The sequence below is a fragment of the Clostridium sp. AF19-22AC genome (assembly GCF_003479085.1).
Lineage (GTDB): Bacteria > Bacillota > Clostridia > Lachnospirales > Lachnospiraceae > Faecalicatena_A > Faecalicatena_A orotica.
Map to the genome: position 1 here is coordinate 404,605 of NZ_QUGN01000001.1, position 57,671 is coordinate 462,275.

The 57,671-nt window shown below is 44.9% G+C and carries 51 protein-coding genes (2 of these 51 only partly in view); 34 read left to right on the forward strand and 17 right to left on the reverse strand.

Going from position 1 to position 57,671, the window contains the following annotated elements; all coding sequences use genetic code 11:
• The 3 genes from DWX43_RS01815 to DWX43_RS01825 all read left to right on the forward strand — a co-directional run.
• On the forward strand, positions 1-1,888 hold the 3' portion of the coding sequence (locus tag DWX43_RS01815; protein ID WP_118618414.1) for an ABC transporter ATP-binding protein/permease. It extends 1,697 nt beyond the left edge of the window; only the last 1,888 of its 3,585 coding nucleotides appear in the window; the start codon falls outside the window, past its left edge; its stop codon occupies positions 1,886-1,888.
• Between the two features lie 74 nt (positions 1,889-1,962).
• Positions 1,963-2,250 (forward strand): metalloregulator ArsR/SmtB family transcription factor, encoded by a 288-nt coding sequence (locus DWX43_RS01820; RefSeq protein WP_118618416.1) that lies wholly within the window; start codon positions 1,963-1,965, stop codon positions 2,248-2,250.
• Positions 2,251-2,549: 299 nt separating this feature from the next.
• Entirely contained in the window at positions 2,550-3,563 is a 1,014-nt protein-coding gene (locus DWX43_RS01825) for a permease (protein WP_118618418.1), read from the forward strand.
• 36 nt (positions 3,564-3,599) lie between these two features.
• Here DWX43_RS01825 and DWX43_RS01830 read toward each other — a convergent pair whose 3' ends face one another.
• From DWX43_RS01830 to DWX43_RS01840, 3 genes are read right to left on the reverse strand one after another with little or no spacing between them, the layout of a single operon-like run.
• Positions 3,600-4,364, reverse strand: a complete 765-nt coding sequence (locus DWX43_RS01830; RefSeq protein ID WP_118618420.1) for an ABC transporter permease — start codon at positions 4,362-4,364, stop codon at positions 3,600-3,602.
• Positions 4,365-4,377: 13 nt separating this feature from the next.
• Positions 4,378-5,103 carry an ABC transporter permease gene (locus DWX43_RS01835; RefSeq protein ID WP_118618422.1) on the reverse strand — a complete coding sequence of 242 codons (726 nt, stop codon included), beginning with the start codon at positions 5,101-5,103 and terminating at the stop codon, positions 4,378-4,380.
• Positions 5,100-5,864, reverse strand: a complete 765-nt coding sequence (locus tag DWX43_RS01840; RefSeq protein ID WP_118618424.1) for an ABC transporter ATP-binding protein — start codon at positions 5,862-5,864, stop codon at positions 5,100-5,102. The genes DWX43_RS01835 and DWX43_RS01840 overlap by 4 nt, the downstream gene beginning before the upstream one ends.
• 162 nt (positions 5,865-6,026) lie before the next feature.
• Here DWX43_RS01840 and DWX43_RS01845 point away from each other — a divergent pair, with 162 nt between their 5' ends.
• Together DWX43_RS01845 and DWX43_RS01850 are read left to right on the forward strand one after the other, a co-directional pair.
• Complete coding sequence (locus DWX43_RS01845) at positions 6,027-6,734, forward strand: response regulator transcription factor (protein WP_118618426.1); 708 nt, start codon at positions 6,027-6,029, stop codon at positions 6,732-6,734.
• Positions 6,735-6,736: 2 nt separating this feature from the next.
• Positions 6,737-8,131 carry a HAMP domain-containing sensor histidine kinase gene (locus DWX43_RS01850; protein WP_118618428.1) on the forward strand — a complete coding sequence of 465 codons (1,395 nt, stop codon included), beginning with the start codon at positions 6,737-6,739 and terminating at the stop codon, positions 8,129-8,131.
• A 110-nt stretch (positions 8,132-8,241) separates the two neighbouring features.
• On the opposite strand, the gene DWX43_RS01855 is transcribed toward DWX43_RS01850, so the two are convergent.
• Both DWX43_RS01855 and DWX43_RS01860 read right to left on the reverse strand, forming a co-directional pair.
• Positions 8,242-9,279 carry a HAMP domain-containing sensor histidine kinase gene (locus tag DWX43_RS01855; protein WP_118618430.1) on the reverse strand — a complete coding sequence of 346 codons (1,038 nt, stop codon included), beginning with the start codon at positions 9,277-9,279 and terminating at the stop codon, positions 8,242-8,244.
• Positions 9,272-9,952 (reverse strand): response regulator transcription factor, encoded by a 681-nt coding sequence (locus DWX43_RS01860; RefSeq protein ID WP_118618432.1) that lies wholly within the window; start codon positions 9,950-9,952, stop codon positions 9,272-9,274. The genes DWX43_RS01855 and DWX43_RS01860 overlap by 8 nt, the downstream gene beginning before the upstream one ends.
• A gap of 293 nt (positions 9,953-10,245) precedes the next feature.
• Between DWX43_RS01860 and DWX43_RS01865 the strand changes: the two genes are divergently transcribed.
• The gene (locus tag DWX43_RS01865) at positions 10,246-10,845 is read left to right on the forward strand and encodes a cytidylate kinase-like family protein (protein ID WP_118618434.1); all 600 of its coding nucleotides are present in this window, start codon (positions 10,246-10,248) and stop codon (positions 10,843-10,845) included.
• Between the two features lie 47 nt (positions 10,846-10,892).
• Here DWX43_RS01865 and DWX43_RS01870 read toward each other — a convergent pair whose 3' ends face one another.
• The 3 genes from DWX43_RS01870 to DWX43_RS01880 all read right to left on the reverse strand — a co-directional run bounded on the left by DWX43_RS01870 (position 10,893) and on the right by DWX43_RS01880 (position 13,741).
• Entirely contained in the window at positions 10,893-11,453 is a 561-nt protein-coding gene (locus tag DWX43_RS01870) for a ferritin family protein (RefSeq protein WP_242996072.1), read from the reverse strand.
• Between the two features lie 90 nt (positions 11,454-11,543).
• Positions 11,544-12,068 carry a hypothetical protein gene (locus tag DWX43_RS01875; protein ID WP_147356283.1) on the reverse strand — a complete coding sequence of 175 codons (525 nt, stop codon included), beginning with the start codon at positions 12,066-12,068 and terminating at the stop codon, positions 11,544-11,546.
• 743 nt (positions 12,069-12,811) lie between these two features.
• Positions 12,812-13,741 carry an alpha/beta fold hydrolase gene (locus DWX43_RS01880; RefSeq protein ID WP_118618438.1) on the reverse strand — a complete coding sequence of 310 codons (930 nt, stop codon included), beginning with the start codon at positions 13,739-13,741 and terminating at the stop codon, positions 12,812-12,814.
• A 159-nt stretch (positions 13,742-13,900) separates the two neighbouring features.
• Here DWX43_RS01880 and DWX43_RS01885 point away from each other — a divergent pair, with 159 nt between their 5' ends.
• The 6 genes from DWX43_RS01885 (at position 13,901) to DWX43_RS01910 (ending at position 20,351) form a co-directional block, all read left to right on the forward strand.
• The gene (locus DWX43_RS01885) at positions 13,901-14,197 is read left to right on the forward strand and encodes a cysteine-rich small domain-containing protein (protein ID WP_109731558.1); all 297 of its coding nucleotides are present in this window, start codon (positions 13,901-13,903) and stop codon (positions 14,195-14,197) included.
• Between the two features lie 93 nt (positions 14,198-14,290).
• Complete coding sequence (locus tag DWX43_RS01890; protein WP_109731559.1) at positions 14,291-14,527, forward strand: hypothetical protein; 237 nt, start codon at positions 14,291-14,293, stop codon at positions 14,525-14,527.
• 380 nt (positions 14,528-14,907) lie between these two features.
• The gene (locus DWX43_RS01895) at positions 14,908-16,218 is read left to right on the forward strand and encodes an extracellular solute-binding protein (protein WP_118618440.1); all 1,311 of its coding nucleotides are present in this window, start codon (positions 14,908-14,910) and stop codon (positions 16,216-16,218) included.
• 28 nt (positions 16,219-16,246) lie between these two features.
• The gene (locus DWX43_RS01900; protein ID WP_118618442.1) at positions 16,247-17,146 is read left to right on the forward strand and encodes a sugar ABC transporter permease; all 900 of its coding nucleotides are present in this window, start codon (positions 16,247-16,249) and stop codon (positions 17,144-17,146) included.
• 16 nt (positions 17,147-17,162) lie between these two features.
• Positions 17,163-18,011, forward strand: coding sequence for a carbohydrate ABC transporter permease (locus DWX43_RS01905; protein ID WP_182440594.1), 849 nt, complete (start codon positions 17,163-17,165; stop codon positions 18,009-18,011).
• A gap of 15 nt (positions 18,012-18,026) precedes the next feature.
• A complete protein-coding gene (locus tag DWX43_RS01910; protein WP_118618446.1) occupies positions 18,027-20,351 on the forward strand; it encodes a glycoside hydrolase family 95 protein in 2,325 nt (774 codons plus the stop codon).
• Positions 20,352-20,427: 76 nt separating this feature from the next.
• On the opposite strand, the gene DWX43_RS01915 is transcribed toward DWX43_RS01910, so the two are convergent.
• Positions 20,428-21,447, reverse strand: a complete 1,020-nt coding sequence (locus tag DWX43_RS01915; protein WP_182440595.1) for a LacI family DNA-binding transcriptional regulator — start codon at positions 21,445-21,447, stop codon at positions 20,428-20,430.
• A gap of 342 nt (positions 21,448-21,789) precedes the next feature.
• Here DWX43_RS01915 and DWX43_RS01920 point away from each other — a divergent pair, with 342 nt between their 5' ends.
• Positions 21,790-29,640, forward strand: a complete 7,851-nt coding sequence (locus DWX43_RS01920) for a glycosyl hydrolase family 98 C-terminal domain-containing protein (RefSeq protein WP_118618450.1) — start codon at positions 21,790-21,792, stop codon at positions 29,638-29,640.
• 108 nt (positions 29,641-29,748) lie between these two features.
• On the opposite strand, the gene DWX43_RS01925 is transcribed toward DWX43_RS01920, so the two are convergent.
• Positions 29,749-30,342, reverse strand: coding sequence for a TlpA disulfide reductase family protein (locus DWX43_RS01925; RefSeq protein WP_118618452.1), 594 nt, complete (start codon positions 30,340-30,342; stop codon positions 29,749-29,751).
• Positions 30,343-30,627: 285 nt separating this feature from the next.
• Between DWX43_RS01925 and DWX43_RS01930 the strand changes: the two genes are divergently transcribed.
• Positions 30,628-31,545, forward strand: coding sequence for a 2-dehydropantoate 2-reductase (locus tag DWX43_RS01930; RefSeq protein WP_118618530.1), 918 nt, complete (start codon positions 30,628-30,630; stop codon positions 31,543-31,545).
• 66 nt (positions 31,546-31,611) lie between these two features.
• Here the strand turns inward: DWX43_RS01930 and DWX43_RS01935 are convergent, their stop codons facing one another.
• A complete protein-coding gene (locus DWX43_RS01935; protein WP_243099230.1) occupies positions 31,612-32,262 on the reverse strand; it encodes a cyclic nucleotide-binding domain-containing protein in 651 nt (216 codons plus the stop codon).
• A gap of 172 nt (positions 32,263-32,434) precedes the next feature.
• On the opposite strand from DWX43_RS01935, the gene DWX43_RS01940 reads away from it, so the two are divergent.
• The 15 genes from DWX43_RS01940 (at position 32,435) to DWX43_RS02010 (ending at position 47,260) form a co-directional block, all read left to right on the forward strand.
• Positions 32,435-33,307, forward strand: coding sequence for a DMT family transporter (locus tag DWX43_RS01940; RefSeq protein WP_109731561.1), 873 nt, complete (start codon positions 32,435-32,437; stop codon positions 33,305-33,307).
• A 361-nt stretch (positions 33,308-33,668) separates the two neighbouring features.
• A complete protein-coding gene (locus DWX43_RS01945) occupies positions 33,669-35,165 on the forward strand; it encodes a YjjI family glycine radical enzyme (RefSeq protein WP_118618454.1) in 1,497 nt (498 codons plus the stop codon).
• Entirely contained in the window at positions 35,162-36,019 is an 858-nt protein-coding gene (locus DWX43_RS01950; RefSeq protein ID WP_118618456.1) for a YjjW family glycine radical enzyme activase, read from the forward strand. The genes DWX43_RS01945 and DWX43_RS01950 overlap by 4 nt, the downstream gene beginning before the upstream one ends.
• Positions 36,020-36,069: 50 nt before the next feature.
• The gene (locus DWX43_RS01955; protein ID WP_109731564.1) at positions 36,070-37,131 is read left to right on the forward strand and encodes a BMP family ABC transporter substrate-binding protein; all 1,062 of its coding nucleotides are present in this window, start codon (positions 36,070-36,072) and stop codon (positions 37,129-37,131) included.
• Between the two features lie 24 nt (positions 37,132-37,155).
• Positions 37,156-38,691, forward strand: coding sequence for an ABC transporter ATP-binding protein (locus DWX43_RS01960; RefSeq protein ID WP_118618458.1), 1,536 nt, complete (start codon positions 37,156-37,158; stop codon positions 38,689-38,691).
• Positions 38,684-39,811, forward strand: a complete 1,128-nt coding sequence (locus DWX43_RS01965) for an ABC transporter permease (protein ID WP_109731566.1) — start codon at positions 38,684-38,686, stop codon at positions 39,809-39,811. The genes DWX43_RS01960 and DWX43_RS01965 overlap by 8 nt, the downstream gene beginning before the upstream one ends.
• Positions 39,801-40,721 (forward strand): ABC transporter permease, encoded by a 921-nt coding sequence (locus tag DWX43_RS01970; RefSeq protein ID WP_109731567.1) that lies wholly within the window; start codon positions 39,801-39,803, stop codon positions 40,719-40,721. The genes DWX43_RS01965 and DWX43_RS01970 overlap by 11 nt, the downstream gene beginning before the upstream one ends.
• 80 nt (positions 40,722-40,801) lie before the next feature.
• On the forward strand, positions 40,802-41,521 hold the full coding sequence (locus tag DWX43_RS01975) for a Crp/Fnr family transcriptional regulator (RefSeq protein ID WP_109731568.1): 720 nt from the start codon (positions 40,802-40,804) through the stop codon (positions 41,519-41,521).
• A 16-nt stretch (positions 41,522-41,537) separates the two neighbouring features.
• Entirely contained in the window at positions 41,538-42,320 is a 783-nt protein-coding gene (gene udp / locus DWX43_RS01980; protein ID WP_109731569.1) for a uridine phosphorylase, read from the forward strand.
• Position 42,321: 1 nt separating this feature from the next.
• Positions 42,322-43,029 carry a purine-nucleoside phosphorylase gene (gene deoD, locus DWX43_RS01985; RefSeq protein WP_118618460.1) on the forward strand — a complete coding sequence of 236 codons (708 nt, stop codon included), beginning with the start codon at positions 42,322-42,324 and terminating at the stop codon, positions 43,027-43,029.
• Between the two features lie 103 nt (positions 43,030-43,132).
• On the forward strand, positions 43,133-43,801 hold the full coding sequence (deoC, locus tag DWX43_RS01990) for a deoxyribose-phosphate aldolase (protein ID WP_182440596.1): 669 nt from the start codon (positions 43,133-43,135) through the stop codon (positions 43,799-43,801).
• Positions 43,788-44,201 (forward strand): cytidine deaminase, encoded by a 414-nt coding sequence (locus DWX43_RS01995; RefSeq protein WP_109731572.1) that lies wholly within the window; start codon positions 43,788-43,790, stop codon positions 44,199-44,201. The genes deoC and DWX43_RS01995 overlap by 14 nt, the downstream gene beginning before the upstream one ends.
• A gap of 33 nt (positions 44,202-44,234) precedes the next feature.
• Positions 44,235-45,428: a phosphopentomutase gene (locus DWX43_RS02000; RefSeq protein WP_118618464.1), complete on the forward strand. Its 1,194-nt coding sequence runs from the start codon at positions 44,235-44,237 to the stop codon at positions 45,426-45,428.
• A 9-nt stretch (positions 45,429-45,437) separates the two neighbouring features.
• Positions 45,438-46,391, forward strand: a complete 954-nt coding sequence (gene add / locus DWX43_RS02005; protein ID WP_118618466.1) for an adenosine deaminase — start codon at positions 45,438-45,440, stop codon at positions 46,389-46,391.
• 68 nt (positions 46,392-46,459) lie between these two features.
• Complete coding sequence (locus DWX43_RS02010; protein WP_118618468.1) at positions 46,460-47,260, forward strand: Cof-type HAD-IIB family hydrolase; 801 nt, start codon at positions 46,460-46,462, stop codon at positions 47,258-47,260.
• 181 nt (positions 47,261-47,441) lie between these two features.
• Here the strand turns inward: DWX43_RS02010 and DWX43_RS02015 are convergent, their stop codons facing one another.
• Together DWX43_RS02015 and DWX43_RS02020 are read right to left on the reverse strand one after the other, a co-directional pair.
• Complete coding sequence (locus tag DWX43_RS02015) at positions 47,442-47,654, reverse strand: cold-shock protein (protein WP_118618470.1); 213 nt, start codon at positions 47,652-47,654, stop codon at positions 47,442-47,444.
• A 201-nt stretch (positions 47,655-47,855) separates the two neighbouring features.
• Positions 47,856-48,341, reverse strand: coding sequence for a CarD family transcriptional regulator (locus DWX43_RS02020; RefSeq protein ID WP_109731577.1), 486 nt, complete (start codon positions 48,339-48,341; stop codon positions 47,856-47,858).
• Positions 48,342-48,606: 265 nt separating this feature from the next.
• Here DWX43_RS02020 and DWX43_RS02025 point away from each other — a divergent pair, with 265 nt between their 5' ends.
• From DWX43_RS02025 to DWX43_RS02040, 4 genes are read left to right on the forward strand one after another with little or no spacing between them, the layout of a single operon-like run.
• Positions 48,607-49,044, forward strand: a complete 438-nt coding sequence (locus tag DWX43_RS02025; RefSeq protein ID WP_118618472.1) for a winged helix DNA-binding protein — start codon at positions 48,607-48,609, stop codon at positions 49,042-49,044.
• Positions 49,037-50,395 carry an MATE family efflux transporter gene (locus tag DWX43_RS02030; RefSeq protein ID WP_118618474.1) on the forward strand — a complete coding sequence of 453 codons (1,359 nt, stop codon included), beginning with the start codon at positions 49,037-49,039 and terminating at the stop codon, positions 50,393-50,395. Before DWX43_RS02025 ends, DWX43_RS02030 begins: the two co-directional genes overlap by 8 nt.
• Before the next feature lie 29 nt (positions 50,396-50,424).
• Positions 50,425-51,090, forward strand: coding sequence for a response regulator transcription factor (locus DWX43_RS02035; protein ID WP_118618476.1), 666 nt, complete (start codon positions 50,425-50,427; stop codon positions 51,088-51,090).
• Entirely contained in the window at positions 51,087-52,268 is a 1,182-nt protein-coding gene (locus tag DWX43_RS02040) for a HAMP domain-containing sensor histidine kinase (RefSeq protein WP_118618478.1), read from the forward strand. The genes DWX43_RS02035 and DWX43_RS02040 overlap by 4 nt, the downstream gene beginning before the upstream one ends.
• A gap of 3 nt (positions 52,269-52,271) precedes the next feature.
• On the opposite strand, the gene DWX43_RS02045 is transcribed toward DWX43_RS02040, so the two are convergent.
• Both DWX43_RS02045 and DWX43_RS02050 read right to left on the reverse strand, forming a co-directional pair.
• A complete protein-coding gene (locus DWX43_RS02045; RefSeq protein ID WP_118618480.1) occupies positions 52,272-54,950 on the reverse strand; it encodes an ABC transporter permease in 2,679 nt (892 codons plus the stop codon).
• Positions 54,950-55,630 (reverse strand): ABC transporter ATP-binding protein, encoded by a 681-nt coding sequence (locus tag DWX43_RS02050; protein WP_109731584.1) that lies wholly within the window; start codon positions 55,628-55,630, stop codon positions 54,950-54,952. Before DWX43_RS02050 ends, DWX43_RS02045 begins: the two co-directional genes overlap by 1 nt.
• Positions 55,631-55,909: 279 nt before the next feature.
• Between DWX43_RS02050 and DWX43_RS02055 the strand changes: the two genes are divergently transcribed.
• Entirely contained in the window at positions 55,910-56,896 is a 987-nt protein-coding gene (locus DWX43_RS02055) for a diaminopimelate dehydrogenase (RefSeq protein WP_118618482.1), read from the forward strand.
• Positions 56,897-56,982: 86 nt separating this feature from the next.
• Here the strand turns inward: DWX43_RS02055 and DWX43_RS26860 are convergent, their stop codons facing one another.
• Entirely contained in the window at positions 56,983-57,135 is a 153-nt protein-coding gene (locus DWX43_RS26860; RefSeq protein ID WP_182440597.1) for a hypothetical protein, read from the reverse strand.
• A 49-nt stretch (positions 57,136-57,184) separates the two neighbouring features.
• Positions 57,185-57,671 carry the 3' portion of a nucleoside phosphorylase gene (locus DWX43_RS02060; RefSeq protein WP_118618484.1) on the reverse strand. It continues 278 nt past the right edge of the window, so only the last 487 of its 765 coding nucleotides appear in the window; its start codon lies off the right edge, out of view — the gene reads right to left on this strand; the stop codon is at positions 57,185-57,187.

Genomic DNA, 57,671 nt, shown 5'->3' on the forward strand with positions numbered 1-57,671 from the left:
GCCGGGGATCGGATACACGGTTTCCCTGACACAGCATACTGCAAAGCAGGCGAAGAACAGCAGGATCGTACAGCAGCAGATGGCAGAAACGGATGTAAATGTGTTTACGAACGAGCCGTTCGGTGATACGGACAGTAACAAGAACTCCCTGAATATGGATTCTCTTTTTTCAATAGATACGAATGCCATACAGAATGCCTTTAAGTTTAATGAAGACGCCCTGTCCGGAGGCTTCTCTGATTCGATGGACCTGTCCGGGGCTTTCCAGATGGATGGAAATTCACTGGATTTGTCCGGAATGATGAATTTTGGGGATATGAAACTGGATCTTCCGGAAATGGAAGGCCTCAGCATGGAAAGTCTGCTGAACGGACTGAATCTGACTGTTTCCAGAGACAATCTGGAACAAATGGTGGGCGGGCTTTTGAAAGGTTACCAGAACTATACTGCAGGGAATCCACAGGCAGACTACACGAAACTGAACGATGCAGTTTATACTTATCTGGTATCCGAGGAAGCGAAGGCGGTCTTAACAGAAAATATAAAAGACATGATACAGGAAAACGGCGGGGGTGTTACCGTTTCTACAGAGCAGCTTCAGGCAATGTTTTCTGAAATCATGGCCGGTTATCAGGCATATGCAGCCGGTCAGGGGTATACGGACCCCGACCTGTTTGATGAGTACCTGATCGAGTATCTGCAGACAGCAGAAGCACAGGAAATCCTTACCCGGTGGGGAAATGAAATTTTCCAGAGCAATATCGATGTGACGGTCACATCTGAACAACTGCAGAAGCTGGCTTTGGAGCTGGCGGCAGGCTATCAGCAGTATGCGGCTGCCAACAGCCTGCCGGACCCGTCCTTAATGGGACAATACTTTATGGAATATCTGAACACAGCAGAGGGCAGACAGCAGCTTTCGGACGGAATATACAGCATGGTTGATATGAACAGTCTGGAGACACAGATATCCACGGTTATTCAGGAATATATGACAAAATCAATGGGAAGCTTTACAGAGGCAATGTCACAGACACTTCAGACGCAGATGACATCCCTGATGGAGCAGATTGTAAACCAGATCAGTGGCAGCATAGAAGGCGCCATGCAGTCAGTCATGGGCCAGATCGGAAGCCAGCTTCAGAGTGCAATGGGCGATGCCATGCAGATTGACGAGGAAGCGTTTGCAAAGGCTTTTCAGATGAATATGGATCAGGATGAAATGTCAGAACTTCTGATGTCCTTCATGACCACGGAAGGAGCCACTTATAAAGGAAATTTGGAAAAACTGGGATACGTGGATTTCGACCAGCCGACCGGGATCAATATCTATCCGCTGGATTTTGCGAGCAAGGAACAAGTAGTCCAGATTCTGGATGATTATAACAGCCGCATGGAGGAAGAAGGAAAAGATGAGCAGGTTATTTCCTACACAGATATAGTAGGGACAATGATGTCTTCTGTAACGAACATTATCGACATCATCAGCTATGTGCTGATCGCCTTTGTAGCGATTTCTCTCGTAGTTTCGTCTATCATGATCGGAGTCATCACATATATCAGTGTATTGGAGCGGAAAAAGGAAATCGGAATCCTGCGTGCGATCGGGGCATCGAAGGGGAATGTATCCCAGATTTTTAATGCGGAAACCTTCATCATCGGTCTCTGTGCGGGAGGGATCGGAATCATTCTGACACTTCTGATCCTGATACCGGGGAATGCACTGATCCACCATCTGGCCGGGAATTCATCCATCAGCGCAGTTCTGCCTGTACAGTATGCAGTCATACTGATCCTGCTCAGCGTGCTGCTGACGATACTGGGAGGCCTGATCCCATCCAGCAAGGCTGCGAAGAATGACCCGGTGACGGCACTTCGGGTTGAGTAATTGAGTATTGACAAGAAGAGGTATGTAGGTTATGATAGTCATATCAAAATAATTTGATGTAAAGGACAGTGGAAATGACAGATTTTTCGAAAGATGCTAAAATTTTTAAAGCACTCTGTGATGAAAAGAGACTGGCTATTTTAGAACATTTAAAAGGCGGGGAAAAGTGTGCGTGTGTCCTAATTGAGTGTATGGACATGGGGCAGTCGGCTTTATCTTATCATATGAAAATACTTTGTGAATCCGGTATTGTAACAGGCAGACAGGAAGGGAAATGGACACACTACAGCCTGAATCAAAAGGGAAGTGAGTACGCTGCAAAGCGCCTTTTAGAATTGACAACGCCTGATATACAGGCATAGTTAGAACATTGTGTATCCTTGGGGTATATAAAAGTCATCGTGCGATGGCTTTTATATATCCTCAATACATCAAAAAAAATTGATGTGTTGATGCCAGGGTCAAAAGGTCATACAATGCATGCTCGCATGCAATTGGATGACTTTGGGACCCGTAAAACATGAGAAAGTAGCCCGATTAGGGCGGATTTCGAATGTTTTTAGGATTTCGGGAGCACGAAGTGCGGAGAAATCCGTAGCATCAGGGGTCAAAATACCTTTTGACCCCAACATTATATGATAAAAAGAATGGAGGGGTTTTTTTGACAATTTTAAGTGATATATGGTTATTTTTTCAGGACCAGATATTAGGTATGAAATGGCTGAACAGTTTAATAGGCGGCCTTCTGTCAGCTTCGGGGCTGGACATCGAAAGCCGCATAGGGGGGAGCATTCAGTTTTTTATTTATGATGTGATTAAGATCACTATTTTGTTATGTCTGTTAATTTTTTTCATCTCGTTTATACAAAGCTATTTCCCGCCTGAAAGAAGTAAGAAAATATTAGGACGGTTTCACGGGACAGGGGCAAATATTATATCGGCTTTACTGGGAACGGTTACTCCTTTTTGTTCATGTTCCTCTATACCTTTATTTATCGGGTTTACAAATGCCGGACTTTCTTTAGGTGTTACCTTTTCATTCCTGATATCTTCCCCTATGGTAGACTTGGGAAGCCTTGTCCTGCTTATGAGTATCTTCGGCGTAAAAGTTGCCTTTGCCTATGTACTGATTGGGTTAGTGATTGCGGTTACCGGTGGGACAATTATTGAGAAAATGCACATGGAAAAGTATGTGGAAGAATTTATAAGGAGCGCAGGCAGTGTGGATATTAATACCCCTGCACTCACAAGAAGGGACAGAATACAGTTTGCGAAAGAACAGGTTACAGAAACATTTAAAAAAGTATTCCCTTATATTTTAGCAGGTGTTGGAATCGGGGCGGTCATTCATAACTGGATACCAGAAAGCTGGGTGGAAACAATCTTAGGAAGTAATAACCCGTTTGGCGTCATATTAGCTGCATTAGTCGGTATCCCGATGTATGCGGACATATTTGGCACCATACCGGTTGCTGAGGCACTGCTTGCGAAGGGCGCGCAGTTAGGCACAATTCTGGCTTTTATGATGGCAGTTACGACTTTAAGCCTGCCGTCTATGATTATGTTAAAGAAAGCAGTAAAGCCTAAGCTGTTAGCATTGTTTATTGCTATCTGCACGGTCGGGATTATCATTGTCGGATATTTGTTTAATATATTTCATGCATATTTGATTTAAAAACCGGGGGTTAAGGAAATGGGATTACTTTAGGTTTTACCTCATTTCTTTTCTCCCAAAATATTTAATAGACACAAATAATGCGAAAACCGATATGATTACAGCACATGGCACAAACGGAAGCAGCGGTAAGGTACTTCCACCTCCTGCAGCTGTTACCGTATGCAATGCGTGTGATACGACATATCCACTGTAACAGTATGGATAAACTAACCGTAAGGGAGTATTTGCGATCAATACACCCGGGATTATTAGTAACAGGTTTAATCCCATAGATAATAGCGATTTTTCAAATAATATTGTAATTGCCCACATACATGAAACGGCAGGAACCATTGTCGAGAATAGTTTTATCGTCCATGTTAACAAATAAAGGATTGGTACGGATTCCCCTACATTCATAACCTGTGTGGTAATAATTCCTGCAATAATAAACGCGCTGAAGAAGATTAACAATTCTATTGTTAAGAAACTTAATAGTACGAAAAACTTTGTCAATGCAAGCTTCCCCCTTTTGACAGGCAATGCAAGCATTTTCATAATACCATTGTTTTTCATTTCTCTGTTTGCAATCATGACACAAACGACAACCATTGAGAATGGAAGTAGATAATATCCGAAAAGCAGCGCACTTTGAATGAACATTGCTGACCATGCGTCTGTATATTCTGGTGACATGTACATGCCGATGCTTGACACACCAGAAATAACAACTAATACAGGTGGTATAAAAAGCAAAGGAAGTATACCTGACCTCTTTACTTTTATAAATTCTATTTTTAACAATTCAATGACTGACATATTGGGTCCCCCTTTATTCATAGTGTTTCGTTTTACTAACATACCAGCCTAATACGAAAAACGTAACTGTTTCAACAAGTCCTACAATTAAAATGCCCATATCAATGTTTGCGGCAGACGATACTGCCGGTTTCACCATCAATACAAACGGATTGACTAAAAAGGCCGTAAAATCGGAAAGTGACATTGCCATGCCGCTAAAAAATCCAGCCACACCAATTCCTAAAGTGAACCAGATGTTTTCACAGCGTGATGATACAAAAAGCATAAATGCCAGTACTGGCAGGGTTGATGCAAAACAATATCCCGCGTATTTTAAAAGTGCCGGCAGTTCAAATGTGCCAGTTGGAAGGAAGATGTCTCCAATCATACATAATGCTCCATTTTGCAGGAAAATACATAATACAAGCAGCGCAAATAGTATATAAAATTTATGTCTGAAGATTGCGGATGGATTGAATGGGAGCATATACATTTTTTTGATTGCATTTCCCTGAAATTCCACATTATATGCTAAAGTTGCTGCAACAATAATTCCAAACATGTTGAGCACCATTATCATTCCATATAACTGTGTTAATAAAACGTCCATTGGTGGAAGCGGCAGGTTGAGTAATACATCTTTACGAATTATGAAATTCGCAAAAGCATAGAATGCTCCCAGTATTCCGGTTATTGGTAAAACTTCCAATATTCCTGTGCGTCTACATTTTTTCAGTTCAATAACTAAGCTGTTCATAACTTCGACCTCTGCTTTCTTATAGTGTTATCTTCGTCAATCATAGATAGGAACATATCTTCTAACTTGTCTGTTTCAAATCCCTCTTCCTTCGCCGTATTTTTCAAATCATCAAGGCTGCCCTCGAAAAGCAGTCTGCCGTGATTTAAGATACCAATATCATCTGCTAACAGTTCAATTTCAGATAGCATATGAGATGAAATTAGAATCGTACAGTTATATTTCTCAGGAAGCGATTTAATTAGATTCCGAATCTCGTGAATGCCTGCCGGATCCAGCCCATTTGTCGGCTCATCTAAAATTAAGACGGGCGGTTCGCCGAGTAAAGCAGAAGCAAGCCCTAATCGCTGTTTCATTCCTAACGAGTATTTTTTCGCCAGACGGTTTCCAAATTCTGATAAACCTACCAACTCCAATGCGCTGCCAACTGTTGAAGCTGGAAGGTTTAAAATTCTGCGAATAATGTCCAAATTTTCTTTGCCTGTCAAATTTGAATAAAAGGAAGGTGACTCGATGAATGAACCAACCTTCTTTAAAATACGCATCCGGTCATTTGGAAATGTCATGTTGTCGATTTTAAAACTGCCCTCTGTTTGTGCTGTCAATCCTAAAAGCATTTTCATAGTTGTGGATTTCCCGGCTCCGTTTGGACCGAGAAATCCATAAATTTTTCCTTTCTTAATGTGTAGTGACACATGGTCTACTGCGGTAAACCCTTTGTATTTTTTTGTTAAATTTTTTGTTTCAATTATATTTACCATAAATTCCACTCCTTTTTCTTGTTAGTTATACTATAAGTAATCTACATTACAGCAACATTCTCTCTACCTTACATTTACCTTACAAATGCAAAAACAACTGTTCAACTTTTTTGATGATGTTATAATTAAAGAAAATGGTAAAAGGAAAAGAGCGATAGATTGATGAATGATGCATACTTAAAATCCAAAAAGATATTGATTGTAGATGATGAAGCAGATTTAAGAAATATGCTTATCTCAATACTTACAGAGGAAAACTTCCTGAATATCGTCACAACCGATTGCGTGAAATCTGCTTTGGAAATTTGTCAAAAAGAAAAGCCTGACATTGCGATACTGGATGTCATGCTCCCTGACGGAAACGGTTTCGAGTTAATGGACACTATAAGGAGCTTTATGGATATTCCCGTTATCTTTCTGACTGCTAAAGATGATGTGCAGGATAAATATTCCGGCTTTGGCCTGGGGGCGGATGATTATATCACAAAACCGTTTCTGCCAAAGGAACTTATTTTCCGGTTAATTGCTGTATTGCGCAGATCCTATAAGAAAGAAAATCCATTTATTGAACTGCATGCCTGCAAAGTTGATTTAGAAAATGCACAAGTCATATGGAGAGATGATACATTTCCCCTTACTGCAAAAGAGCGTGATATTTTAGAAACCCTTGCGAGAAACGTTAACCGTATAGTTACCATAGACGCTCTTTGTGAAGCTGTCTGGGGAGATAATCCGTTTGGATATGGGAATTCTTTGCTTGCCCATATCCGGAGAATACGGGAAAAAATTGAAGAAAATCCATCAAAACCTCAGTCCCTAATTACCTTCAAGGGATTAGGCTATAAGTTAATTGTGGAAAGCAGGTCTTAACAATGCGTAATTTCGGAAAATTCATTACTAAACATTTGCTTTTGTACTTACTGATACTGGTCTTTATTGTAGTATTAGATTTAGTGGTATTCTTTCTGACATTTAATAACACAGTTGAAGATATAAGCAGAGAAAGCCCCGTCCGGACACTCCAAAAGGTATCTGAAAATTTTACATCTGAAAATGGAACTTATACTTTAAACTCTAAATATCAAAGAAAACTTACAGAAGATAACATCTGGGGTATCTTGATAGACAGTAGTGGTAATGTTATCTGGCAGCATAATCTTCCGGAGAATATACCTCTAAAATATACATTACAAGATGTTGCCGCTTTTTCGAAAGGCTACATCAGTGACTACCCCGTTTTTACATGGGAACAGGAAAAAAACTTATTGGTTCTGGGTTACCCACAAGACAGCTATTCCAAAATTACAACAAACTATCTTCCATTATCCATTATACGAAAGGCTCCTATTATTTTCTTAATCATATTAGGATTAGATACAGCTATTTTGTTTATCGTATACTATTTGTCAAAACGAAATGTTATGTTAAAGATTACACCTATTTTGAGCGGAATAGATAAACTATCACATGGCGAAAAAGTAATTCTTGACATAAATGGTGAACTTTCAGAAGTTGGCGAACGTATTAACGAAACTTCAAATTATCTGAAAAAACAAGATCAGGCAAGAGCAAATTGGATTAGTGGTGTCTCACATGATATTCGTACACCATTATCAATGATAATGGGATATGCTGATAAGATTGCCGCTGCATCAAATGTAAACGAAAGTACAAAAAAGCAGGCAATCATTATCAAAACTCAAAGTGTAAAAATAAAAAATTTAGTACAGGACTTAAATCTTGTTAGCCAGTTGAATTATAATGTTCAGCCTGTTCAGGAAAAAAATGTTTATCTGTGCAAAATAATACGGGAAACTGTTGCCGAATACTTGAATGGAGATCTAAGCGATAAGTTTGATTTTGAATTAAACCTTGCCAGGAATGTTGAATCTATAAGTATAGCAGGTGACGAAAGATTATTGTACAGGGCAATACAAAATGTCATATCAAATAGTATTAACCATAATGAAAATGGCTGTATGATTTTAATCAGCCTTCAGGCAGATGAAAATACATTTATTTTAACGATCAGCGACAATGGCAGAGGTATTACAGAAGAGGAATTACATAAAATACAAACGACACCACACTATCTGCAAAGTACAGATGACCGCTTAGATTTACAGCATGGATTAGGGTTATTGCTTGTGAAAGAGATTGTCACGATTCATAAAGGAAGAATAAAAATATCCGGCGCTTTAAATGCAGGATTTTCTACAACAATTTACCTTCCATTAAATCATGATTGTAAAAACCATAGCTTGTAGATCACATGAATATGATGTGAATTACAGCTATGGTTTTATAATCCAAAGAGCCTGCTGCGTGTTACTGTTTAGAACGTGCCTTGTATTCCCGTAAGGTGAGAATAGTAACTTTACTGCTGTATTTCTTCCGGGAGCGTTACTGTAAAAATAGTGCCGGCCCCGGCCCTGCTGGAAACTTCGATCGTTCCGTTATGCAGGTCGACGATCCGTTTTGCCAGAGTCAGTCCTAAGCCGTTGCCGCCCCCGGTACGTGCGGCGTCTGCCTGATAGAACTTTTCGTATACTCTTTTTATTGTGTTTTCATCCATACCGATCCCGTTATCTGCAATGGAAACTATAATGTTTTTCTGCTTTTTTCTTAGAAGAATCTGTATCTGTCCCTGTTGGGATACGAATTTAATCGCATTACCCAGTATATTCTGCCATACCTGCATGAGCAGTTCTTTGTTGCCGCTGTAATCCACTGAACACAGGTCGATATCCAGATCCAGTTCTTTTTGTGTCCATTGTGTTTCAAAGAGCAAGATGACTTCCCGAAGCTGTTCGTCCAGAGAATAGCTTTCTTTTTTAACCTCAATTTCCTGATTCTCTAGCCGCGCCAGCAGGAGAATATTACCTGTCAGTGAGGAAAGCCGCCTTGTATTGAAGAGGATTCGTTCCGTGTATTCCGCCCGCTTTTCCTCGGACAGGGATTTATTCTGCAGGAGTGTCACATATCCCTCAATGGCAGCCAGTGGTGTTTTAAATTCATGGGAAACATTTTCTATGAAATCTTTCCGGAAGATTTCTGTATTTGCCAGTTCTTTTACCATAACATTAAAATTATGGGCCATAGAGCTTAATTCCGTGACAGGGGTGTCTTCATCTACCCGGACACTAAAATTCCCCTTTACCACTTCCTTTGTTGCTTCATTAATGGAGAAAATAGCCTTTAAAGGCCGTTTCCCGGCAAAACGGGAAAAAATGGTTCCCAGAATTACGCTGACTACACCAGATATGAGAAGGATCAGTCCGGTCATGGGATCTTGTATGATTCCCAGATTGAGTAAGGCGATAGCTAAGAATCCCATCAAAGTCATAGTAATTGTCAGGATGAGAAATACCAGGAAGGAGAACATAACGGTTACTTTAAAGGAACGTTTATTCATGCTGTTTTTTCACCACCTTATAACCGAGTCCACGTACTGTTACGATATCAAAATCAGGATTGCTCTTGAATTTTTCCCTAAGACGGCTGATGTGGACATCTAAAGTATGAGTATCTGTTTCAGAATCAGGGCCCCAGATTTCCTCCATAATCTGTCTGCGTGTGAAAATCCGGTTGGGTGAAGCGGCCAGTTTAAAGAGCAGGAGAAATTCCTTCTGGGGCAGCTCGGTTACCGAGGAACCGCACCGGACGGTCAATGCATCGCAGTCAAATACAGTCGAGCCAAGTTGGGTTTTACGCTGGCTGACAATCTGTGAACGGCGCAGAAGTGCCTCTACCCTCCAGACCATCTCATTCACATCAATCGGCTTGACCATATAGTCATCAGTGCCAGACCGGAACCCTTCCTGTTTATCTGCCGGATCTTCTTTCGCGGTTATAATGAGGATCGGCATCGTATACCTTGCTTCACGCACTGCTCTTATCATTTCGAAACCGTCCATAACAGGCATCATGACATCGGATATGATTAAATCTACATAAGTATGATCGAGAATATCAAACGCATTCATTCCATCTGTTGCGGGGATTGCAGTATAACCATTGTCGGTCAGAACTGTACAGAAAAGATCCCGCAATTCTTTGTTGTCTTCTACTACTAAAATCTGAAACATCTTCTTTACCTCCAAATTTTATTCTATCACAGTTTGGACCTTACTTCCAAAAGAAGTTATATGAGGGAAGTAAGGTACTTTTATAGTAATTTTACACGTTCAACCTCAAATGTACCTCAACAGTGCTGAAGTAAGTTTAAACCATAAAGTAAAGTATAGATTATAAGTTGAAAATGCCCGGCAGAAGGTATAAACTATAAAGATAGTTACTATTTATGAAATAGAAATCATACCCTTAGCTGAGGCATATGTTCCTGTCAACTGGGGGCAGGCAAAAAGGAAGGCGAAGTGAAATGAAGTACAGTTTTATCACAATTGAAAGGGAATATGGAAGCGGAGGAACAAAGATAGGAAGAAGACTTTCGGAGGTAAGCAAAGTCCCCTGTTACGGCAGTGAGATTCTGGAAATGGTTTCCCAAAAATATAATATTTCCGTTGAGAGAATCGGGAGATATGAGGAGACCGCCACAAATAGTCTGATGTATTCTCTCTATATGATGAGTCAGGTACAGAACGGAAATGTAAATATGCTGTCTAATGAGGGCCGTATTTTTCTGGAAGAACAGAAGACCATTCAAAGGCTGGCAGATGCGGGAGAGGCGATTTTCCTCGGACACTGTGCATCAGAAGTGCTGAAGGACAGGGATGACGTGCTGAATGTCTTCATTCATGCGGAACTTCCAGATAAGAAAAAAAGGATAGCAGCGGAATATGGAATCCCGGAAGGGGATGTGGAAAGTACCATGAAGAAGTTCGATAAGAAACGTGCAAATTACTATTTTGCAAATACAGGGAAGAAGTGGGATGATCTGCGCCGCTATGATGTTGTGCTGGACAGTAGCCGGCTGGGAATAGAAGGCTGCGTGGAATTTCTGGAGGGAGCCCTGAAATAGAAGACTGCAGACGGGGCAGAACCGGCATGGTTCTGCCCCCAGATTTTCTAGCGGCAATACTCATCATAGAGCGATTCGAAGATCCTGATATGTAGTTCTTCATCTTCGATGATTCTCTTAAGAGATTCCACAATATACTTATCCTCAATCCGGGCACACTGATTTTGATATTTTTGTACGGCACCCTTTTCCATGTTCACTGCGTTTACAAGCAGGGGCTTTAATTCTACGGAGTAAGTATTATATCCCGGCGTCCAGTAGACCATCCGGCTGCCGCGGTGTGTCCAGAGTCTGGGCGCTTCACCCATAATCCTTGCAATCTCCCCGAAAATATGAAGATGATGCATCTCTACTATACTGATTCCCTTGAAGATATTGGAAATCCGGTCATTCTCATCAATCAGCATATTATTATAGAGATAGAGACTTATGGTAGTCATTTCCGAATGCTGCCCTCCCATATTATCCAGCATCATTCTTCCGTAAAGGCTGTTGCGCTCACAGACCCGCACGGGAGGATAAGGGCCGGGTGCAGAAAAACTTTCTTTCGGCTGTCTGGGGACGGCATCGTGGCCGCTGCAGCAGTTCTCTTTATTCTCATTTTGCATATTTAGAACACTCCTTGTTAATGGATGTATTTAGTATACAATCTATGATAACAGGAATTTGGATATGCAGAATATTCAGGAATCACTACGTCAGATCCCAAATTCTTTAAACAACTGCCTCTGGTATTCTCTGTCTTTCGAGGCCTTCTCAATATCCTCATATCTTTTATCTTCGAGGAGAAGAAGTGTAAGACGGTTGACCCTTTCTTCCCCCTCAAGCATGCCCTCGGCGTGGCCTTCAGCGATACCCTCAGCGAGGCCTTCAGCAATCCCCGCGCTTACTAATTTCTGTCCTATCCTGGTCATTTTTATTTCCTCCATGATTTCCTCGATATCCATTGATTCTAAAAACTTGTCTGCCATAGCATAGATCACCGCCTCGATTTTCCTGATTTCATCAGGATTGATTGTTGTTGCCTCCCTTGTAATTGCAAATGCAGCCCTGATCCTGTCCTTTTGCGGCATTGTTCCACCCATCAAGGGGCAGAGGGGAAGCATTACAAGGTCTTCACGCTTCAGGGGGACATCTTCTGCCACACATTTTTCCAGCCTGCCAATCAGCTCGTCGGCACTCTTTTCCTGCATAATAATGGGAATGACCCGGTATGTATTCACTCCTTCTGTAAATTCAGTTACAGGATGCCGAATCGATCCGGAAAACAATACATAAGTGGTCACGGAGACATGGTACTGGTAACTGGCGAGTGCTTCGTAGGAACGGAAACGCTTTATCGTCTGCGAAGAAATGCATCATTGTCTTTAAGACTGCATCTTCGTGCTGTACAGCGGCAGGCAGCTCCTCCTGCCAAACTGTTTTGGTTGTGTTGTCCATATAGTATCCTTTCTATGCAACTATACAGAGAAACTATCTGATTTTACTATAGCAAAAAATATGGGGGCAGACAATGGTATATTACTGCAAAATATAGGGGTGCTGTGTATTTCTGAAAAAATTCCCTGATCATAGGGGTGACTCAAAGATCTATTAGATTGTTTGAGATTGCTTATTAAGATGCTGTGTGATAGTTTCCATGTACAGAACCATCATCTGCGTATGCATAAGTGTAAAAGAGGGGAAGGGAAAAGTCAAGTGCTGTTTGCAAAACCAATACACATTTCACTTGTTATTATTAGAGTGTGTTTGATAATTCATTGTACACGTCTGACCGCCCCACTTCACCCCCTATTTGAGCCAAATTTTATCAACGTAGGACCACTACGCCTCAAAAATTTGGCTCAAATATCTCGCAAAGTGGGACAATCAGCCGTATACATGAATTATCAAACACACTCTGGCACAGATGCCGCGCTCTCTGGAGTACGGCATCTGTATAGATAAAGTGTTGGTTTACAATTGGCTAATCCTCAAGTACTCCATCCATAAATTCAATGATTCCTGCCTCGACCTCATCTTTGATGGCAGCATAATTATGGATCTCATGACGGTAGCCGGAATATACTTTGGTCGTAACACGGTGCCCGGTATCCCACAGCCAGTTTGATACCTCATAGATTCCTTTTCCATATTCGCCGACCGGGTCCTGATCACCGCCGATATTATAAACCGGAAGTGATTTCGGCACTTTTTCAGCCCATTCGGTACCTATAATTGCCTCCATCATCTGTGTAAAATCATAAAGGGAGCGGTTGCTGGTTGGCTTTGTAAAGGCATCAAAAGGATCTTCTGCATGATCCTTCTGTACATAAGGATCTGCGCAGATCCACTCATTTCCGATCGTGACATCATCACAGCGTTCGCACATCCACCCCATCAGAGCCCCTGTAAATTCAGCATTGGAATCTTTTCCGAGTCCTTCATCTACAGCTTTCTTCAAAAGTACGGCGGCTTCGGAAGCCCCGCGGAAGGTTCCGGTAGTCCCGCAGATTGTGACCCCGGCCAGATCATCGCCGTATGCTGCGGCATAATCTCTTGCAATAAAGGACCCCATGCTGTGTCCAAAAAGAAAGTATGGAAGATCCGGGTATTTCCCGCATACCAGTTTTTTCAGGGTGTGTTCATCCTCCATCATGGTATGGAAGCCTGCATCACCCCAGTCACCCCAGATTCCGCTGACCATCGCGGTTTTTCCGTGTCCAACATGGTCATCCGCAGCTACAATGTAACCGGCATCCATAAATTTTACGATCATGTGCAGATACCGTCTGGAATGTTCACCAAATCCGTGAATAATCTGGACAATGCCCTTTGGTTTTACAGCAGGGACATAGATCCAGCCCTGTACCTCGTCGCGCTTGTTGAAGGATAAAAAGTTTACCTCATGTAACATAACAACACCTCCGTTTTCTATAAAATAACTACTACATTCATTGTAGAATGCGGGGGCAGGAGTGTCAAACAAATTTAGGTAAAAATAGAGCAGTAACAAAAGCTGGTTTGCATCTGCGTATAAACAGTGATATAGTAGTGTTCTAAAGGAGATGAAAATATGTCCCGGAAAGATAAGAATATAAAAGAAAAGAAATATTCATTTTTCAGCCATAAGGAATGTGAATATTTTCCATGCCATAAGACGAATGACCCGGATAATTTTAACTGCCTGTTCTGCTACTGCCCCTTATATGCATTAGGGGACAGATGTGGAGGTAATTTCAGGTATACGGACAGGGGGGTTAAGGACTGTACGAACTGCACCCTTCCCCACAAGCGGGAGAATTACGATTATGTGACAGGTAAATACAGCGAGATCAAAGAACTTGTTATGAACCAGAGAACAAAAGAATAAATCTGGAAAAAAACAGGAATAAATTCCCAAGCCCGGCCATATAATTTAATAGAGCGTTAAATAACGTAAAAATTAGCGATAGGAGAGAAAGATATGGCGAGACAGAGGAAATCATTAGACAACCAGATCCATGCTTTGGAAGAGCAGATAAATAAACTGCAGGACAAGCTGGATGTTCTGATGCAGCAGAAAGAAGAGCTTGAGAATAAAAAGCGGGAAGAAGAGCTCGGTGAGCTTTATAATTTTATGAAGGCGAATGAGCTGTCCATTGAGGACCTGTACGGGCTCATTGGACAGAATGAAGGGCAGGAAGATTTGCAGACAGCCTGACCGGAATCATATCGTTCCAGAGCGTGTTAGATAAACCAGCCATATACATGGTTTATCTAACACGCTCTAATCTTATTTAGTTTTGTACTTTGTATCGTGTAATAAAATTTATTGTGTATTATTAACAAATTTGCAAGTATAATTTCTCTGATATTAACAAAAAAAATATAAGCTGTTGACATTTTGCAAAATCTAATGTTATAGTGGTTTTGTCCAAGAAAATAGAAGAAATGGTGCACACAAGAGAGGAGTTTGTTATAAACTCTATATATTTTATCAAAAAAATGAACCGGTTCACTTTTGAAAAGGGAGGACGCTCCCGGCAATGGTATTGGCAATTGTTAAATTAAATATGAGAATAATTAAAGGAGAACACAGGTATGAAAATGAAAAAAGCAATGAGCATTATTCTGGCAGCAGTAATGGTAGCAGGCATGGCAGCCGGATGTGGAAAATCGAATGATTCTAAGTCAGAATCCGATGACGGTACAGTCACTTTAAATTACTGGACATGGTTCCCGAGTACGGATCAGATTGATGAGACGATTAAAGCTTTTGAGAAGGAGAATCCTGACATCAAAATTAATATGACAGTAATGGAAAGTAAGGCTTTTCAGGAAAAGGTACCTCTTGCACTTAGTACGGATGAGGATATTGATGTAATTGGTGTACAGCCTTCTGCATTTGCCGAAGAAGTACAGGATTATCTGGCTGATCTGGATGAACTGATGCCGGCTGCGGCAGGAGATGACTGGAAGGACAAGTATTCTGAAAAATGTCTGGAACAGGGAAATCAGCTTACTGGCGGGAATACAAAAATGCTGGTGCTTACCAATTCCGGTTCTATGATCGGTTATTATAATGCGGCTCTTTTAGAGGAAATCGGATGTGAAGTACCGACAACTATTGCAGAATACAAAACAGTTGCCGAAAAACTGAAAGAAAAATATCCGGATAAATATGTAGGTGTATTTGCCGGTAAGGAAGCCTGGATTATGGATGAGATGATGCTGACAGTCCTTGGACAGCAGGGAGATTACTATAATCAGTGGAGATATGAAGGTGCAGATGTTGACAGTGAAGAGTTCCTGCAGGCATTTAACGGGTTTAAGAAGTTTTTTGATGAGGGGATTTTCACAGCAGATGCATTAGATTTAGATTATGCCAGCGCAACAGAAGAATTTACAAATGGAAATGCTTTAGTTTATTACATGGGCTCATGGGAATCTCCGTTATTGTCACAGACCTTAAGAGAGGGAAACGGAATTGATCTTGAGGATGTAGGTGCTATGGCGCTTCCGGTTGCGGAAGATGGTGGACAGCTGACGGTGCGTTCTTATATAGATTCCGGGATCGGGGTTGTAGATTATTCAGAGAAGAAGGAAGCAGCTGCAAAGTTTGTTGCTTACCTGACACTCGGTGACGGAGCGGATCTGTTTGGAAAACAGCTTACAGGTACATCTGCAAAAAAAGACTTTGAAGTAGATGAATCTTTGTTTGCAACAGATACGGCAAAACAGGGGTGGGATACAGTTGTAGAACTGATTAACACTGCAACAGCAGATAGAAATAACGTTTCAGGATACTCGGATATTGAAGGCGCAGAGGTGCAGAGCGTAATGAATGGAACAAAATCTGCCGAGGATGCGCTGAAAACATTGCAAAAGGAATGGACGAGCGGAAAGTATTAGGGATTTTAGATAATGGGAGGTTGCGGATATGAGTAGAATGGGTCAGGCAGGAAACGGGATTAAAAAAAGGAATAACAGGGCAGGATTTATCTTTCTGCTTCCTCTTATTATCATCTTTATAGGGTTGTTGGGATATAGTTTTTATTTCTTAATAGTAAACAGCTTTAAACATGTAACGATTACCTTTCGGAACACTGATTTTGTAGGTCTGTCCAACTATAGCACGATTCTGGCCGATAAGACATTCTGGAGGGCATTGTTCAACACCTTTTTATTGTCTGCAGCCAATATATTCTGCGGACTGACATTTGGTTTTTTTATCTCAATTATTTTAAACTTTAAAATCAAAGGGAAGAGATTTTTCCATGCATTGTTTTTTGTTCCGTCCATGCTTCCGATTGCTTTAATGGCAGCTGTTTTCAGTTCTATGCTGGAGTATAAAAATGGAATTGTGAATCAGCTCCTGAGAGGGGCAGGACTTGGAGCACTGGCACAACGATGGCTGGCAGATCCCAATCTGGCAATCTGGTCGGTCTGTTCGGTATCCATATTCCTGATTGGGATTCCGATCATGTATTACACAGCAGATATGACAACAATCAGTGACAGTGTTCTGGAAGCAGCAACAATGGATGGGGCAAAGATGAGGCACCAGCTATTCATGGTAATCTATCCGATGCTTAAGAATACACACAAAACAATTATCCTGTCTATGCTTCTTGGCGGCTTCAGGGAAATGGAAAGGGTATTCATGATGACGGACGGGGGCCCCGGAGGGGCGACGGAGATCATAGGTACATACATTTACCGGGCCACACGGTCAGCAGGTTCGAATATCGGGCTGGTATGTGCGGCAGCTATCATTGTACTGATTGTAGCATTTTTAATATCCTTTATTCAGTTAAAACTGACAGAGAAGAATGCCTAGAAAGGAGAAAATAGTAATGAAAAGAAATATAAAGAATCAGGAAATGGAAAAGGATATGTTCTCTATTTCCAAAAAGAATAAAATAGTTATGGTTATATTTCTAATTATCATGACACTTATCTGGGCAGTGCCAGTTTATTCCCTGATTAAAGATTCGCTGAAAGTGAACGGGTTTGCAAATTATACATATGTCTTAACAAACAAAATCAACGGCGTACCCTTTTATCAATATTTTATTAACTCTGCAGTCAATGCAGTCTGTGCAGGTGCTTTGCTTGTTTTTATCTGTTCATTTGCAGGTTTTGCATTTTCAAAGGTAGAATTTACAGGAAGAAAATTGATTTATAATATGGTAGTGATGTGTCTTGCAATTTCAGGGCCAATTCTGATTATACCATTATTTTATATATACAAGACTGCCCATTTATACAATACACATTTAGCAGTCATTTTATCAGAATGTCTCATTACGATCCCTTTTGGTGTCCTGATGATGAAGAACTTTTTCGATGGCCTGCCGGGGGAATTGATGGAATCTGCAAATGTAGACGGCGCCACCATTGTACAGACGTGTTTTCGGATTTACCTGCCTCTGGCAAAGCCTGCTATGATTAATCTTGCAGTATTGCAGCTTATGTGGTCATTTCAGGACTTCCTTTTCCCTCTGATGTTTTTGACAAAAGACGAAGCGTATACGACAACAGTTGCAGTAAATGCCTTTAAAGGGGCATATGGTATGACGGCCCAAAGCTTGGGACGGTATAATGCGGCACTGGTACTGATATCCATCCCTACGATTTTAATTTTTATTTTTGCACAGAAATATATCGTAAATGGTGTGACATCGGGTGCAGTGAAAGAATAGGAGCAAGACAGAAATATGAATACAAAATTATGGTATCAATCTCCAGCTGCATCTTTTAGTGAGGCACTCCCAATTGGAAATGGAAGTCTTGGTGCTGTTATATATGGGACGCTTCCTGAGGAAAGTGTATTTATCAATCAGGATACACTCTGGTCAGGAACTGGAAACAGAGAAAAAGGAGGCGTTGACAGGGCACTGTTAAACAAAGCGAAAAAACTCAGTCTGGCGGGCTCATATTATGAAGCGCAGCAGCTTGTAGAAGAGCACATGCTGGGAGATTACAATGAATCCTATATGCCTCTTGGGGTAGTAAAGTACAGTTTTCCCCAAGTGAAAGAATACAAAAATTACAGGAGGGAGTTAGATCTTGGGCAGGCACTTTTGAAAACAGAATTCGTGTCCGGGGATGTTCGCTATCAGAGTGAAATATTTTCCTCTTATCCGGATAATGTCATTGCTATAAAGATAAGAAGCGGGGAAGCAAATAAGCTGGACGTTATTTTTAATTTCGAAAGCAGGCTTCAATACTTTTCAGCTATTCACGAAGGAAACGGAATTGTAATTTCAGGGAACGCCCCGAGTCATGTGGAACCTAATTATGTACCAAGCCATCATCCTGTTGTATACGAGAAAACAGATCTGGGAATGCCATTCTGCGGCTATCTGCGGGTGGAGAACCAGGATGGCGGGCTGTATATTGAGGAAGGAAAACTGCATGTAATGCATGCAACCGAGGTTATAGCATATATCACAGTATCAAATGGATACGAAGGCTTTCAAAAACCTATTTCCTATTCTCATAAAGCGTGTTTCGAGAAATGCAGGCTGCTTATGGAGCAGATAAGCGGAATTTCATATGCGCTTGTTAAGGAAAGACATTTGTCAGATTATACACAAATTTTTAAACGTGTCTATTTCGACCTTGGGGAACCCGAACCGGAGGTCCCAACGGACGAAAGGTTAAGAAAGTTAAAAAGCGGGGAAGAGGATAAGGGGCTTTATTGTCTCTATTTTCACTATAACCGGTATCTGATGATAGCGAGTTCAAGAATAGGAAGCCAGCCTTCAAACCTTCAGGGAATCTGGAGTGACAGTACAAGACCCGTATGGAGCAGTAACTGGACTATAAATATTAACACGGAAATGAATTACTGGCCTGTTGGAAGCTGTAATATGCTGGAATGTTATGAACCTCTGATCCGTATGCTGGAAGAAATGAGTATCGCGGGACAGGAAACAGCAGTTCGATTCTACGGGTGCCGGGGCTGGGCGGCAAATCATAATGTAGACTTGTGGAGACAGACAGAGCCTGTAGACGGGATGGCAAAGTATGCTTATTGGCCAATGGGTGGTGTATGGCTGAGTGCGCAGATTTATGACTACTATAAATATACACGTGATAAAAAAATACTGGAAAACAGAATTTATCCGGTTATGAGAGGCGCCGCTTGCTTTTGTCTGGACTGGCTGGTTAAGCGGGAGGATGGTTATTACTATACGCCTCTTTCTACTTCTCCGGAAAATACATTTTATGACTGTGAGAAAAGAGAATGTGCGGTCAGCTTTGGTTCAACGATGGACACAGCATTAATCCGTGAACTTTTTAAAAATGTAGTGGAAGCCAGCGAGATTCTGGATATCAGTGATGATTTTACAGAAGAAGTAAAGGAAAAATACGGGCTGCTGCCTGCTTATAAAGTGGGAAGAGAGGGACAGCTTCAGGAATGGGCAGAAGACTTTGAAGAGAAAGATCCCGGACACAGACATTTTTCTCCATTGGCAGCATTCCACCCGGGAACCACAATCAATAAATATAATACTCCGGAATTAATAAAAAGTGTAGAAAAGTTTATAGAACGCAGGCTGGAGAATGGCGGAGGACATATTGGCTGGAGCTGCGCCTGGCTGATTAATTTCTATGCAAGACTGGAAAATGGAGAGGAAGCGCTGCATTATTTGAAAAGACTGCTTACAAACTCTTCATATGACAACCTGTTTGACCTGCACCCACCATTAGGGGAGAGCGAAGGTGAGCGGGAAGTATTCCAGATTGACGGTAATTTTGGCAGCCTGAATGGAATGTCAGAGATGCTGCTCCAAAGCTGTTATGGAATCATCGAACTTTTGCCGGCCTTACCCAAAGCGTGGCCAAAAGGTGAAGTAACAGGACTGTTGGCAGAAGGTGGGATAACTGTTGATTTAAAGTGGAAAGATGGTGTATTAAAGGAAGTTGGATTTTTATCTGCAGCCACGCAGGAGGTATCTGTAAAGTATCGGGACGTGCAGTGGCAATTATATCTGCAGGAAGGGAAGAAGGTTTATGCCTCCATTCCATCATAGTAGGAGTAAAGTACAAAAAATTACCTGAGATATAAGAAAATAACTTATGGCATGAAATAAAAAAGAAGCAGGAAAATCATACCCGCTTCTTTTTTTCTAAATCCTGAATACTTTCTTTGTAATAAAATTCCGGTTCATGCGTTATAATCTTAGGATAGTCTGACTTGTCGCCGCGCATTCTCTTAAACAGAAGTTTTGCGGCAGCAAGCCCCATAGCATCTAGCGGCTGGGCGGCAAAGGACAGCGGTGGATTAACGATATTTGCCAGAGGAAAGTTATCAAACCCAATGATGGAAATATCATCCGGAATCTGCAGTCTTAAGTAATTGATTGCTAAATATGCGCCTATTTCCATGTCGTAGTTACTGATAAAGACAGCAGTAGGAGGGTCAGGCAGACCGGCCAGACGGAGCATTGCGTCGTATCCTCCGTCCATTGTATAATTTCCGCATTGGATATAGTCATCAATAACTGGTATTTGATGTTCATTCATAGCGGTTATATAACCATTAAGTCGTTCGGCTGACGTATAGTGGTCAGATTCACCGATAATGATTGCAATCTTATTATGGTGCAGCTGGATCAGTTTTTTTACCGGCTCATAAGCGGAACGGAAATTATCAAGTATAATACTGTCTGCAGGATGATCCTTGATAATCTGGTCAACTACTATAAGAGGCGTATTATTCTCCTGAATTAATTCAATCTGTTCACCCGAAGATGAAAAAGGAATCAAGATAATCCCGTCGACCATACGGTCCAACAGGAAACGTGCTTTTTGCAGTTCCATCTTTTCATTATTATGGCATTCACATACGATGACACTGTAACCCTTTGGCAGCAGGTAGGCCTCGATAGACGAAATCATGGAGGTGCAGAAATTGGAGGTAAGCATAGGAATCAGGACAGCAACAGAGAAAGTCTGGGCGTTGCGCAGTCCTTTGGCGATATTATTAGGCCGGAAGTCCAGCTCCCGGATTGCATTCTCGATTCGGATGCGGTTCGCTTCCTTTACCGGTGTACCATTGATATATTTACTTACAGTTCCGAGCGATAATCCGGCCAGATTAGCCACATCCCTAATTGTTGATGCCAAATGATTCACCTCCAAAGAGTTTCTATCTAAATTCTATATGAAAGAAAATATAAAGTCAAGGTAAAAAGGGCACTCAGGGAGTCGGAAAGAAGTGGACAAAAAACATTCTATTGAATAAAAAACAGGACGATTTTGGAGAAAATGTCAAAAATAATAACTAAAATAAGATGATTAAGGAAATATATCACAAAATATAATTGACACGAAAATAAGTACATGGTAATATATCACATATAAAATGAACCGGTTCATACTATTTGTGTGAACGTTTTTTTAAAATAGAAAAATGAACCGGTTCAATTATGGAGGCAAAGAGCAAGGTAAGGAACGAGGAGGATAGGTGTGAAAAAAATTAAGCAGACAATCATAGTTATTTTAACAGTAGTCAGCATTCTTTTAGTAGGAATACCCAAAATGAAAGTTTCGGCGGAAGATATTCCAGTCCGGTCCGGAATGAATCAGGATTTTGCACAGAATGGTTTCAGGCGGATTATCGATCATGAACATCCCGTGCTGACTTTTACAATGGTTATGGGGCATAATACAGAAAATGATTCAGATTTCCTGAGAGATATTAATTACAGAGGACAGGACATTAAACAGATGTGGGAGACAATACCGCAGGATATCCGGCCTTATTGTGTGCTGACCCTGCATTTCGGGTCTGTTTATAACAAATGGAATACCACTGCAGATGCAAGAAAATGGGTCGAGGACAATTTGTTACAGGGGCAGGATCTGGGGATTCCAATGATGGTGATTTATGGAGGAAACAGAAGCCAGGCGATGGCAGGCAGTCAGGAGGATACCTTCAAGTGGATTCAGTCTCTGTATGATACCTATGATAATTTTATCGGAACAACAAGCTCAGAACAGACAGATGCGGACGTTACGGCAGCGGTGCCGGGGCTTGTAAAATTAGCGGCTCAGAACGGTGGGTATCATATCCATGCAAATCAGGAGACAATCAATCAGTTTTACAGTAAGATTGTAGCGAATAAAGCGAATGGAGATATACTAAGGAAATATCATGAAAACTTTATCTATACTCCGAAAAATGTCCATTGCAACTATGACTATAATTTTTCTGAGGCATATGGAATGTGGCTGGCTGATATGTCGGCAGGATTTGGGACATATGTGGATGCTTATAACTGGTATCAGGCGGCTACAACAGGAGGTGAAACACCTTATGCAACCACCTACTCCGACTATGTTACAAGAGCATTTCCGGAATCAGCATATGCGGTCAATATGATTGAAAATGCACTGAACGGTGCTACGGTTTTCCAATATGAGAACCAGATGGATATTCCGGCCACGAACAGCATGTACTCCCCACTGTTTTGGAATGCTATGGTACCGGCTATGAGGACTATTATTCAGACGATAGATATTCCTGCGAAAGAAGAATGTATAGAAAAGTCAAAGATTGGATTCTATGAAGACAGTAATCAGAAGGGTCTGCCGGCAGACTGCGGGAGCAGGGGAACCTACAATGGCTCCGGAATGCTCAATGTAGGTTCAGACGGAGAATCCACAACATTTTTCGAGGGGCTTTATGATGGCGGGATCGATATGTATAACAGTGGAAATTCAAACCTCAGGTATTTTTTCCGTACAAGCGGACGTTATGGTATAATTCCCCAGATACCCATTTATACGCCGGAGGAAACACTGAATACCTTAAAAGATGCGGGAATGACGATTATAGACTGTGATTATTATCTGAAAAATTTTAAGAGTGTGCAGGATAAGGTGGACTTTTTTAATGAAAAGTATGAAGAGATTAATACAGGAGACGCAACGGTCAATAAGGACAAGAACAGCTGGCAGATTTATAATAATGCGGTAAATGAGGATCGGATCCAGAGTGCGCAGGTGCCATTGTCTTCAGAAGGTATCTACAAGGCAATTGACTTTCAGGATATGACACCCCACTCATCAGCCACATTGGCGGTAAAAGATGGGGAATTAATCATTGACCTGAATAATTACAGGACAAACAGAGGCGCTGAGGGAGACCTTGTTTCCAAGGATGGCGGCAAGCGCGTACTGGATGTTCTGGATTATTACAATGAATTTAAATACTGCCTTGATCCGTCAGACAAAGAACTAAGGGAAACCAAAATGGTCATCCATCTTAATACGGATGAAAAACCGCAGTTGGATATTGGCGGATATGACAGAAACCAGTATACCTATGAAGAATCATGGAATCCGGCAAGCCGTGAATATTCCATATCTGTTCATCACAATGGCCCGGTATCTATCGTACTCAATGCATCAGAAGCACATTGGACAGCAGCAGATGAATCAGATATAAAGAATGAGGGCAGCAATACAGAACTCAAATTTTATGGTACTTCTATCCAATGGAAGGGAAATAGTGCTGCCAACATATCGATTGACGGTATTGCGTGGGCAAATGGAGTGGACTCTTTCCACAAGACAGGGCTTAGTAATGCGTACCACACCATCACAGTGGAAGGGGATTCAAGCGGCAGCTTCCGGTACATCAGAGGAACCACACAGATGCTGACAGATTCCTATCTGCAGGATTTTACGTATGCATCAAGAGAAGAGGACCAGGATTATTATGTGGATTCAGAACACTGGACTGTTACAAAAGAAGATACGTATGAACCGAATGAACCGGTATCATATAAAGGAAAAGTGTATCAGACCTTTAATAAAACGGGAAAAAATGAGAATGGAGTCATGAAGATACTGCCTTATGTGGCACCGTTCTGGAGCGATATTCCTATCTATATGACGCAGAACAGTTATACAGATGCCGAATGGGAGGCTGACTTTAACACTGCTGCAGGAACGCCTGTAAGTTTTGCATTCCGTACAGATATACAATATAAAAGAGGGTATTATATCACAGTGAATCCGCTGCGGTTAAATCCGACAAATGCAGGTACTAATTATCAGTCATTAGCCCTTCTGGACGGTACGAAATGTCAGGAAACTGCAGATCCGGATTTGGAAAAGAATACATGGTATACGATTAAAATACAGGTCCAGGGACCGGATGTGAAGGTGTTTCTAAAAGAGCGGGAAGAAAAAGAATATGGGGATGCAGTCTTAGCATATACCGGACTTCAGCAGAAGGAAGGTTACTTTGGCGTCAGAGCAGAACATAATTCCGGAAAAGATACGGGTGAAGGGATCGGCAATGCGATAGCAGTGCAGGAGAAAGGGAGTATGAATGACTTTATATATATTGATAATGTCAGGATTACAGATGCTAATGACGCAGGCCGGAACTACAGTTGTGAATTCGAAACGAAGAAATCTGCTGAGAACTGGAAGGGAGAGGGGGCAGTCTTATTCAGCGCCCGGCAGCCGGAAACAGGGTTTGGCTATGCAGATGAGTGGGAAAAAAGCGGCGGTACATGGAAGACCGAAGCCGGTCAGGACATATGGGCAAACGGCGACAATGGTGTGTATACAGGGGAAGCAGAAGCAGGAAAAGAAAATTACTCTTATGCAGGCAGCCAGGAGTGGAAGGATTATTTATATAATTCTCTGCTGAAGTTCAATGAGAACGCAAAGAATGAGTCAGGAATTTTGTTCAGGGTGCAGGATGAAGAGAATATGTATAAGCTGTCTGTATGTCAGGATGGCACAGCGGCAGAGCTGCAGTTTATGAAGAAAACAGGCGGTGCATGGGAGAATATAGGGGAAACAAAAAGCATTCCAATGGAATCTGGAAAATGGTACGCATTTAATTTAACCGTTATGGATGAGTTTTTTGGCCTGTCTGTGAATGATAACCATATCATGACAGTGAGGGATACAGCGTTCCGGAGTGGGAAGGCAGGATTTTCTGTTAATGCAGGTACAAAAGCATATTTTGACAATGCATGGGTGAGTGTGCTCCATACGGAACCGCTCAATGAAGTGCCGGTAACAAGTATCTCAATCTCCGGGCCGGAGACTGCAGATGCCGGAGATTTAACACAGGAGTTACTCTATGAGTCGGATCAGCATGTGACATGGGATACTTCAGATCACAGCAAAGCTTTAATAACAGATGAGGGCAGGCTCATACCTGTTTCCAATGGTGCGGTAAGTGTGATTGCAAAAGCCCCGGATGGTTCCGGTGTGCAGGCAGAGAAAGAAGTTACGATAGTAAATGCAAAAGATTCACCGGTTATAATTTCAATGGAAACGCAGTACCTTACGACAGAGCGGAATCAGGTTCCTGATATGCCTGAAAAAGTGCAGGCTCTCTATAGTGACGGTACAGAGAAAGAAGTGGAAGTATTGTGGGATGCAGCAGCCCCGGAATCTTTTAAGGATGCAGTTGGGCCGATGTTTAATTGGGACGGCGGAAAAGCTACAGTATATGGAACTGCAGAAGAAAACCGGGCAGTTGTAAAGGCGGATGTTACTATACTGCCGGAGCCTCTCCTGGATACAGCATCTGTGTCTCCGAACCGTGGCAGCGACGTACCGTTTGACACAGGTATCATCAACAATAAAGACAATCCGCAGGAAATAGCCTTGGGAGAAACAATTGATCTGCCAAGAATACACTATCTGAAAATGGAGTATCAATGTGGAGATGACACCAGATTTACCGATCCATATTCATTTGTGTGGTGGGAAAAATCCGGTATGGAGGTAACAGAGGAGAACTATAAACCGGGAGACAGCATTGAGGTGGTTGGACATGTAGGGAAATATGGTAATAAAATATCAACCCACTATACCGTTATGTCGGAACGGAAAGCAGAAACAGCGGTTTATAAGGTAGAGCCGGAAAACAGTGGAACCGTATCCGGCCCCGCGGAAATCGGTGCCGGAAAGAAGGCAGAGGTGAAAGCCCAGGCCGCTTCAGGGTATCAATTTGGTTACTGGACAATCACAGATAATAAGACGGGAAATGAAACAGTTGTTGAAAGAACAAGGGAGACAATGGCTGTGATTGGAACGGCTGAGGCTATGAACACATACACCGCTCATTTTGTAAAATCAATGAAAACAGACGAGAAGACAATTCGTTCGGTTAATGGTGATTTTGAATATCTTTATCCATATGCCCAAGTTGCGCTGACTGTAGAAAACGGAGAAGTAAGCGATTATGAGTGGAGCGTAGAAGGGGCAGCGGGAACAGCCAATGATGCGGGAAAGAGCGGAAAGGCACCCGGGAAGGAGGTCGCACAGACCAATATCAGTGAAGAAGGAATTCTAAGCTTAACATCCGATGAAACAGGAACCCTGACGGTTATAGCCACGCCGAAAAATCAGGAAGAAAGTTTGGAAGTACTTAGAAAAGAAATTCATATTAAGAGCGAGGAAGAAGTAACACTGATAGATGATAATGATGCTACGGATAACCTGCTTTATTCGCCGTCGGAAGAGAGCGGTACATGGGCTGTATGGACAGGCGGAAATCAATATAACCGTTATAACAAGACTGAGCATAAATGGAATAACACAACGGCAGATGGGAACAGTTATGCCAGCCTGACATTTGAAGGTACAGGTATTCAGGTTATCACAGAATCAGGGACGAATCAGGGTGGCTCGGCTGACATATACCTTGATCATGTATATCAGGGCGAATACTCAGTTACTTTAAAAAATGCAGGGGCGAATATGTATCATTACGTATTTTTCGCCACCGAAGGTCTCGAAAATGGTTCCCATACTCTGGAAATTGTGCCTAGAGCGGAGCCGAATAAGTACAGAATTCCTTTGGATGCCTTTGTAATAACACAGGCTAAAACGGAAAATCCCGGCGGGGATATACGAAGTATACAGGCTGTAAGTGGAAACTTTGAATATCTGTATCCCTATGCACAGATTGCGCTGCGTGTGGAAAACGGGGATGTTAAGGAATATAACTGGAGTGTTTCAGGCGATACAGGAGAAGCCGCAGATGCAGGCGGAAAGGATGGAAAACCGTCGGCTGCCGGGCAAAAAACCAATATCACCGATATGGGAATCCTCAGCCTGAGCTCAGATGCCAAAGGTCTTATTACAATTACAGCAGTACCAAAAGATGAAGCAGCGGGTCTGGAAACGCTTACCAAAACAGTAAGGGTGGAGGAGTCAGAACAGGTGGTTCTTATTGATGACGACAGAGAGGATGTGATCACTTATTCCCCATCCGTGGGCAATACCGCATGGGCTAAATGGAGCGGGGGTACACAGTACAATCGCTATAATAAAACAGAGCACAAGTGGAATAACACCATAACTGATGAGAACAGTTATGCACAATTTACATTTAACGGAACCGGAATACAGGTCATTACAGATTCAGGAAGCGGAAGCGGAGGCTTTGCAGATGTTTACATAGATGGTGAACATCAAGGTGAATATAATGTATTTACCAAAAATGGAAATGCAGAGATGTACCATTATGTATTTTTCACAGCAGAAGGGCTTGAAAATAAAGAGCATACAATAAAGGTCGTCCCAAAGACAGCGCCGGGAAAATACCGGCTGACATTAGACGGGTTTGTAGTGACCAATTCAGAAAATGAGCCGGAAGAGCCTGTTTTACCGGAAATTACAGAAATCACTCCGGAAGAGGGCAGTATGGAAAAGACGAATATTTTCCAGAGGTTCCATGATACTCTTTTTAGTACTTGTAACGACGATGAGGTGTATGAAATTGTGATTCATGCCGCAAACGTGCAGTCAATTAAGTACCAGTTTGCAGGCTGGGAAGGAACCGAAGATGAACCGGCAGATCCGGGAATGGCAGAGGTGGCGGATGGAAAAGCCATAGTGCCTGTCAGGGGTGACTTTGCAGGAACAATTCATATAACCGCAGAAAATGACGCAGGGGACGCTCAAAGAACGATATTTATACACCATGATAAGGAGAGCCCGGGGATCGAAATAAGCAGCATGCTAACGGTTAATCCGGATTCCAAAACAAATCCGGAAGGGCTGGAAGTAAATACTTCTGATAATTTAGGCGTTCAGCGGGTAAGCTACATTCTTACCAAAGATGGTGAGGCACAGCCGGAAAATATATTATATGAAGATGCGAATGAAGGCGGGGAAAGGCCTGATCTTCCTGAAAATGTAGTTGGAACCGATGGCAGAATTCTGGAAGAAAATGATATTTATACAGGAATCGCATTTTCACTTCCGTTTGTATCTGACGGTACATATAAGCTGACCGTAATGTCAACAGACTATTGTGGCAATACATCAGTATTAGAATCAGATACCATTCGTGTGGGAGAGAAAACCTCTGTGCAGGCAGTCAATGTGGAAATGCAGGGCGGAACCTACAGGAAACAGCCATTTGGGTTTACTCTTACTGAAGGTGAAAAAATCCAATGGAGCGATGAATATGGTAATATTGCAGAAATTGAGGATTCTGATGTGCAAATCCTTTATCAGGGAAGAGAGGGAACACAGTATGAAAGCAGTGAGCCGCCTGCAGAGGCAGGGAAATACAGATTGATCCTTTCTGTAGATGAAAATAATGAAACATATAGTGGTACTAAGATTACAGATTTTGAGATACAAAAGGCTGAAGCCACTGTGACAGCGCTTGATAAAGAAATAAAGGAAGGGGAACAGCTGCCGGATGTGTCAATGCCGGATGAGGAGAAGGACTACACAGTTCAGGGTGTGCTTTCAGGAGATACATTGGAGGGCAGTCTGCTGCTGAACTATACTGACGAAGATGGAAATCCGCTGAGTTCGGATATTCCAAAGGCCGGCGAATATAGTATAGTACCTTCAGGATTAGAGGGCGGCAATAATTATAAGATTACTTTTATCAATGGAAAGTTAACAGTGAAGGCAGATGAAAAACAGCCGGATAACCCGGAGAAGCCCGACATACCTGACACAGAAGATCCGGGGCAGGCTCCTCCTGATGCAGAAGATCCGGGACAGAATCCCCCTGAAACAGAAAATCCGGGACAGAACTCTCCGGATACGGAAGAACCAGGACAGGGTGATCTTAATGTTGAAGAACCAGAGAAGAACGATCCTGGTGTGGAGAAGCCCGGACAGAACGTCCCCGGCACAGCCAATTCTGGAAACAGCCGGACGGAAAGCAATGAGAAGAATAACAACAGTTCAATTCGTACGGGGGATAACCAGAAGCTTGGAATATATGTAGGCAGTATGACAGCGGCAGTTGTCTTGTCAGTTTTATCCATTATCTGGAGGCTCACAAGAAAAAAGAAAAATAAATAAAATATAGTGCAGTTAAAATCAACAGGGCTGTCCTGAAAATGTAATAATAATTCAGGATAGTCCTGTTTTGTATTACCGCGAAGCAGCAATCTGCTGCTACCACGGCGTTCAGCCAACCGCACAGTCTGCCGGATGGTCATTTTCACATATCTGGCTGTGATATTTTTCAAATTCTGTTTCCCAGAATGCTTTATCTTCGGCCTTTGTATATGCTGTCCCCAACTGCCGGCCGTCGCGGCTGATAAAGATTGTTGTCGGTGTATCAGGATACTGGTCCAGTATCTGTTTGTCTAATTCATCTGAATCGAGAAGATGAATATAATGTGCATCGGTATCGGCTATTACTGCAAGTGCATCTTCATCTTTTTCTTTCGTAACTCCGCGGACGATTCCGACTACCTGAATCCCTTTGCCGGAATACTGGCCGGATAGTTCTGAAAAAATTTTCATTTCATCAGGACAGGTATCACAGGACGGATCCCATATATTGACGACGGTAAGCTCTGCTTTCTGTAGAAGGCTGTTTAAATCGGTCTCTGTTCCATCCAGTCTTTGAAGCTTGAAGTTTTCAAGGGTGGAAGAGCCGGCTGTCTTTTCCGGGGCATCCTTTTTCGTATCATCAGCACCAGTGGACTTCTGACAAGCACTCAGCAGCAGGGCAGCGCAGGTCAGAATCGTGAATAAGAAGATTCTTTTCTTCATGGTATGGTCACCTCTTTCTGTAAATAAAATAAGTACAGTTCATACTGTAATTATAGCAGTTACAGATATATGCGTCAAGTAAAAAATATTTTCTATTTGCGGGAAACGTATAAACAGATATATATCTAAATACTTAACGAGGTATTTTACGAGTTTAGTATTTATGATATACTATTTACACTTGGTGAGGTATTTCCGAATCTAGTGTTCATGGTAACTATTTTCAGCAATTCAAATATCCCGCGCCGCTTCATTGCCCACGGGAATAAAGGAGGCAGAATGAATATGGAAATGAAAAGTGCAGCATTAATCGGACTTGGCGCAATGGGCGTGTTCTTCGCCCCGCGTATGGAGGAACATTTGGGCAGGGAGAATTTCTGCGTCATTGCCCGGGGAAAAAGAAAAGAGCGTCTGGAGAATAAGGGTGTAACCGTGAATGGAGTCAATTACCGGTTCCCGGTCTGTACACCTGAGGAAGGAACGAAAAAAGATCTGGTCATCATGGCGGTAAAGGACATGGGACTGGACCAGGCCATTGAAGATATCCGTAATTTCGTCGGGGACGGTACCCAGATCCTGTGTGTGATGAATGGCGTGGAAAGCGAAGAGAGGGTCGCTGCTGTTTACGGCTGGGAGCATGTCCTCTATTCTTATATGCGGATGTCAATTGTGATGAGGAATGGGAAAGCAGATTTCGACCCATACTGGGGCAAAGTGTACTTCGGAGAAGCAAAGAATGAAGTTCTGACAGAGCGTGTAAAGGCTGTTTTTGATTTGATGGAAAGGTGTGATATCCCTTATAAGGTAGAGAAGGATATGATGTGGGGGCTCTGGTTTAAATACATGTGCAATGTCGGTGAGAACCTGACCTGTGCACTGCTCGGAATCCCATTCGGAATGTTCCGGGACAGTGAGCCGGCCAATGAAATCCGCTGGGCAGCCATGAAGGAAGTACAGGCAGTTGCAAAGGCAAAGGGAATTATCATAACAGATGAGCAGATGCGCAGGCAGTATGACACGATATGCAGGATTCCGTATGAGAATAAGCCTTCAACTCTGCAGGATCTCGAGGCAAAGAAAAAGACAGAAATCGAGATGTTTGCCGGCAGCATGGTAAAGATGGGGAAAGAAGAGGGAATCCCCACACCCATATGCTGGATGTTTTTGGAAGGAATTAAGGTTCTGGAGGAGAAGAACCGTTAAGCTGTTTTTACTATGGAAACCCACAGAATATTTTGATTTCCTATCTGGACGGGAAGATTGAGTGAGTCAAAGTCCCCCCTCATTCCCCGCCCGCCTGATTAACACATCCCGGTTTAGAATGTGGTATCCGCAGGCCGATTTTTCCAGCACTTTTTCGCAGCAGAGCTGGTTTAAGAGGCGCAGCATATGCCTGTAGCTCATGCCAAGGGAGTATGCGGTATCTGTCAGGGTATCACGGAAGATTCCATTGTGTGACGCGTGCAGGATATAGGAACAGAGTCTTTCTTCTCCGGTGCACAGAGAGGCGGAGACCAGACTGTGCGAACTCGTGATTAGTTTAAAAGCGAGCTCTTTCCCGATAATATTTAAAAATTCTACATGATTTCTCAATGCTGCAGCATTCCTCTGGTAAGGGACTGCGATGCATTCAAATTCAGTGATGGCGATAACGGTGGCAGTTGCAGTATTTGCATCTGCCATCAGTTCGACATCCCCAAGTATCCCTTTAGACACATAATAGCATAAGACGAGATGTTTCCCGTTTGGAGTAGTAGAGCATACTTTTGCCCTGCCTGACAGGACGAGGTATAGATATTTTATGGGCATATCCTCCTGAATCAGTATTTCATCCGGATCATAGCTGAGACAGACACATGCTTCCAGCGGCAGATCAGACAGAGCGAATTCTTTTAATTTTTCATAATGTTTTTCAGTCAAAGGCCTTCTTTGCATTCTCTGTACCTCGCTTTTATCAATCCGAATGTTTTTAAATTTCTTGTCAAAATTCTTTTTTCCCGGCATCATATGATTACTATGACATATGTCATATGTAAACGTCAATCCTAATTCTATAATGAATCTATAAAGTATCAGTACGGGAGGTAAGGTAATGTACAACTTTTTAGCTCTTCTTTCAGGTTTGGCAATATCAGTTATGGTTTCTATTAATGGGAGTTTGTCGCAGAGACTTGGTGTTTTCTGGGCGACGGTGATTGTCCATGCGGTTGGCACCGTATTTGCCCTTCTGGTGTGTAAAGGGAAGAAGGCAGGAATACCAGGGAAGATATTCCATCCGCTGTGGATCTATGCAGGCGGTGCGGTTGGTGTCATGACGGTTGTGTTTAACAATTTCGCCTACGGGCATATCAGCATGACGAGCATCATCGCACTCGGTTTACTGGGGCAGACCGCGGCATCTCTGGTGATCGACAGCTTCGGATTTTTTGGAATGGAAAAATGTCCTTTTCGGAAATCAGTCTTTGCAGGGCTTGCCTTTTCCATAATTGGAATCATCATCATGCTGGACCATTCCGTGACAACGGGGGTTTTGGCGGTCATCTTCTCTCTCTTTTCCGGCATTACCGTAGTGCTTTCGAGAACAATTAATGCCCGCCTTGCACAGCAGATCGGTGAGATGCAGAGTTCCTTTGTCAACCACCTCGCAGGTTTGATTGTATCTGCCTTTACGGCACTGCTTTTCGCGGGTATCACGCCGGCATACACACTGGATTTATCAGGCACAAGGCCGTGGATGTATATGGGAGGAATGCTGGGAGTTATGGCCGTATACCTCTGCAACATTATCGTCCCGGCACTGCCGGCATTCCGTCTGACCCTGCTGACGTTTGTAGCGCAGGTATTTACGGGGATCATTATCGACCTGTTTTTCATGAATACATATTCGAAGACGACCTTTACAGGAGGACTGATTGTTGCCTTCGCAATGGCGCTGAATCTGATGATGGAGAAACGGCAGAATTAGGTGTGCCATTTTAACATCCCATAGTTAAATACAATATTGTGATATTTTCGGGGACTTTCGTTTTTTAAAATCGAAAGTCCTTTTTGTGCGTTTTTACTAAAGCAAAAATGCGATAAAATAGGACACAAGTCCCTTTTTATTTGGCGTTATTACTAAAAAATGCCTGATAATACCGTTTACTTTTCACAAAATGGATATGGATTTTTCAAAACAGGACATAAGTCCTTTAATCAGACGGACAAGCCGATATAATTTGCTTATGAGGCGTAAGCAAATGAGACATAAGCGCTTATCTGAAAAAGATAAAGTACATCAGGGCATATTTGAAACGGCCGACAAATTTATGAAGAGGTGATACGTTATGAGCACAGCATTCGAGGTTGTGACATCGAAGGGACTTACTTATGAACAAAAGGTAGTTGCACTTGCCCATGCGGCAGAGAATAGTCTGGATGTTTTGGACATACCGGAAAAGACAAGGCACTACATGGAGACCGGGGCCATCTGTGATCTGGATGAGGGACATGCGCCGTACCGTCCGCGCTACATCATGCCGGATTATGAAAAAGCGGTCAGAGAGGGCTGCCAGTTTTTGAGGCTGGAACCGCCGAAAGATCTGGATGAACTGCTTTCCTTCCTAATGATCTTTTACCGGCATGTGCCATCAATTACGAGCTACCCGGTATTCTTGGGAAATATAGACAAGTTGATTGAACCGTTCCTGGACGGGGTATCAGACGAAGAGGCAGCGAAAAAGATAAAGCTGTTCCTGATCTATCTGGACCGGACGATTACAGACGGTTTCTGTCATGCGAATCTGGGACCGGAAGAGACACGTGCCGGTAAAATCATCCTGACGTTGGAAAAAGACCTGCAGAACGCAGTGCCGAACCTGACCTTGAAATATGACCCGGATATCACACCGGACGCTTATGCAGAACTGGCATTATATACGTCCCTGTATTGTGCAAACCCCGCGATCTGCAATCACAGGATGCATAAAGATACTTATGGGGATTACGGGATTTCAAGCTGCTATAACATCCTTCCGATCGGGGGAGGCTCCTACACACTGACAAGGATCGTGCTGCCGAGGCTGGCGAAGGAGGCTGACAGCAGGGAACATTTCTTGAAAGAACTTCTGCCGGACTGCTTAAGGCATATGGGAGATTATATGAATGAGAGGATACGGTTCCTTGTAGAACGGTCCAATTTCTTTGAAAGTTCTTTTTTGTCCCGCGAGGGCTTTATAGACAGAGAAAATTTTCTGGCAATGTTCGGTGTTGTCGGGCTGGCAGAATGTACGAACATGCTGATGGATGATAAAAACAAGACATATGGACATGATGCGGATGCAGATGATATGGCAGAGGAGATTATGAACGTGATCGCGCAATATGCGGAGAATTCCGAGGCACTATATTCCGAAATCTTCCACGGACATTTTGCCCTGCATGCGCAGGTCGGTATCGACTCAGACCACGGAATTACCTCCGGCGTCAGAATACCTGTCGGTGCAGAACCGGACAGCATGTTTGACCACCTCCGCCACAGCGCGAGGTTCCATAAGTTTTTCCCGACAGGCTGTGCAGACATCTTTTCCTTTGACCCAACCGGACGCAATAATCCCGCGGCGGTGCTGGATATCGTTAAAGGCGCGTTCAAACTGGGCGATAAATACATCAGCTTCTATGCATCCGACAGCGATCTGGTGCGGATCACAGGCTACCTTGTGAAACGCAGTGATATGGAACATTACTATAAGGGCGAGGCGGTCCTTCAGAATACAGTCTACTTAGGCGGAGATAATTACCGCAACGCGCATCTTGAAAACAGGAAGGTAAGGTCGTCGAATTGAGGGCGCCGGTCAACAAGATCATCCCGCTGAGCGTGGTGGATGGGCCGGGAAACCGGACGTCCGTTTTCCTGCAGAAATGTAACATCGCATGTGCCTACTGCCATAACCCGGAGACACAGAGAATGTGCACCGGATGCGGCATCTGTGTGGAAAAGTGCCCGGTACAGGCATTGAGTCTGGTTCAGGAGAAGGGGCGGGATTTAGAAGGGCTTCCCGTGATCTGGGATGAGAAAAAATGTGTGCAGTGTGATACATGCATCCGGGTCTGCCCGTATTTCTCCTCACCCAAAATACACCTTATGGAGGTGGAAGAAGTTTTCAGTGAGATCAAGAAGAATCTTCCCTTCATCAGGGGGATTACCGTGTCGGGCGGGGAATGTACACTCTATCCTGAGTTTCTGACAGAACTGTTTACACAGGTAAGGGCAGAAGGACTGACCTGTTACATCGACAGCAATGGCTGTGTGGATTTCAGCAGGTATCCGGACCTGATGGACGTATGCGATAAAGTTATGCTGGATGTAAAGGCATGGGATGAGAATGTATTTTACAGTCTGACAAGAAGCAGCAATGAAACTGTTAAGAAAAATCTCATTTATCTGGCTAAAAGGCACCAGCTCGAAGAAGTGCGTATTGTATGTCTGGAGCCGGAGGTAGATGTAGAAGCCGTGATCCGGGGGATTGCAGGGAGTGTGCGGGAACACCTGGATGATTTCACATTAAAGCTTATTGCATTCCGCAGCCACGGAGTCAGGACCGCGTTAAAAGATGAGGAAATGCCATCTGGTGAACAGATGGAAAAATGGAGAGGAATTGCCGTAAACTGCGGCTTTTCGAATATACGTATTGTCTGAGACAGTACAGGAAACAAAGAAACCACTATTTTTAAGGAGGAAACAAGATTATGAAATTCAAGAAAGCAATGGCAATCGGACTGGCAGCAGCGATGACACTTTCACTGGCAGCATGCGGAGGTTCAAAGGACAAAGAGGAGAAGACTTCTGACAGCAAGACATCGGATAAGAAGAGCGATTATTCCGTAGCAATGATTACGGATACGGGCGGAATCAATGACCAGTCTTTCAACCAGTCGGCCTGGGAGGGGCTTCAGGAGTTAAGCGAAGAGACAGGCGCCGATGTAAACTATATCGAGTCAAAGCAGGCATCTGATTTCGTAACAAATCTGGAGCGTCTTGGAGACAGCGGGGCAACACTTCTCTGGGGAATCGGGTATGCGTGTGCGGACGCAGTACTGGAAGCGGCAGATTCAAACCCGGATCTCCAATATGCAGTTGTGGACAACTCCTATGAGGAAACCCCGGATAATGTGACAGGCGTTATGTTCCGCGCACAGGAGCCGTCCTTCATGGTAGGCTATGTGGCAGGAAAGACGACAGAGAGCAATAAGGTTGGGTTCGTAGGCGGTATCTCATCCGGCCTGATCGACCAGTTCCAGTATGGATACGAGGCCGGCGTACAGTATGCGGCAAAAGAGCTGGGCAAAGAGATTGAGGTTTCAGTTCAGTATGCAGAGAGCTTCAGCGATGCGGCAAAAGGAAAAGCGATTGCAAGCAAGATGTATTCCGACGGCTGTGATGTTGTATACCATGCTGCAGGCGGAAGCGGGACAGGCGTCATCGAAGCGGCAAAAGAAGCAGGCAAATGGGTCATCGGAGTGGACAGGGACCAGGCATATCTTGCACCGGATAATGTGCTGACATCTGCCCTGAAACTGGTTGGAAAAGCAGTAAAAGAAGTTTCTATGGAAGCAATGGACGGAGAAGAGATCGGCGGACAGACACTGACATTCGGACTGGAAGAAGAATGTGTCGGTATCTCAGAAGAGCATAAAAACATGCCGGAGGGCGTATATGAAGCCACTCTGGAAATCGGCGAGAAGATCAAGAGCGGGGAAATTGAAGTACCTTCTACAAAAGATGAATATGAGGCATTTATCACAAAGTAGGATAAGGCGAAAGGAGATAACGGTATGGCTGGGGCAAGCAGCGAATACGCGGTACAGATGCATGGGATCACGAAGAGCTTCGGTTCTTTCTATGCACTTCAGGATATGGAACTGAATGTAAAAAAGGGCAGCATCCATTCTCTGTTAGGTGAAAACGGAGCAGGGAAAAGTACATTGATGAATATCCTTTACGGTCTGTATCAGGCTGATGAGGGAGAGATTTTAATAGACGGAAAAAAGGTAGATATTAAAAACCCGAATGTAGCGATTGAACACGGGATCGGAATGGTCCACCAGCACTTCATGCTGGTAGACGATTTCACGGTGACGCAGAACATCATCCTGGGGAATGAAACAACGTCCCATGCGGGATTCGTGGATATGAAGAAAGCCAGGAAACAGATACTGGAGATTGTGGATAAGTATGGCCTGGAAGTCGAACCGGATGCAAAAGTCAGTGACATTTCCGTCGGGATGCAGCAAAGAGTTGAGATTCTGAAGGCATTGTACCGCGGCGCCCAGCTGCTTATCCTGGACGAACCGACGGCCGTCCTGACACCTCAGGAAATCGAGGACCTGATCTCGATCATGAATAATCTGGTAAAGGACGGCAAGGCAATCATTATTATTACTCATAAGCTGAAAGAAATTAAGGCATCCTCGGATACTTGTACAATCATCCGCAGGGGGAAATATATTGATACGATACCGGTGAAGGATGTAACGGAGAATGAACTCGCAACCCTGATGGTTGGCCATGAGGTAAATCTGGTCGTGGACAAGACACCGGCGAAACCGGGCGAAGTCGTGTTCGAGATTCAGAATCTGGTTGTGAAAAATGACCGAAAGCTGGACGCAGTCAAGGGACTGGACCTGAAGGTAAGGCGCGGGGAAATCGTCGGAATCGCAGGCATAGACGGCAACGGGCAGAAGGAACTGATTGAGGCGGTCAACTGCCTGACACCGGTTGTTTCCGGAAGTATTCTGATTAACGGAAAACACATCGAAAACACCTCGCCGAGGCGGGTCATAGACAGCGGTGTCAGCACCATTCCGGAGGACCGTCAGAAGCGGGGGCTCGTACTGGACTTTACGGTCAATGAGAATGCAGTTCTGGAGCAGTACAGAACCGCACCGTTTTCGGAAAAGGGAATCCTGAACAAGAAAGAAATGGAAGCATTTACAAAGAAGCTGATTAAAGAGTACGATGTCCGCCCGGAGGACTGCGGCCCGAAGAGGGCGGGCGGACTGTCCGGAGGGAATCAGCAGAAGGTAATTATCGGGCGTGAAATCGCGATGAACCCGGACCTGCTGATCGCAGTACAGCCTACGAGGGGACTGGATGTAGGAGCCATCGAGACAGTACATAAGACCCTGATTCGGGAGAGGGATAAGGGGAAAGCGGTGCTTTTGATCTCCTTTGAACTCGACGAGGTCATGAATGTATCTGATACAATCGCAGTCATATATGACGGAAAGATTCAGGATACATTTGCACAGGGTACTGTGGATGAAAACACGATCGGTCTGTTGATGGCAGGAGGAAAGAATCATGGATAAAACAGCGAAAATACTGAAAAAACCATTTACGATGACGATCATAGCCATTCTGTGCGGCTTCCTTGTGGCGGGGATTATTCTGTCCATTGCCGGATATCCGCCGTTTCATTCCCTGAGTGTGCTGATACAGGGAGTTTTTTCCGGGCCGAAGCACATATCGAATGTCATCATCAAGAGTACGCCGCTGATCCTGACAGGGATTGGTGTCGCATTTGCTTTCAAGACCGGCCTGTTCAACATCGGGGCGGAAGGCCAGTTTATCATGGGATGCGTGGCATCTACAACAGTCGGGATCGTCTGTGATTTCCCGGCCGTGATACAGATTCCGCTTGTACTAGCAGCGGGAGTAATTGCAGGTGCCGTATTCGGCGGGCTGGTAGGGTTCCTCAAGGCTAGATTTGGGATTCACGAGGTACTGACCAGTATTATGTTTAACTGGATTGCACTGTATTTTTCCAACTGGATCTGCAACCTAGAGCGGTTCCACAAACCGGATACGATCGGTACATACCCGGTAAACGAGTCCAGTTATACCATGATTCTTGGTAAATGGAAGACGACAAAGGAAGGGAAGGAAGCCCTCTTAAGCAGTGATTTCCTGAAAGATACCATTCTGAAGACAGACGTGAATGCAGGCTTCATCGCAGCGATTATTCTGGCAGTGCTTGTCTCATTCCTTCTATATAAAACTACGAAGGGATTCGAATTAAGAGCGGTGGGTGCCAACCGGTATGCGGCAGAATTTACCGGTATCAACGTGAATAGAAATATCCTTCATTCTATGGTCATCTCTGGCGGAATCTGCGGACTGGCGGCTGCATTTTATATTACGGGCAACTCTCCCCACGGGATCGCCACACTGGCGGCTTTTGAAAACACAGGATTTAACGCCCTTGGCGTCTGTCTGATTGCAGGAAGTTCACCGGTTGGATGCATTTTCGCAGGACTGCTGTTTGGAGGCCTTTTGTACGGCGGACAGTCACTCCAGTATGAAGTTGGGGCGCCGTCCGAGATCATTAACATTGTCATCGGCGTTATCGTATTTTTTGTGGCACTGACACATATCATTCCGCCGCTGGTGGAGAGATTTTCTAAAGGAGGGAAAAAACATGCTAAGTAGTATCACCTTATTTATCGGCATTACACTGATGTATTCCACTCCGCTGGCGTTTGCGGCTTTGGGCGGCGTGATCTCCGAGCGTTCTGGTGTGACGAACCTTGGTATTGAGGGAATGATGACCATCGGTGCATTTACGGGTGCAACGGTTGGCTATTTTACAGGGAGTGCATGGGGCGGTTTCCTTGCGGCAGGGATTGCAGGCGGGATGATTGCACTTCTGCATGCATTTGCATCCATCACATGCCGGGCAGACCAGACCATTTCCGGTATTGCAATCAACCTGATCGGACCCGGCGTGGCGCTGTTCCTCTGCCGCCTGCTGTTCGACGGGGCGACGATGTCCGTGCCGGTTACAAACAAGATTCCGAAATTGTTCGGCAGTGCCGGTATCACAGGCGCACTGAAGAACCTGAACGTAGATGTGACCGTAGTGCTTGCACTTGTCTTCGCAGTTGTGCTGTGGGGATTCCTTTACAAGACAAAATGGGGCCTTCATATCCGTTCCGTTGGAGAGCATCCGGCGGCAGCAGATACAATGGGGATCAATGTTTATAAAATCCGTTACCTGTGCGTCATAGCCTCCGGGATACTTGCCGGTTTCGGCGGCGCATCCATGACGCTCGCGATTATCCCGCAGTTTACACCGACAGCCATCAGCGGGCAGGGATTCATCGCCCTTGCGGCCGTGATCTTTGGAAAATGGACACCCCACGGTGCTTACGGCGCCTGCATCCTGTTCGGTGCGGCACAGGCACTGACAGTGATACTGGGAGGCGGTTCTTTCCAGGTTCCTTCCGAAATACTTGCCATGCTCCCGTATATCATCACCATCATCATCCTGATCCTGTTTGTTGGTCGTTCCGCAGCACCAAAGGCAAGTGGACAGCCATACGAAAAGGGGGCAAGGTAACACTGCCGGGGCACTTTCTTTTTGGAACTTCAGATGGTAGAATAGGGTATAACAGTAAATGACAAAATAAGGAGAGACAGATGAATGAAGTTGTTGAGCTGATCGATGAACTGCATACGAAGGAGAGAGACTACCTGAATAATTATCTGGCGAATGCACCAAAATGGCTTTTGGAGGCATTTCAGATTGTCCGCATAAAAAAAGGAAATGCATTCATTCATGAGAATGCTTATGTGGATACGGTATATATCCTTGTAGAGGGCGTGGTCAAGGCGACAGACTACCGTGTGCAGGAAATCGCCTATGACTATGCGCGGTTCTATCCGGTGGAAGTCTTCGGTGCAATGGAATTTCTGATGGGTTATGAGGAGTACAAGACCACCCTGATCACAGAGACAGACTGCCGTTTCCTGCGGGTGTCCAAGGACCAGTTTGCCAAATGGATGCTGACGGATATCCATGCGGTGTTAGAGCAGGTCAAGGCGATGAGTGTGTATCTGCTCGAGCAGGTGAGGAAGGAACGCCTTTTCCTGTTCTTACAGGGGGCGGACCGGCTTTTTCTCCTGTTCATGCAGATTTACCAGAAGTCGGCGAGACATAAGGTGTGCAGGATCAGACTCACAAGAAAGGATCTCTCCAACAGTACAGGACTATGTATCAAGACCATCAACCGCTGCGTGAAGAAGATGGAGGAGGACGGGTATATCTCGAGGGAAGGAAGAACCATCGTGATCGACAGGGACCAGTACCAGAGAATCAAAGCGGTCGTTTCCGAAAAGATTGATGAAGTGGAAGTATAGGAAGGAGCATGCAAGGATGATTAATTATTCAGAAAAAGAAGGAAAACAATACCACATTCAGGTAGGAAAAGGGGATGTGGGGAAATATGTCATCATGCCGGGGGACCCGAAAAGATGTGAGCTGATTGCCAGATATCTTGACCATCCCGTTCTGATGGCGGACAGCCGTGAATATGTTACCTACACAGGGGAACTGGACGGCGTGAAGGTCAGTGTGACCTCGACCGGAATCGGGGGACCGTCTGCATCCATCGCGATGGAGGAACTGGTTATGTCCGGTGCGGATACCTTTATCCGGATCGGCACGAGCGGGGGCATGGATATTGATGTAAAGAGCGGAGATATAGTCATTGCAAACGGGGCTATCCGCATGGAAGGTACGAGTAAGGAATATGCGCCGATCGAATTTCCGGCGGTTCCGGATTTTGATGTAACAAACGCACTTGTCAGTGCGGCGAAGAAATTAGATCAGACATACCATGTAGGTGTGGTGCAGTGCAAAGACTCCTTCTACGGACAGCACTCACCGGAAACCAAACCGGTAGGATATGAGCTGATGAATAAATGGGATGCCTGGGTGAAGCTTGGCTGCAAGGCGTCCGAGATGGAGTCTGCCGCGTTATTTATCGTAGCAAGCTATCTAAAAGTACGTGCGGGTTCCGTATTCCTTGTTCTTGCCAATCAGGAGAGGGCGAAGCAGGGACTGGATAACCCGGTCGTGCACGATACGGATGCGGCAATCCGCGTGGCAGTGGAGGCTGTCAGAGAATTGATTAAACAAGATTTGGGAGGAAAATAGAATGGAAATGACACCAACCGCACATAATGGTGCTGTGAAAGGGCAGATTGCAAAAAAGGTACTGATGCCGGGAGACCCGCTTCGTGCGAAATATATCGCAGAGACATATCTTGAGAACCCGGTCTTATTTACCACGGTCCGCAATATGTTCGGCTATACAGGAACCTATAAAGGAGAAGAAGTATCCGTCATGGGCGGTGGTATGGGGATGCCTTCGATCGGCATTTACTCCTATGAACTGTTTCATTTTTATGATGTGGACCAGATCATCCGCATTGGATCTGCCGGGGCGCTTCAGGACGATGTAAACCTGATGGATGTCGTGATCGGCATGGGGGCCTGCACAGATTCCAACTACGCTTACCAGTACGCTCTGCCGGGGACCTTTGCCCCCATCGCGGATTACGGGCTCGTCAGAAGGGCCGTGGAAGTGGCGGAAGAACAGGGAACACCGGTGGCAGTCGGCAATGTGCTGTCCTCTGACGTGTTCTACAATGCAGATGCTTCGGTTAATGATAAATGGCGCAGCATGGGTGTACTTGCGGTTGAGATGGAGGCGGCGGCCCTGTATATGAATGCCGCGGCGGCTGGGAAGAAAGCGCTCTGCATGCTGACGATCTCGGATCTGATTTATAAAGAAGGAAAATTAAGCGCCGAAGAAAGGCAGTTAGGTTTCCGCAAAATGATGGAGATCGCCCTTGCCATATAAACTTATGAGTAACTCGTTTGTTACTGTGAACACCCGAAGGGTGTTCACAGTATACTTTAATTTTTCGGGCAAATAGTAATTTCCCGCAGTCAGGAGGATGAAAATGGATATAAAAGAGATTTTAAAATGTGTGGACCATACACTGCTCTCTCAGGGGGCAACGTGGGCAGAGATACAGAAAATATGCGATGATGCAGTGGAATACGGTACGGCATCCGTATGTATCCCGCCGTCTTATGTGGCACAGGCAAAGGAGTACGTGAAGGATAAGATGGCTGTCTGCACGGTGATCGGATTTCCGAACGGGTACCAGACCACAAAGACAAAGGTATTCGAGACACAGGATGCACTGGACAACGGAGCCGATGAGATCGACATGGTTATTAACATTGGCTGGGTGAAGGACGGAAAATATGACCTTGTAGAGGAAGAGATACGTGAATTGAAAAAAGTGTGCGGCAGCAAGGTCCTGAAGGTGATCATTGAAACCTGCCTCCTGACGGATGAAGAGAAGGTCAGAATGTGTCAGGCCGTAACAGATGCGGGGGCGGATTATATCAAGACTTCCACAGGCTTCTCCACGGCAGGGGCCACGTTTGAGGATATCGCGCTGTTTGCGGTGAACGTAGGGGAGCATGTGAAGATCAAGGCAGCAGGCGGCATCAGCAGTCTGGATGATGCCGAGAGGTTCATCGGGCTCGGCGCTGACAGGCTGGGAACGAGCCGCATCATAAAACTGGCAAAGGAGAGTGGAGTGAATGCTGCCGGTTAAAGAATTGATTGAACAGGCAATAGACGCGATGGGATATGCGTACACACCGTATTCTGGTTTTAAGGTGGGCGCAGCGCTGCTGGCAAAAAACGGGAACGTATATCAGGGCTGTAACATAGAAAATGCGGCATATACACCGTGCAACTGTGCCGAGCGCACCGCTTTTTTCAAGGCGGTGAGCGAAGGAGTGAAAGAATTCGAGGCGATCTGCATCGTGGGAGGCAAAAACGGTGTTCTGACAGAACTGACCCCTCCCTGCGGCGTGTGCAGGCAGGTGATGATGGAATTCTGCAGGCCAGAGGAATTCCGGATTATTCTCGCCACGGACACAGCGCATTATGAGATCCATACGCTTCGGGAAATGCTCCCGATGGGATTCGGGCCGGATGCTCTGGCGTAAAGAAATGGAAAGATTACAGAAAAGAGGTTAACTATGAGTAAATATCAGCGTATTTTTGTAATTGTTGTAGATTCCCTTGGGGCCGGTGCCGCTCAGGATGCCGCAGACTATGGCGATGCAGGGGCCGACACTCTGGGGCATATTTCGCAGAGTGTGGCTACCTTCCGCATCCTGAATCTTGAAAAACTGGGGATCGGGAATCTGCATCCTATGCGGCAGATCCCCCCGGCAGAACATCCGCTGGCATACTATACGAAAATGAACGAGATCAGCAAGGGGAAAGACACCATGACCGGACACTGGGAGATCATGGGCTTAAAGACAGAGAAACCCTTTATTACGTTCACGGAAACAGGTTTCCCGAAAGAATTGATAGAGGAACTTGAGAAAAGGACCGGACATAAAGTGATTGGTAATAAGAGCGCCAGCGGGACGGAGATTCTGGAGGAACTGGCCGAGGAAGAGATTGCAACCGGGCATATGATTGTCTATACGTCAGCGGATTCCGTGCTCCAGATCTGCGGAAACGAGGAGACCTTTGACCTGAAAGAACTGTACCGCTGCTGTGAGATCGCAAGAGAACTGACCATGCGGGACGAATGGAAGGTAGGGCGCGTGATTGCAAGGCCGTATGTCGGAAAGAAGAAAGGCGAGTTCAAAAGAACAAGCAACCGTCATGACTATGCAGTGAAGCCCTTCGGTGAGACTGCCCTGAATGCGCTGGAGGACCACGGGTTCGATGTTATTTCCATCGGGAAGATCAATGATATTTTCGCAGGGGAAGGCATCACCAGGGCGTTGAAGTCTAAAAGCTCTGTGCACGGGATGGACCAGACTATCGAGATCGCGGAAAAAGAAGCGTTTAACGGACTGTGCTTTGTAAACCTGGTGGATTTTGACGCCCTCTGGGGACATCGCCGGGACCCGGAGGGATATGCCCGTGAGATAGAGAAATTCGATGAAAAGCTGGGAATCCTTCTGGACAAAATGAAGGAAGACGATATGCTCATCATTACTGCAGACCACGGCAACGACCCGACTTACACGGGAACCGACCATACACGGGAAAAAGTGCCATTTATTGCATATTCCAAATCAATGGAGGGGAGCGGGGAACTGCCGGAGACAGATACATTTGCTGCGATCGGGGCAACCGTTACCGACAATTTCGGCGTGAAGATGCCTAAAGGAACCATAGGGACATCCATACTGGATCAGTTAAAGTAGAGGGTTTACATGAATACAATAGAAAACTTAAAGAAATACGACCTGCACTGCCATCTGGATGGCTCCCTTAGTGCAGTGACCATTCGGAAACTTGCATGTGAGACCGGAAGGGACCTGCCGGATGATGCCGCCCTCTCAAGCCTCCTTCAGGTGCAGCCGGACTGCCGTAGTCTGAAGGAATACCTGATGAAGTTTGACCTGCCGCTGTCATGCCTGATTACGAAAGAAAATTTCCGTACGGCAGTCAGGGAAGTACTCCATGATGCGTCTCTGGAGAACGTTGTTTATATGGAAATTCGTTTCGCCCCGCTCTTGTCCGTCCATGAACAGCTTTCTGCAAGGGAGATTATCGAGGGCGCCATCGAAGGAATGGAAGAGGGGAAGGCGGCTTACCATGTGGACTGCGGTCTGATTCTCTGCGGGATGCGGCATATGGCGGTGGAGAAAAATGTAGAGTTGGTAAAGACGGCAAGGGAATATATGGATGCCGGTGTCTGCGCGGTTGACTTAGCCGGTGATGAGACATCATTTCCGGTGACGGGGCAGGCGAAGATGTTTGAGACAGCACAGCGTCTTGGAATCCCTTTTACGATACATGCAGGAGAGTGCGGCAGTGCGAAAAGCATCCGGGATGCACTGGAACTCGGCGCGTCACGTATCGGACACGGCATTGCGGCCGGGAAAGATAAGGAGCTGAGAGAATACTGTGCCGGAAAACGGATTTGTTTTGAAATGTGTCCGACCAGCAACCTGCAGACCCATGCGGTGGAATCTATGGAAGAATACCCGTTCCTTTCATTTCTGGAGGCCGGGATACCGGTGACAGTCAATACAGACAACCGGACGGTGAGCAATACAACGATTACAAAAGAGCTGAAACTCCTTGAAAAATATTATAAGCTGACTTATAGTGATATGGAACAGCTGATGAAACATGCAGAAGAGGCTGCTTTTCGAAAATAAGGGACGTAAGACTACATAAATTAGAAATACGAAACTACTTAATCAGGCATATCAGGGGAGAAGCAAAGATGGGGTATAAGTTTATTGCGGCGGACATGGACGGGACACTGCTGAACCAGTCCGGGAAAATCACACCGCGCACACTGGAGGCGGTCAAAAAAGCGGCGGAGAAGGGGATTCTTTTCTCGGTATCTACAGGCCGCCCGATACAGGGGGTCGAAATCTATCAGCCTATATTGAACCTGAAAGCTCCGTTTATCACTTATAACGGGGCTATGATTGTTCTTTCTGATACCCGTAAGATCCTGTTTCAGCAGGAACTGGAAAAAGAAGATGCCCGGAAGATCTTGAAGGCGGGCAGGGAATTCGAGACGACGATGTGCATCTGGTCAGCGAACCGGCTGTATGGGAATGTGTTAAACGACAGGATTCATGATTATAAGAAGCTCTCAGGGGTGGAACCGGAGCTGATTGAGGATGAGGAGGCACTTTTAGAGCAGGGGATCACAAAGATCCTGTGGTACGATGATGCCGGGTCCTTACTTAAGTGGCAGGATGAACTGGCCGCATGTGATTTTCACAATGTCACGTACTGTACCTCCAAACCCGTGTTTCTGGAGTTTTTCAACAGCAAAGTGTCGAAAGCGGCGGCAATGGCAAAAATAGGAGAGATGTATCACATAAGAAGAGAAGAAATGATCGCAGTCGGAGACGGTTTCAACGACCTGTCCATGATAGAATACGCAGGCCTTGGCGTAGCGATGGGAAATGCACCCGAAGAAGTCAAAAAGAAAGCAGCATATATCACTGCATCCAACGAAAAGGACGGGATCGCAGAGGTGATAGAAAAATTTATCCTGAACACTTAAAAAGCACTGATACACCGGACTTCTGCGGCAGGGGATGATTCCCCCGCCCGTGTTCCGTGTTTCAGTGCTTTTTTTGATTTCATAAAACGTGATGGTTCAAAATACAAATATTCAAATGGATGATAATAATCGTACACCGGAATAAAATATGTTTGGAACTATTGGTTCTATAGAAAAATTCTTATGCAGCGCAAACGTTGGCTGCTTTCAGCTTTCTGCTGTCTTTCGGGTCAGTCTCTGTATCAAATGTTACTTTCTGACCTTCTTCAAGGCTTTTGTATCCATTAGACATAATTGCTGAAAAATGAACGAAAACGTCATTTCCTGAATTGTCGTCTGTGATGAAACCAAATCCCTTCTGTGCATTAAACCATTTTACTGTACCGTTATTCATAATCAGTACCTCCATTTTAATATTTGTATTAACCGAACAAAAAAAGAAGGACAATGAATTAATAAGATTCATTGCCCTTCCGGTTTTCGATTCAAATTAACAACTGTTGTTACTTTACCATACAAATAAATGAATGTCAAGAAAATTTTGAAAATTCTGAAAATTTATTTTCACAGACAACGGGCTAAAGTCTTTAATCTTTTATAATGCATCTTCAATCCAGCCGTGCAACTGGTCTATCGGTACGTTCAATGCAACTGAAAATTCATAGTCGATTAATTTCCCGACTTTTTGCAGGTAGCGGTCATCGCTGACACAGAGGTGCTTTCCGGTTCCGACACGCCTGTTTTTCTCCTGAAGGATTCCCTTGAACATCTTGAGCCGTGTCAGGCAGCAGCCGTTCTTAATCACATCGAGATATTCCTTGTCTCGTTCCTTTGCATTCGGGTTATACTGTCCTTCGATCTCGGGCAGCTTTGCAAGGCAGTTTGCAGCGGTTTCACGGGAAATCACGGTGCGGAGTTTATCCTCATTTTCTAAAGTTACATAGACTACGTTTTTGGAATTTTCTAAAGATTCCAGTGTATAATATTTTCGGTCTGATTTGATAAAATCGGGAACACCGATATCTTTAATTGTATACAGGTCACCATTCTCATAAACTACGATTTCATTGATTTGATACATTTTTCACCCTTACTTTCTGAAACTGATTAACAAAAGGAAAAGCTACCCTGACAACTGCGGCAAAGTAGTCAGACGTAGCTTATTTAACTATTATAGCACAAAATTACGGAAAATTGAATAGGAAATTCAGGAAGCGGATTTTTCCGGATATCTTTTCTTGACATCCTGTAATCATAAGCATATAATAGTTGTGCTGTACAACTGTTGTATTATACAACTATTATACGGTGAAATCGCATCACAATGGCACATGTAAGGAGTACATATGAAGAATTATTATGTAAGTATCATCAGACGGTGTGAACTTGCCTACATCCGCAGTGAATTGGAGGCATTCGGACTGATCCCGATGGAGGGGAGGCTGATCCGCCTGCTGAAAGACCGAAGCAGCAGTCAGGAGGAGCTGGGGGAGACTCTTGATATCGATAAAGGCAGGATTGCACGTACGATCTATGCGCTGGAGGAAAAGGGGCTTGTCTGCCGGATTACGAATGATAAGAACCGGCGGCAGAAGCTTGTTTCACTGACGGAAAGAGGGGACGAGATATACGGCACTATCTGCAGGATCTACGAGGCATGGGACGACATCTGCTATGAAGGTTTTACAGATGAAGAAAGAGAACAGAATCATGAATTCATAAAACGTATTTCCCAGAATGTGCTGGAATACAAAAAAGAAAATGGGGGAAAGAAAAATGGTTAAAAATCTTACGAACGGCAGACCCTTGAAGCTGCTGTTTTTCTTTGCACTGCCGATGGTACTGGGAAACCTGTTCCAGCAGCTTTATAATATGGTCGACTCGATGGTGGTCGGGAAATTTGTCGGTGAGGATGCGCTGGCGGCGGTTGGTTCTTCCTTCCCTGTTGTATTTTTAGCCGTAGCGGTAGCAGCAGGGCTGTCAATGGGATGTACAGTTGTTATTTCCCAGCTTTTTGGTGCGGGACAGATTAAAGAGATGAAGACGACGATTTACACGGCGCTGATTGCTTTGGGTGTCATCGGACTTGTGATCATGGCAGCAGGAGAAATAATCTCACTGCCGCTTCTGAAACTTCTTGGGACCAATCAGGAAATTCTGGCAGACTCACTGACATATCTGAGAATTTATTTCGGCGGGGCAGTCTTCCTTTTTCTATATAATACACTGAACGGTATTTATAACGCACTCGGGGACAGCAACACACCCCTGAAGTTTTTGATGGTATCTGCACTGACAAACATCGGCCTGGACCTGCTTTTTGTTATTAAATTCGGTATGGGGGTTGCAGGCGTTGCATGGGCGACTCTGATTGCACAGGGACTGTGTGCGGTCATTTCATTTACGGTGCTGATGAGGAGGCTCAGAAAGATGGAGAATGAACCCGCATATGCAGATCAGAAACCGGGGCTTTTTGAGTGGGCTGCGGCGAAGAGGATTGCGAAAATCGGTGTACCTTCCATGATCCAGCAGTCCATTGTTTCCGTCAGTATGATGCTGATGCAGGGGCTGGTGAATTCTTACGGCAAGGTATTCGTGGCAGGCTATACGGCGGCTACAAAGATAGATACACTGGCAATGATGCCGAATATGAACTTCTCCAATGCCATGTCCAGTTATACGGCCCAGAATATCGGGGCGGGAAAAGAGGACAGGGTGATACAGGGTTATAAGGCGAGCCTCTTGATGGTCCTGATCTTTTCTGTTATTATTACAGGTGTTATCTTCCTGTTCGGACCGAACCTTCTGGGGCTTTTCCTGAATGCCGGTTCAGCCGGAAGTGCAATGGCATATGGTATGAAATATATGAAAACGGTATCTGTATTTTATGTGCTGATGGGATTCATGTTTGTAGGAAACGGAATGTTAAGAGGAGCCGGTGATATGGGGGCATTCATGTTGAGTTCCATGTCCAATCTGGTTGCGCGTGTCATCATCGCGTACCTGCTGGCACACTTCATCGGTTCCAGCGCAATCTGGTGGTCAATACCGATTGGATGGGGGATCGGTGCGATCTTCTCATTCCTGCGGATCAGGAGCGGGAAGTGGAAAACAAATAAACTTCTGAAAGAATAGGAAAACCGTCAGTATCATCCGGAGGGCATATGATCAGAATTTTGTTAATCGAAGATGATGAGACAATTTCATTTGGCATTACAGCAGCATTAAAACGAAAAGGATATATGTGTACAGCCTGTTCCACGGTTAAAGCGGGGAAACAGGCTGTTTCCGATGAGTTTCAGCTTATCCTGCTCGACCTCAATCTGCCGGATGGCAGCGGCTATGATTTCTGCAGATGGGTAAAGGAACGATTTAAGACTCCTATCATTTTCCTGACGGTCCGGGATGATGTCCGGGATATTACGAAAGGGCTGGATATGGGGGCCGACGACTATGTGACGAAACCGTTCCATATTGAAGTTCTGGAGTCGAGGATGAAAGCCGTACTCAGGAGGGTGCCGGAAGAAAAGCAGAACCTGCTGTCGTGCGGGGACATCTGTCTCGATAAGGATAAGATGCAGGTCAGCATGAACGGGGACGAGGTGGAACTGACGGCTCTGGAATACCGCCTTCTGTGCGTGCTGCTCGAGAATAAGGGCAGGACTCTGCCGAGAAATCTGATACTCGATAAACTGTGGGATGCGGAAGGCAATTTCGTTAATGATAATACACTAACAGTCACTGTAAAACGGCTGAGGAAGAAACTGTCCGGCACAGAGCTTATCGTTACGATACGCGGTATCGGTTACAGGATGGAGGATAAAGCATGAAACAGCGGGGAATGAAAGCATTTCTGATCTCCTTCATACTCTGGCTCATCCCCGTCTTAGCGGGAGGTTTCGCGACAGCTGCATTTTTAAGCGCACACGAATATAACATGACGGCAAATCTGGCAGAAGCAGTTCAAAGGGAGGGGTCCCTTCCGGAGGCACTGAAAGATGCCTATAGAAAAGGAGACGAAGCAGGCAGCAGCGCCCGGGCATACTTAAAGAGGTATGGATACAGAAGGCTGGGAAGGTTTACGGATAATCTTCCATTCACTCTTATGCTCAATCTGGTACTGTTTGAGACAGCGGGCTGCATCATATTTTTTGCAGAAGGAAAACGTAAGAAGAAACAGGCAGAGAGAATTACGGAACTGACCAATTACTTAAAAGCGGCAGACCAGGGCAGGGCGGCCGTACTCATGCGGAAAGAGGATGCATTTTCCCATCTGGAAGATGAGATTTACAAGACCGTTGCCGAACTTTACGGTACAAAAGAAGAGGCAGTGAAAGACCATGAAATACTGGCAGCGAGGATTGCCGATATTGCACACCAGTTAAAAACGCCGCTTACGTCTATGTCGCTGATGACGGAATTACTGGAACCTTCCCAGAAGGAAGAACAGGAATATCTTGAACGGCTGAAGCATCAGGTCGAACGGCTGAAAGGTCTGGTAGACGGACTTCTGGCACTTGCGAAGCTGGATTCCCATACACTTAAGCTGCATATGGAGGCAGCAGACATGGAAGACCTGTTGGATGCCGCTAAAGAGCCGCTTCAGGATATGCTGGACAAAAGGCAGGTAAAACTGGATGTCCGGCCGCCGGAAAGCGGGCAGGAAATCTGGATAAATGCAGATATGCAGTGGACATCCGAGGCCATTTTAAATGTACTTAAAAATTGTGCGGAGCATACGCCACAAGGCGGAGTGATCCGCATAAACTATGAGCAGAATCCATTATATACGGAGCTGCTGATTGAAGACGGAGGCACCGGCTTTTCCAAGAAAGACATGCCTCATTTATTTGAACGGTTTTACAGGGGGGAACGTGCCGGAAAAGACAGCGCCGGGATCGGGCTTGCGCTTACCAAACTGATTTTGGAAGAACAGAACGGGCAGATCCGTGCAGAGAACTCTGCTGACGGACATGCCCGGTTCTGTATAAGATTCTATAAAAAATAGGTGTCAGATGGTATCATCCTTGATTGCAGAGATGATATTCTGCCTTTGAATTCTTCTGCCGCCTGTATAATAGGCTCCGGTGACTGCGAGGAGGACTAATCCGGTGTATCCAAGCAGTATCCCGAAAGGTGCATAGGGCAGGTATTCCAGTAAACCGACCTCGTTTATATTCAGAAAGACTGCCAGAATGGCGATCTGGAACGGAAGGCTGTAGATCAGGGGCTTCAGCCCGAGGGTCAGGCCTTCCAGAAACAGCATCCGCCAGAGCTGCGCTGGTGATAGTCCTGCCGACTTCAGCATGGCAAATTCACGGCTCCGCTGTCTTAAGTTGCCGGAGATACTTGCCCAAATGTTGGAGAGGCCGATCAGTGCAAGCAGTCCGGTCAGAAAGGCAACGATTTTGGCCATTACACCGTTTGTCTCTTTACTCATTTCTTCCTTTTCGGCCAGATCTGAGAGCATATAGTCACCGCTCCCATAGTAATGTCCCACAATCTCCCGGATTCTGGAGGTCGTTTTCTCAATCAGCGGATAGGAAACGCCCCCGGAAGTATCTGTTATGAAATTCCCATATACGGAAGCTGCCCTGAGGCGTCTCTTTTCACTGCAGGAGGCTGCCAGATCCATTACGTGCTGCATAGGCATGACTGCTGCCAGCGTAAATCTGGACAGGCCCAGTCCTTCTGAAGGCAGTTCTGTTACAATATCTCCTGCTGTCAGCTGAAATTCAAAATCCCCGGTGTCCTCATCATAGGCCCGTTCTGTAAATGGGATGGTCTGTCCCGCCTCCAGTTTCAGCATCTCGCGGTATACATTCTCCCTGCGTGTGCTGGCGTATGGATCGGCGGTCTGGTTATAGATAATTGCTTTGGAGGAATCTTCATAGTATGCTTCCGGATCGATTCCCAATTGCCGGCAGTATTCGCGGAAACTATCGTCTTCCAGACCGATCAGTGTAGAAAAAATCCGGTATTTTCCGTCCCTCTCGATTGGTGAATACTTTTTCTCCGAGACAATTTTATCAAATCCCCCCAAATGGGTCTCAATATCATCAGAGGCCTGATCCGGTGTAATCCAGGTGGCACAGGGCATTTGGTCATATAATACATATTTCTGTACGCCGGGAACTTCCTTCAACTCATCAAGCGCCTTCTGCTCGGGCGCCCTGCCGTCACTGATAGACAGAAAAATATGCCCTTCTGCTTCATCCTGTGTCCGATACACTTCTCTTGCCGCATTCTGGGCAGTAAAAATATATAAAAACCCAGTCAGGAGCAGGAAGGAGAGACAGAGTGAAATCGTGGCTGTCCGGTAAGACTTTTTTCGTGCTGTCAGGGCATTCGAGGCCAGTTCACCGCTGATTCCAAAATGGCCAGAGATACGGCTCTGCCTGATTTTCTTCCCTTTCAGTGTCTCCACCTGTCTCAGTGCTTCTACAGGCATCATTTTGGCAACTTTTCTGGCAGGTATCCTGGCGGATAACCATGCCGTAATGATGGAAAGTACCGCAGCGGGCAGAACCGCGGGAATCCCAAATGTCAGTACAATGTCGGGAGCCGTCCTGCCGATGTCATTAGCGGCATTGATCAGGCGGAATAATTCTATATCCAGCAGCCAGCCGCACAGAAGGCCAAGCGGAAGCGGAATGATCAGGAGCATCATTGCCTCAGAGGATACGGCCGATTTGATCTGTTTCGGGGAAGCCCCTATCCCTGCGAGTGTACCGAGCTGCGTCATTTTTTCATTTGCAGACAGGGCGAATGCATTGTGAATGACCAGTACAAATACGGCAATCAGAAGCGCAGCCAGTACAAGGAACATAAGAGGTACTGCCAGGATGTTCAGACTGGTGATGCTTATGATTTGTTCAGGTGGCAGGACTGCATATTTCAGGAGCAGGTCTGTATTATATCTGAGGTTATAGTTTCCATATTCATCCTTCTGGTATCCGATTGATTCGGCAAGGGCGGGAAGCTCCCTGTATGTGCTGCGTATTGAGTCAAAGCGCAGGTATACGGTAATATTGTCTTCCGGTTTAATCGTTTCTTCGTCCAGAAAGCCAAGTCCTGTATAGGCAGGAACAGAAGAGGAGGTAGCGACATCCATGATTCCAACCAGTTTATAAGTCTTTGTCCCTGTCTGGCGGAAGGTCTCACCGTCACGCCATATATCTGTTTCCATGCACACCCTGCCGTCATAGATCCTCTGGCCTACAGGAAGCGTGAGCGTGTCTCCTAAAGAGGCCTCGGGGTGGTCATCGAAGTATTGTTTTGAGAGGGCAAGTTCATCCTCGGCCTCCGGAATACGCCCTTCAATGACGGTGCTTTTTTCCGGCATGGAATTCCAGTATTCCTCATTCGCCCCGCGTGTAATCAGGTACATTCTTCTGCCTTCATCCTCCAGCTTTGCGGCTTCCCAGGCTCCTTTGAGCAGTACCGCGGATACGGATGCATAATTTTTAATGTATTCAAGGTCTTTTGCACTTGTATTGTCAAACAGCTCCCCATGCCAGTTTCCGTTTTCGTTGACCGACAGGGCGATGGAATCGGTCCACATCGTATACACGAAACCACTGAAGCAGGACATCATCGTGGTCATGAGGAAGAGAGCCGTCATAATGGCCAGACTCGTTCTTTTATTCCGTCTTAATGTATCCCATACATATTCTCGTATAATCTTCATCAGGACACCACCTCGTCATGCAGGATTTTTCCATCCTCCAGTGTAATGATGCGGTCTGCCTTGAGGGCTGTCTTTTCGTCATGGGTGATCAGCAGGATGGTCTGTCCGTACTGCCGGTTGGAAAGCTTCAGCAGGTCGATGGTTTCTTCTGAGTTCTTTCTGTCCAGATTGCCGGTAGGCTCATCAGCCAGCAGGATTGCCGGACGGTAGATCAGGCTTCTTGCGATTGCGACACGCTGCTGTTGTCCGCCGGAGAGTTCGCTTGGCAGGTGTGTCAGACGCTCCGTGAGACCCAGCGTGGAGACAAGATGGCGGAATCGTTCCTCATCTGGCGTCTGGTTATCCAGAAGGACCGGCAGCAGGATGTTTTTCCGGACATTGAGGGTGGGGATCAGATTATAAAACTGGTAAACAAGCCCCACTTTCCGCCGCCTGAAGACGGCAAGCTGCTCCTGACTGAGTGCAGAGATATCAGTATCTTCTATGAATATGTTTCCTTTGGTCGGACGGTCCACCCCTCCTAACATGTGTAACAGGGTTGATTTCCCGGAACCCGATGCCCCTACGATGGCGGTGAAGCTCCCCCTTTCGAGAGAAAGACTGACATCATCAAGGGCGGATACGGTATTCGAACCACTTCCATAAGTTTTTGTAAGATGGCTGCAGCGCAGTATTTCCATAGTTTCTAACTCCTTTCCAGATTCATAACACGTATCCCGGCCAGAACAGGAACGGGTACGCCGAAAAGATTTACAAATCGCCTTTGGCAATGGTGTTGGCCGATTCTGGTCAGTTACGATGATATCATATTAGCTTGGGAAAGTGACAGGAAAGTGACAAAAAAGATTTTGGAGCATGTAAAATCTGTTACGAATTTTAAATTGTGCATCACGCCCTCATATGTTATACTAATTATCGGTTAAAACTTGTGATATGAAGATTGGAAGGAAGGATATACGATGGAGAAAATCAGAATTGGAATTGTGGGATATGGCAACATCGGACGTGGTGTGGAGCTTGCAGTGGAGCGCAATGAGGATATGGAACTGAAGGCAGTCTTTACAAGACGTGCACCGGAGTCTGTAAAGATTCTTACAGAAGGCGTGCCGGTGGTACATATGGATGATATGTCCGGTATGAAGGATGAGATTGATGTTATGATTTTATGCGGGGGTTCTGCGACAGACCTTCCGGTGATCGGACCACAGATTGTTAAGAATTTCAACACAATCGACAGTTTTGATACTCATGCGAAGATTCCGGAGTATTTTGCAAACATGGACAAGGCTGCAAAAGAGGGTGGTAATATCGGAATTATCTCTGTAGGCTGGGACCCGGGAATGTTTTCCCTGAACAGAATCTACGCGGAGTCTATCCTTGTAGATGGAGATACCTATACATTCTGGGGCAAGGGCGTTAGCCAGGGACATTCAGATGCAATCCGCCGTGTAGCGGGCGTGAAGAATGCTATTCAATATACTGTGCCTGTTGAAGAAGCAGTGGAGAAGGTACGCAGCGGATGTGGACCGAAGCTGACAACAAGAGAAAAGCATTTGAGAGAATGCTATGTGGTAGCCGAGGAGGGTGCAGACCTCAAGGAGATCGAAGAGACAATCAAGAATATGCCGAACTATTTCTCAGATTACGACACAACGGTTAAATTTATCACGGAAGAAGAGCTGAAGGCGAACCACAGCAAGATGCCTCACGGCGGATTCGTGATCAGAAGCGGTGAGACCGGACGTGATGGAAATAAAAATGTGATCGAATACTCCCTGAAACTGGATTCTAATCCGGAATTTACATCCAGTGTCCTTGTATGCTATGCGAGGGCTGCTTACAGATTAGCTAAGAACGGGGAAGCGGGAGGAAGGACTGTATTCGATATTGCTCCGGGAATGCTTTCCATGAAATCTGCGGAGGAACTCAGGGCAGAACTGCTGTAAGGTTAGGGGCTGGGTTAATAAATATGGATTAAAAAAATGCCGCCCGTGGGGGTCTGTAAAGGTCCCAGCAGGCGGTATTTTGAATTTTACGGAATCAGGTCCTTTTTCTTAAACATATCATAAATGGAACCGGCAACGATTCCGATTAGTATCCAAAGAGGATTTTTTAAAAGCAAAGCGGCGAAAAAGCCAATAACAATACCGAGATCTGTGCCTGATTCTTTTTTCTTCTTTTTCATAGAAACCTCCTGAGAAACGCAACCTTAATGTTAAATTTAGTATAGCACATTACAGGCTGAGTGCACAGTCAAAAGCGAGAGTCATGTATTTTTCAGCACCTTTCAGTCCATATTCAATCAAGTCGTTAGGCTCCCAGCGCTTCCCGGACAGGCTGTCGGCCCCGTACAGGAACTGGGCAAACAAAACCTGCCTGAATTGTGTGACGGCGAGGGCGGCGGAGCACTCCATTTCTACGGTCAGGCAGCCCTGCTTTCTTCGTTCTTCGATTCGTTTAGGAGTCTCCCTGTAAATGGCATCGGTGGTCCATGTTTTTCCGGTTACATATGGAACGTTCTTCCAGCAGAAGCATTCCTTTAGGACTTCAACGGAATGAGGGTCGGCATTGATGGTTTCACTGGAGGGCAGATAGTGGTAGCTTGTGCCCTCATCCCTGACAGCGGACACTGGGATCATGAGTTTCCCCTGCGTGGCGGTGTCATCGAGCATTCCGGCGCAGCCGAACATCACCAGTTTTTCGGCCCCTAATGCGATGATT

Coding starts and splice junctions, on each gene's coding strand:
- DWX43_RS01885 (WP_109731558.1), top strand. CDS start 13,901: ATGTCCCGGAAAGATAAGAATATAAAAGAAAAGAAATATTCATTTTTC.
- DWX43_RS26860 (WP_182440597.1), bottom strand. CDS start 57,135: ATGAAAAAGAAGAAAAAAGAATCAGGCACAGATCTCGGTATTGTTATT.
- DWX43_RS02050 (WP_109731584.1), bottom strand. CDS start 55,630: ATGGAAATACTGCGCTGCAGCCATCTTACAAAAACTTATGGAAGTGGT.
- DWX43_RS01855 (WP_118618430.1), bottom strand. CDS start 9,279: ATGAATAAACGTTCCTTTAAAGTAACCGTTATGTTCTCCTTCCTGGTA.
- DWX43_RS01900 (WP_118618442.1), top strand. CDS start 16,247: ATGAGTAGAATGGGTCAGGCAGGAAACGGGATTAAAAAAAGGAATAAC.
- DWX43_RS01890 (WP_109731559.1), top strand. CDS start 14,291: ATGGCGAGACAGAGGAAATCATTAGACAACCAGATCCATGCTTTGGAA.
- DWX43_RS02040 (WP_118618478.1), top strand. CDS start 51,087: ATGAAACAGCGGGGAATGAAAGCATTTCTGATCTCCTTCATACTCTGG.
- DWX43_RS01975 (WP_109731568.1), top strand. CDS start 40,802: ATGAATGAAGTTGTTGAGCTGATCGATGAACTGCATACGAAGGAGAGA.
- udp (WP_109731569.1), top strand. CDS start 41,538: ATGATTAATTATTCAGAAAAAGAAGGAAAACAATACCACATTCAGGTA.
- DWX43_RS01930 (WP_118618530.1), top strand. CDS start 30,628: ATGGAAATGAAAAGTGCAGCATTAATCGGACTTGGCGCAATGGGCGTG.
- DWX43_RS02035 (WP_118618476.1), top strand. CDS start 50,425: ATGATCAGAATTTTGTTAATCGAAGATGATGAGACAATTTCATTTGGC.
- DWX43_RS01870 (WP_242996072.1), bottom strand. CDS start 11,453: ATGCAAAATGAGAATAAAGAGAACTGCTGCAGCGGCCACGATGCCGTC.
- DWX43_RS01960 (WP_118618458.1), top strand. CDS start 37,156: ATGGCTGGGGCAAGCAGCGAATACGCGGTACAGATGCATGGGATCACG.
- DWX43_RS01820 (WP_118618416.1), top strand. CDS start 1,963: ATGACAGATTTTTCGAAAGATGCTAAAATTTTTAAAGCACTCTGTGAT.
- DWX43_RS01835 (WP_118618422.1), bottom strand. CDS start 5,103: ATGAACAGCTTAGTTATTGAACTGAAAAAATGTAGACGCACAGGAATA.
- DWX43_RS02055 (WP_118618482.1), top strand. CDS start 55,910: ATGGAGAAAATCAGAATTGGAATTGTGGGATATGGCAACATCGGACGT.
- DWX43_RS01830 (WP_118618420.1), bottom strand. CDS start 4,364: ATGTCAGTCATTGAATTGTTAAAAATAGAATTTATAAAAGTAAAGAGG.
- DWX43_RS01880 (WP_118618438.1), bottom strand. CDS start 13,741: ATGTTACATGAGGTAAACTTTTTATCCTTCAACAAGCGCGACGAGGTA.
- DWX43_RS01955 (WP_109731564.1), top strand. CDS start 36,070: ATGAAATTCAAGAAAGCAATGGCAATCGGACTGGCAGCAGCGATGACA.
- DWX43_RS01860 (WP_118618432.1), bottom strand. CDS start 9,952: ATGTTTCAGATTTTAGTAGTAGAAGACAACAAAGAATTGCGGGATCTT.
- DWX43_RS02020 (WP_109731577.1), bottom strand. CDS start 48,341: ATGTATCAAATCAATGAAATCGTAGTTTATGAGAATGGTGACCTGTAT.
- DWX43_RS01940 (WP_109731561.1), top strand. CDS start 32,435: ATGTACAACTTTTTAGCTCTTCTTTCAGGTTTGGCAATATCAGTTATG.
- DWX43_RS01970 (WP_109731567.1), top strand. CDS start 39,801: ATGCTAAGTAGTATCACCTTATTTATCGGCATTACACTGATGTATTCC.
- DWX43_RS01865 (WP_118618434.1), top strand. CDS start 10,246: ATGAAGTACAGTTTTATCACAATTGAAAGGGAATATGGAAGCGGAGGA.
- add (WP_118618466.1), top strand. CDS start 45,438: ATGAATACAATAGAAAACTTAAAGAAATACGACCTGCACTGCCATCTG.
- DWX43_RS02030 (WP_118618474.1), top strand. CDS start 49,037: ATGGTTAAAAATCTTACGAACGGCAGACCCTTGAAGCTGCTGTTTTTC.
- DWX43_RS02010 (WP_118618468.1), top strand. CDS start 46,460: ATGGGGTATAAGTTTATTGCGGCGGACATGGACGGGACACTGCTGAAC.
- DWX43_RS01995 (WP_109731572.1), top strand. CDS start 43,788: ATGCTGCCGGTTAAAGAATTGATTGAACAGGCAATAGACGCGATGGGA.
- DWX43_RS02045 (WP_118618480.1), bottom strand. CDS start 54,950: ATGAAGATTATACGAGAATATGTATGGGATACATTAAGACGGAATAAA.
- DWX43_RS02025 (WP_118618472.1), top strand. CDS start 48,607: ATGAAGAATTATTATGTAAGTATCATCAGACGGTGTGAACTTGCCTAC.
- DWX43_RS01945 (WP_118618454.1), top strand. CDS start 33,669: ATGAGCACAGCATTCGAGGTTGTGACATCGAAGGGACTTACTTATGAA.
- DWX43_RS01845 (WP_118618426.1), top strand. CDS start 6,027: ATGAATGATGCATACTTAAAATCCAAAAAGATATTGATTGTAGATGAT.
- DWX43_RS01895 (WP_118618440.1), top strand. CDS start 14,908: ATGAAAATGAAAAAAGCAATGAGCATTATTCTGGCAGCAGTAATGGTA.
- DWX43_RS02000 (WP_118618464.1), top strand. CDS start 44,235: ATGAGTAAATATCAGCGTATTTTTGTAATTGTTGTAGATTCCCTTGGG.
- DWX43_RS01840 (WP_118618424.1), bottom strand. CDS start 5,864: ATGGTAAATATAATTGAAACAAAAAATTTAACAAAAAAATACAAAGGG.
- DWX43_RS02015 (WP_118618470.1), bottom strand. CDS start 47,654: ATGAATAACGGTACAGTAAAATGGTTTAATGCACAGAAGGGATTTGGT.
- deoC (WP_182440596.1), top strand. CDS start 43,133: ATGGATATAAAAGAGATTTTAAAATGTGTGGACCATACACTGCTCTCT.
- DWX43_RS01910 (WP_118618446.1), top strand. CDS start 18,027: ATGAATACAAAATTATGGTATCAATCTCCAGCTGCATCTTTTAGTGAG.
- DWX43_RS01850 (WP_118618428.1), top strand. CDS start 6,737: ATGCGTAATTTCGGAAAATTCATTACTAAACATTTGCTTTTGTACTTA.
- deoD (WP_118618460.1), top strand. CDS start 42,322: ATGGAAATGACACCAACCGCACATAATGGTGCTGTGAAAGGGCAGATT.
- DWX43_RS01925 (WP_118618452.1), bottom strand. CDS start 30,342: ATGAAGAAAAGAATCTTCTTATTCACGATTCTGACCTGCGCTGCCCTG.
- DWX43_RS01905 (WP_182440594.1), top strand. CDS start 17,163: ATGAAAAGAAATATAAAGAATCAGGAAATGGAAAAGGATATGTTCTCT.
- DWX43_RS01965 (WP_109731566.1), top strand. CDS start 38,684: ATGGATAAAACAGCGAAAATACTGAAAAAACCATTTACGATGACGATC.